Raw genomic sequence first — 56,187 nt, 5'->3', positions numbered from 1 at the left:
GTCTTGGATCAGGTCTCGAAATCCAGCATGCGTAGTGGATTCAGGTAAGGCGGGCAAGGACACCCCCGCCGGGGCGGGGGCGGAAAAAAGCGGATTCTCAATTCACTCGCCGGAGGCCTGCGTCCGGGGCCGGGAGCGACGATTCGGCTCCGCGTCCATCGCGGCCAGGTAGCGGGAAGTCTCGCTCTGGACCGGCGGCGGGATGATCGGCAGGAGCCGGAACGACTCCTCGACGATGCGGGCAATTCCGTCGGCCAGGGGCGACGCCAGGAGGAGACGGAACTTCTCCATCAGCTCATCGCCACGCTCGGTCGGCAGGGGACGATCCAACGACATCATGCCGCCGACGTGGGTGGTGCCCACCGGGGCCGAGTCTTCCCCGTCGTGGTCGCCGAGGAGCGGGGTGGAATCCAACAGCACCTCCAGCGGCACGCCCAACGCCCGTGAAATGCGTCGCAGCGTCCCTGCCTGGGGCTTGCTCGTGTTACCGCGTTCGATCTGGTAGAGCGCGGTACGGGAGATCTTCGCGCGACTTGCCAGCTCGTCGGGGCCCCAGCCCTTGGCGTAGCGCAGGTCGCGAATTCGTTTCGCAAGGTTCATGGAACTTCTCGTTTCTACCATCGGTTCCAACGTCATCAGATCGGCATGATCCGAAGGGACTCGCCCCAATTCCGGGCACGGATCCTACTGTTAATGGAATGGTACGACTTCCCCCAAAAAAATCAATTGCGAAACGGATGCAACGGCCTATAAAAGAAGAATTTCTCAGGAACGGGTGGTTCTAAACGACATTTCGAGCCTGCCGGCTTTAGAACGACTGCCTCGTCCGTCTGCTAGAGTGCCAATCCCCGGGTCAGGGCTTTGAGTTCGAATCGTGTCCCGCCGCCGATCATGAACTAGCTCGCCGGGAGGCGTGGTTTCTGTGGAACATAAGGAAGATGTAAGGACTTCGAAGCGACGAGGAGCCGACTCGAGATATCGACGATTCGAGTCGTGTCGACTTAGCGATGTGCAATTCCCAGGGCGTCTCGTTCGCGTCGCAGGGCCTCGTGATCGATCCTCGCCGTCCGTCGCACAGACTCAACACACCTTGGATGACTGCAAACGAAAAGAGCGGCTTTGCGGACTTCTTCCAGGGGATCGGATGAACATAAACTTCATCGAATTCGATCGATGGTTCGCCACGGAACTCCTAGGAATTTCGGCGGAAAATCTTGAAATCCCCCTTCATGCCTCGATGGGAAAACGCCCAACCTCGATGCGAATCACCGCTTTCAAGAAATCGGCCGCACCTCTGTAAGATCGCCATGCACCCTCGCGTTCTATGTCCATGAGGACGCTTTCTTGACGTGAGGTACGCGTCATGGATGGAGGCGTCGTCACCTCGGGACGTAAGCATGACGCCTGGGGCGGGATGAACCTGTCGCGACGACGGGCATCCGCGACGGTCGACGTCGATCCCGGCCGGGGATGAAGCCGGGAATGACAGGACTCTTCGGAGAGGTCGAGGTCCAGATGAACACCCGCAACCGCATGGTGTTGGCATACTTAGGGACTCGCGAGCCGGCCATGGACGACACTCCCTCCGCCCCATGCTACCGGGTGGGCGAGCTGTACATCGCGGGTCGGACGACCTGGCCTGAAGGTTCCCAGTACGGCTACGGGCCCCATGGGCACGAGTTGACGATCTTCACCCCCGATCCCAGCGACGAGGTCGTCGCCGCCGTCCGTCGCGGCGAGGCGCGGTTCGCGATCAGCGTGAGCGGCCCGATCTTCTTCCTGGCCTACCGTTTCGGCGCCGAGGCCGGCTGGCGCGACGTCCCTTATTCGTGGCATCTCCAGCATCGAGAGGCCCGCGCGACGCCGCCGCTGGACCCCTCGCCCGAGAGCCGGGCTCTGCTCTGGATCTCTCTGGTCGACAGCACCGACGGCCTCGTACTCGCCCAGCGTGGGGTGACTCTCAGCCCGGCCTTCACGCGGACGTTGCACCGGACGATCCGCGATCAGGCGAGTTCGCACTTCGATCCCCTGGAATGCACCCTGACGGTCGCCGAGGCTTCGCGCGAGCGGCCGGAGGCGGCCGATCGCCTTCGACGGGCGACGGCCTGGTCTAAGGGGAATTCCTGAAGACACTCGGGATCGCTCGCGGTCGGGGTTTCAGACCCCGGAGACGGTGTGCGAGTAGCCCAGCACGGCCGCCCATAGGTCCTCATAGCGGGTAACCATCCGGGACGTGGAGAAATCCTCCTCGATGCGATGCCTGCCGGCGCGGCCCAGGCGTAGGCAGGCTTCGCGTTGCTGCATCGCCTCGCCGATCGCCCGGGCCAGCGCGATGAAGTCCCGAGGGGGGACGATCCAGCCGGTCTCACCCGGGATGACCAGCTCGCCCACCCCTTCGACGGCCGTGGCGACCACGGGCAGGCCGGCGGCCATCGCCTCGAGCACGACGTTGGGCATGCCCTCCCAGTGGGCCGAGTGGACCAGGAGGTCGGCGGCTCGCATCAACGAGGGGACGTCGTCGCGTCGCCCCAGGGTGGAAACCCGGCCGGCGAGCCCCGGCCGGTCGGCGATCTGGCCGTCGAGCCAGCTTCGCAAGGGGCCGTCGCCGACGATCGCCAGCCTCCATGGGGACGAAGACTCCCCAAGGCGTTCGAAGGCCGCCAGCAGGTCGGGCAGGCCCTTCTGAGCGTCGAGCCGCCCCACGGCCAGGGCCAGGAAGGCGTCCTCGGGTACGCCCAGTTCCGATCGGCAGGAGGCCTTCGCCGCGTCGAATCGAGCCGGGTCGACGCCGTTGGGGATGACCGTCAGCCTCTCCGGGTCGAGGCCCCCCTGCTCCACGCTGAAACGCAGGACCCCCGTCGAGACGCAGACCGAGCCGCAACCGGCGCGGCTTGTCAGGCGGTCGAGCGTCAAGTGCCAGCGTTTCTGATGCTCGGCCACGCGGATCCCGCCCAGGACCCAGGGCGAACCCGCGAGCGGGCCCGCCAGGCGCGAGAGGACGTTCGCGTGGAAGAGGAAGCTCTGGACGAGGGCCGGCCGAACGTGGCGCAGGGCCTTCGCCATCCTGATGACACCGGCATCCGGCCTTTTTCGGTCCAGCTCCAGACTCTCGACGGGGATGTCGTGGGCCCGGATCGTCGCCGCCAGGACGCCCTCCGCGCTCAGATTCACGACCCGGGGCGACCACCGACGGCGGTCCAGTCCGAGGGCGAGGCTCGTCAGCGCTCGTTCGGCCCCGCCGACGTCGAGGTCGGTGATCGTCAGGGCGATGGGGACGGGGGCGTCGGGCCAGGGCCGGGAGCGTCGTCGCGTGGACTCCAGGCGTCGCTTCAGGCTCTGCAACGGTATACTCGTCGTCTGGGGACCGGGGTGGAAACGTCAGCGTCCACCTCGCCCGATCTTAACCCGCCAATGAGCCGAAGTGAGAGCCCGCCGCCCCGTGTTGACCTCGGATTACGACTTCGACCTGCCCGACGAGTTGATCGCCCAGCACCCCGTCGAGCCTCGCGACGCCTCACGGCTCATGGTGGTCCACCGACGCGCCGGCACGATCGCGCATCGACGCTTCGCCGAGCTTCCCCAGCTGCTCGATAGCCGGGACGTCCTCGTCCGGAACGACTCGCGGGTCGTCCCCGCCCGCTTGGTCGGTCGAAGGGTCGCCACGGGCGGGAAGTGGGAAGGGCTTTTCCTTCGCGACAAGGAGGACAGGACTTGGGAGATCCTGGCACGGACTCGCGGCCGTCCGGCACTGGGCGAGGTCGTGGTCGTCGGCGACGACCCGGGCCTCTCTCTTGCGCTTGTGGATCGCGGAGCCGGGGGATCCTGGATCGTCCGGCCTCAGCCTGCGCCGGCCGAGAGTGGCGACGCGTCGACCTTCGCCCTGCTGGAACGTTACGGGCTCACGCCCCTGCCGCCGTACATCCGCCGCGGCCGCGCCGCCGACGACGACGTGCTGCGCTATCAGACCGTTTATGCCCGCCGGCCCGGTTCCGTGGCCGCCCCGACGGCCGGCCTGCACTTCACGGAAGCCGTCTTCGCCGAGCTGGCTTCCCGTGGGATCGCGACGGTCGACGTCACCCTGCACGTCGGCGTCGGGACTTTCCGGCCGATCGAGGCCGCGACGATCGAGGCCCACCAGATGCACGCGGAATGGGCCGAGGTCGCCGAGGCGACGGCCGAACGCCTTAACGCGGCCCGCTCGCAAGGCGGACGCGTCGTGGCCGTCGGGACGACTTCGGCGCGGACGCTGGAATCGGCGGCGGCCTCGGGACGGGTCGAGGCTTTCCATGGCCCGACCGACCTCTTCATCCGCCCCGGCCACGCCTTCCAAGCGGTCGACGCGATGGTGACGAACTTCCACCTGCCGCGAAGCAGCCTGCTGGTGCTCGTATCCGCCCTCGGCGGGCGGGACCTGATCCGGTCCGCCTACGCCGAGGCCGTGCGAGAGAGATACCGGTTTTTCAGCTACGGCGACGCCATGCTCATCCTGGGCTGATCCCGGGGTCACGAGGCCATGTCGCTCAGGTCTTCGAGGTCGTGGGTCAGTCGCCGGAGGGCCTGATGTTCGAGCTGGCGGACGCGCTCCCGGGTGAGTCCCAGGCGCTCGCCCACCTCGCGGAGGGTCATGGGGTCGTAAGGCTCCAGGCCGAACCTCATGCGGATGACGGTGGCCTCGCGGTCGTCGAGCAGGTCGAGCCGCACGAGGATACGTTCCAGGTCGTCGGCCTCGAGCATCAGCTCGTCGGGCCCCTTGCCCCGCTCGTCGGTCAGGACGTCGTCGAGGATCTGCTTCTCGTCCTCGGAGTTCTCGTGCTGATGGGTCAGGCTGTTGACCCGGATGGCCTTGGCGACGATCCCGACCTTCTTCTTGGTGAGCTTCAGCGCCTTGCCGATCTCGTCGGGCGTGGGCTGGCGGCCAATGCGCTCGGCCAGGATGTTCGACGCCCGCTTCCACTTCGCCAGCAGGCTGACCATGTAGGCCGGCAGGCGGATGGGCTTGCCGTTGTTCATCACGGCCCGGCGGATGGACTGCTTGATCCAGTAGCTTGCATAGGTGCTGAAGCGGGTCTCCATCGTGCCGTCGAAGCCCTCGACGGCGCGCATCAGTCCGAGGTTGCCTTCCTCGATGAGGTCTTCCAGGTTCAGGCCCTTGTTCAGGTAGCCCCGGGCGATGTTGACGACGAGCCGCAGGTTGGCCTTCACCATGTGCTCTCGGGCGAGGGGGTCGCCGGCCGTGACCCGCTCCGCCAGCTCACGCTCCTCCTCGGCGGAGAGCAGCGGGGTCGCGTTGATGTCCTGGAGGTAGATCTGGAGCGGCGACCCGCCCGAATCGCGGCGGTTGGCGTTCTTGGAAATCATGGGGGTTGCTCCCAGGAGGATGATCGAGTCGCCCCGAATCGGCGGACGCGTCGAGATCGGGGTCGCCCGGCGGCCGCCGGGCTGGCTCGACGGTCCGCGAATCCTCCCTGACGGTGCCGTCCTGAATACCGTAAGACGTCCTGCGCCCCGGTCAACTCGACCCGCGGATGCGGCCGAGAAACCACGCCCGAAGGGGCTTACGCGTTGCGTAATGCGCCGAGGACGGCAAGGTCCGGAGGGTCGGTTCGCAAGAATTCGGCTCATCGTCGGCGTCGGGGCTTGCCGATGATCGTTGGCGGGCCGGCGCGGCTCACGGCCTCGCCCCGCCGGGATGCGTCCCGCTTTGCGCAGGATGGAACGGAGTGGTCGGGTCGGACTTTGGAGAAGGGATTCGTCATGTTCAGGCTACGAGACGCGGTGGCGGCCGTCGCCCTGGCTATGGGCGGGATCGGCTGCGCGACGTTCTGCGACGAGTGCGACGACTTCCCGGTCCCGGGCCGCTATGCGGCCCTCCCCGGCTCGTACACCGGCCCGCCGCTGGAGGCCGAGCCTCGCTACCGCGGCCCCGGCGCGACGGCCGATCCGCTCTCCCCCTCCGCGACCCGCGAGTCCGGCACGACGCCCGCGCCGGCGTCGAGCGACGACAGCGCGGGGAGCGGCTCCGGGCCCGGCGCGACCGCCACCCCGCCGCCCGCGCCGCCGGCCCAGCCGGCCGCCGGACCATTCACGCCCCCCTCCGCGACCCTGCCCCAGCTCCCCTGATCCAGGAAGGAAACCGACCCATGGCCAGGAAGGCCGCCATCGGGCTCTCGTGCCTCGCGCTCGCGCTGGGGTTGATCGGATGCACCTGGACCGAGACGAAGCGGGACTATCCGCCCTCGATCGAGGGCGGACCGTTCGCCGCCGGGCACGAACACGTCCACGGCCACGCCCACGCCGCCGAGTGAGCCCCGGCGCGCAATTCGACGACGCCCCGGTTGACGCCGGGTGCGGCTCTGCTCGAAAATCGTCCCCTGGGCGCGAGACCCGCGCCCGTTCCCCCTTCGCGCGCGGGCCCGGACCTCCATGAAGCTCATCATCGCGATCATCCAGCCGACGAAGCTCGAAGCCGTCAAGGAAGCCCTCTCGAAGGTCGAGGTCTTCCGGCTCACGATCATGGACGTCCAGGGTTTCGGCCGCCAGAAGGGCTATACGGAGGTCTATCGCGGCCACGAGGTCACGGTCAACCTCCTGCGCAAGATCGAGCTGCAGATCGCGGTCAACGAGGACTTCGTCGAGCCGACCGTGAGCGCCATCCTCGACGCCGGCCGGAGCGGCCCCGACGGCAAGATCGGCGACGGCAAGATCTTCATCCTGCCGCTCGACGACTGCATCCGGATCCGCACCGGCGAGCGCGGGCCCGAGGCCATCTAGCCGTCGGCCGGCGCCCGCCCCGCGGCGATCGATCGCCTCATCCTACCCCGCTTAGGGGTCGAACCGACCTCGACGCCCCCCGCATCACCCGGTGAAGAACCTCATGATTTCCGCGGTCATCTTCGACTTCAACGGCGTCCTGGTCGACGACGAATGGATCCACTTCGACCTGTTCCGCGAGGTGCTGGAGCAGGAAGGCGTCGTCATCACCTACCAGGATTACCACGACCGCTACCTCGGCTACGACGACGCCGGCTGCTTCGAGCACGTCCTGGACGACGCCGGCCAGTCCTACGACGCGGCCCGGATCGCCGACATGATCGCCCGCAAGGGGAAGCGGTACTTCGAGGTCGCCGCGGAAGGGCTGAAGTTCTTCCCGGAGGCCGCCGAGACCATCCGGCGCATGCAGGAAGCCTACCCCGTCGCGATCAACTCCGGCGCCCTCCGGGCCGAGATCGTCTTCGCCCTGGAGCGCCTGAGCGTCCGCGACCGTGTCGCCGCGATCATCGCCGCCGAGGACGCCCTGCGCTGCAAGCCCGACCCGGCCGGCTACGTCCAGGCCCTCGACGCCCTGCGGGCGAAGTTCCCCCGCGCGGTCATCCAGGCCGAGACCTGCCTGGTGATCGAGGACAGCCTCGCCGGGATCCAATCGGCCAAGGGGGCGGGGATGAAGGCCGTGGGCATCACACAGACTTACCCCGCCGACGACCTGCTCCGCGCCGGCGCCGACGCCGTCATCGACGGCCTGGCCACGCTGACCCCCGCCTGGATCGACGCAACCTTCGCCGGCGCGCCGGCCCCGTGAAAGGAACTCCGACGATGGCCGACGTACCGGGTCTCCTGCTGAGCCGCGACCTGCTCTTCACGGTCAAGATCGCCAGCACGGCCCGCGAGCTGGGCGCCCACGTCCAGGTCGCGGGGAACGTCGACCTGGCGTCGGCCCTGATCGCCAAGATCCAACCCCGCGCCGTGTTCGTCGACCTGGCCGCCGGGCCCCTCGTCGCCAATGAGAATTTGGCCCTCTTCCAGGAGCAGGCCGGGGCCGACACGCCGTTCATCGCCTTCGGATCCCACGTCGACGCCGAGGCCCTCGAAGCCGCCCGCGCCGCCGGCTGCCGCGAGGTCATGCCGCGCAGCAAGTTCACGGTCCAACTCCCCGACCTGATCCGCCGATACCTGACGACCGAATAGCAGCCGCCCGGCCGTTGGCTTCGGATCGGCTCCCTTCGTCGCCGCGACCAACAAAGCCATCGGACGCAATCAATCACGTCTTCATGACTTAGGTCGCAAATTCGGCGTTTTCGCCGGCGCGAGACGTGTCGTGTTTTTCCCCTCCGCCGGTGGTCTCGACCCGAGTCATATTCATCGTTCGCCCTCCGAAACTAGAAAACGCCCCATCCTAGAGAATGGGACGGTTTCGCAAGTTGCCGAGAGGAAAGTCGTCACCCACGAGCATATCGGGCTCGCTCGGCCTGACGCGCACGAAGCGAAGTTGGGGCGAATCGACCTCTATCTCTTCGGCCCGTCGCCTCGCCGTGCGGGCTTGCGGGCCACCTTGGCCTGAGATCCCAGGACCGGGCGTTCAGGCCGCGAGCCGGTGGCGAAGGCCTGGGAAGGCCATGCCGGTCGAGGGGCCGCGGCGTCGTCGCCGAGGGGGGTCGGCGGCAGCTCGTCGGGTCGGGGATTGAGACGGTCGACCGGCGCGCTAGGAGGCGTGAGCGGGACGGCGTCCTCGGGATGGATCCGGGGACGGCCGACGGGGGGACGCGCCGGGAAGGGGGCGTCTGGGTCGGGTATGAACGGCGAGGGCGTGGGAGGCAGGACCGGGACCTCCAGCGATGTCGGCGTCAGGGGATCGAGCGAGGTCTCCGGGACGATCGGGGATGTTTCCGGAATCGTCGGAAAGGCCGCATCGCCCGGATCGGCACGGAACGGAGGGATTCCCTCCTCGATGACCTCCGAATCGACTCCGCAGACGTCGCAGGGCTCGACGCACGACTTGCCGACGGCCTTGAGCGCTTTTTTTGCGGCGTGCCGGGCGATCAGGCTTTTGTCGCTCTCGGCCGCGCAGGCGAGGGCCTCGTGGGCGACGGGGAGACAGGGCTTCATCTTCCCGAGCGATTCCGCCGCCTCCTGCCGCACCAGGCACTGGCGATCGTGCAGAACGGCGTCGGCCAGCGCCTCGACCGCCTCGGGGTGACGTTCCCAGTCGTAGGCTCGCAGGCCCCTCGCCGCCTTGCGACGGACCACCCAGAGGGAGGCCGTCCGCAGCTTGACGACCTTCTCCTGGACCGCGGACTGCTCCGCTCCGCAGTCGGAACACTCCGCCCGAACCGTGTCGTGGCCCGAGTGGATCGTCCCCACCGAGGCCGCCAGAATCAGGTACAGACCAGCCGCCGTCATCGGATGTTCTCGCGAAGGGGGAAAAGGGACCGTGGCGAATTCGCCGACTGGTACAACCTTAACGCACCAAGCTTCGCAATCAATCCATTTTGCCTAAAGTTCCTATACCTTTACGGGATCTCGCCATGTGTCGGCCAGGTGCAGCGATTTTGACGATCGTGTTGATTACGACGACTGCGCCGGAACGGGCGAGCAGCGTCATTCGGGAGGCGTCCCGGAGGCGCTGATTTGCCGGTCCTCGTAGAGCTGTGCGAGGATGAGGCTGCCGTTGGAGACGACTTCCTCGCCGTCCTTCAGGCCGTCGTGGACGATGACGGTGTCGGTGTTCTCCTGAGCGGGGGTGATCCGCCGCCGCTCGAAGAGCTTGGTCTTGACGTCTTTCTCGGCCGCGGGATTGCGGACGAAGACGAAGGGCTCGCCGTGGAGCATCACCATCGAGACGCGGGGGATGACGGTCTGGCCGGCGATCGGCGGGACGTCGAGCACGGTCCGCACCAGCATGTCGGCCTTGAGCTGGGAGTCCGGGTTGGGGATCGAGGCGCGGACCTGGATCGCGCGCGAGTCCTTGGAGACCTCGCTGGAGACGTACTCGACCGTGCCGGCGAAGGTGCGATCCAGGAACGGGAACTGGATGTTCATCCGCTGGCCGAGCTTCACCTTGGCCTGATCGCGCTCGTAGACGTTGGCCCAGACCCAGAGCTGGTCCAGGGGGGCGACGACGAGGAGGACGTCGTTGTTGTCGTAGAGGTTGCCCGGCACCACCTCGCGCTGGATGACGATGCCGTCGACGGGCGAACGGAGGGTCATCTTGGCCTTGTCCGCGACGTTGAGCAGGTCGCCGGCCGAGGAGGCCTCGCCGAGGTGGGCGGTCAGGGGGTCGATCTCGGTCTCGGGGACGCCGAGGATGCGCAGGTTCTCCCATGCGGTCAAATAGTCGAGCCGGCTCTTGCTCTCCTCGTTGATCGTGTCGACGTAGGTCTGCTCGGAGATGGCCCCGGTCTTGACGAGCTTCTCGCGGACCTTGAGGAACCGGAGGTCGTGCTGCCACTGGACGTAGTTGATCTGGTAGCGGTTCTTGGCCGAGGCCAGCTCGGTGCTGTAAAGCTCGACCAGCGGGTCCCCCTTCTTGACGCGGCGGCCCTTCTCGGCGAGCACGCCCACGACCAGGGTGTCGAACCGGGGGCGGATCTTGGTGAGCGAGTTCTCGTTGTAGGCGGTGCGCCCGGTCAGCTCCAGCTTGATCGGCTCGGTCTGCGCCCGGACCGGGACGACCAGGACGCCGATCGAGGCGATCTGCTCGTCGTCGAGGTCGACGAGCCCGTTCCAGGGCTTGCTCGGTTTCTTCTCAAGCCTCGCGGGCGCGGCCGGCTCCGCTCCCGGGCTGGCGGGGTGGGAAGTCCAGACGCGGGTCACGGCCTCGCGCCATTCCTTCGGAGTCTTGCCGGCGTAGACGAAGTAACTACCTCCCCCGACGATCGCCAGCGTCAACAGGACGGCCGTCCGTCGTAAGCTGGACGAACCCCGGCCACCTTGCGCCGAAGCCTGGGCGTCGGGGTGGACCTGGCGAGGTTCCTGCGAGGGCTGCGACTGGGGGGGGGCGGACTCACCAATGGCAGGCATGATCGCTCCTCGGCTCAACCCCCGCGACCGACGTGGGCGATCGGCGGGATGGATGATGAAAGAAATTTCATCGATCTCTCCAGCATACCGTGTGGAGGCTTCGGCTCGAATGGCAGATGTGCGGACCCGGGCGTATTTTTCGATTCGACGGAGAAACGAGGACGGGCCGGCGATCGTAAGCCCCCGACGAGGGGCTTCGATCGCACGACCCGGCGGTGAGCCCGTCCATCATCCTTCGCCTCGCATATTCGGGTGCGACCCGCGAATATCGGACCGAGGAGAGGGGGTTCCGACCTCCCATGGTACGCCCATCGGGAGGTCGGGGGTTCGGCTTTCAGGGCTTTGGGGGATTTTCCGCGGCGGTGACTGAGGGGGCGTCGGACTTGGGGGGCTTGGCGGGCTCAAGCGTCTTGATCATCTTCAGCAGCTCGCCGTCGGTGGTGAGGATGAGGCGGGTCTCGCCCTTGAAGGCCGTCTTGTAGGCTTCGAGGGTGCGGCTGAAGTTGTAGAAGTCGCCCGACTCGCGGATGGCCTTGGCGTAGTCGTCGATGACCTCGGCGTCGACCTTGCCTCGCAGGACGTTGGCCTCCTGCTTGCCCTCGCCCTCGATCTTCGAGACCTCGGCCCCGGTGCGGTTGATGATCTCCTTCTTGCGCTGCTCGCCCTCGGCGATGGCCTTGGCGGCGATCGCCTCCATGAGCGAGATGGCGCGGTCGAAGGCGGCCTCGCGGACCTGGGGGACGAACTCGACCCGAGAGATGCCGACGTCGACCAGCTCGACGCCTCGGCCCTGGGAGTCGCCGTCCTTGCGGCCGTCCTCCAGCAGCGCGTTGCTGGCGGTCTGCTTGATCTGCTCCATGATCTTGAGGCGGCCCAGCGAGACCGGCTCGCGGGCCTCGGGGGGGACGAGGAAGTCGGGCACGTCGGGGTCGGTGGAAGTCACGGCGTCGGCGGGCTTGTTCGGGTCCTTGGGCCGGGCGGCGGCGTCGCGCGAGGCGGCCGCGACGACTTCCGGGGGGAGGCCCAGGGTGTACGTCATCTTGCGGTCGGTGCTGCGGATCAGCTCGGCGAGGTTGTGGGTCGTGATCGTGTCGCGCGCCGTGCTGCGGACGAAGGCCTTCACGCGCGACTCGCCGTTCTCCAGGGTGCGGAGGGTGCGGACGAACTTCACGGGGTCGGTGATCCGCCAGACGGCCCAGAGCGTGACCTCGATCTTCTTGCCGTCGGCCGTGGGGACGTCGACGAGCTTGGCCTGCTGGTCGCCGTGCCAGATCTGCAGGGTCTTGGGCAGCCGCAGGACTTCCTGGATGAACGGGGTCTTGAAGTAGAGGCCGGGCCGGGTCCGGCTGGCGACCGGCTCGCCGAACTGGAGCAGGACGGCCAGCTCGCGCTCGTTCACCACGTAGCAGACGCTGCGCGCGACCGGGATGGCGAGGACCAGGGCGAGGCCGATGAGGGCGGCGAGGCGTTGGCGGGGCGTCATTTGGCGATCCCCCCCTTCTCGTTGAGGTTCAGGATCGGCAGGGCGCGGTTGAGGTCGGCGTCGATGATCGTCTTGTCCTTCACCGACTCGAACAGGCCCTGCATGGCCTCGATGTAGAGCCGCTGGCGGGTGACGTCGGGGGCGCGCTGGTAGGCGTGGTAGCGGGCGAGAAGGGCCTCGATCTCGCCTTGCGCCTCGGCCTTGGTGCGGGAGGCGTAGCCCTCGGCCTCGCGGATCAGCTTGTCGCGGTTGGCGCGAGCCTCGGGGATCAGCTTGTTGCGGGTCGACTCGGCCTCGTTCTCCAGCTTCTGCTTGAGCTGGATCGAGGCGTTGACCCGGTCGAACGAGGGCTTCACGCGGTCGGGAGGGATCACCCGCTGCATCTGCAGGGCCGTCACGGTGATGCCGCAGTCGTACGCGTCGAGGATGCGCTGGGAGTCGTCGCGGGCCTGCACGGCGATGTCCCCGCGCTTGGGGCCGATCATCTCGTCGAATGAGTAGTCGCCGACGAGCCGGTTCATGACCGTGCGCGAGACGTAGGTCAGCAGTTCGCCGGCCGCCTGGTCGTCCGCGCCGATGGGGAATTTGAAGAGGTAGTTCGACGGCTCGGTCACCCGCCACTGCACGGTCCACTCGACCGAGGCCGTGTTGAGGTCGCCGGTGAGCATCAGGGTCTCGTCGTCGTCGGGGTCGGTCTGCACCTGGCGGGCTCGGAGGAGGTTCGAGTCGACCCGGCCCGGCCCCATCTGGCCGACCGGGCTGAACGGGAGCGAGAGCCCGTGCTCCTCGACGCTGACCTTCATCACCTGGTCGACGATGGGGATTTTGAAGTGCAGCCCCGGCATCGTCGTCGCCTTGTACGCGCCGAAGCGGAGCACCACGGCCTGCTCGTGGGGCTCGACGGTGTAGCTGAAGTCCGAGATCAGGAAGATCGCGACCAGCCCCCCCAGCACCCAGGGGATGAACGGGAGGTACCGCCGCCAGGCCTCGCTGGGCGGGCCCTGGCGGCGGCGTCGCGCCATGTCTTCAAACGATAAGGATTCCATGCGTGCGATGTCCCAGAGGGAGTGTACGGACGACCGTTCGTCCAGCCGGAGAGTCTTCGTTTACGCCGCGCTTTGCTTGAGGCCTTCCCGCGTCCCGCGGCCGATTCGGGCGGATCGACGCCCCGACGCCGTCGATTGTCGGCTCTCGGGAGCGGGTGCGGCAAGGACTCGTCGCCCCCGGGCCCGGCTCGACCGGGACGTTTTTCGCTTGCTTCGTCCTGAAGGGTCCTTCAGGATCATGCCTGAGCGGCCGTCCCGCCCCGTCGATCACCCGGGAAACACGCCATGACTCGATCCCCCGCCCCGCCCTGGCTTCTCGCGGCCGTCGCCGCCGGGGCCGGCCTCGCCCTGCCCCTCGTCCCCGTCTCGGGACAGGAGGCCAAGCCCGAGCCCGCCCAGGCGCCACCGGCCGAGAAGGAGTCGATCGAGAAGCAGATCACCAAGGTCATCGAGGCCTACGACCTGACCCCCAAGCCCGAGCCCGACATCCCCGACCCGCCGCCCCACGAGGGGGCGATGATCGACCAGCCCCCCTACCGGATCGAGCCCCCCGACCTGATCCTGATCGAGGTCCTGGAGGCGTTGCCGGCCCGCCCGATCTCCGGCGAGCGGCTGGTGCGGCCCGACGGATCCATCACCCTGGGCTTCTACGGAGAGGTCCACGTCCGGGGGCTCACGATCGAGCAGGCGAAGGTCAAGATCATCAAGCATCTGAGAAGCTACCTCTCGGACGATGTCCTCGGGCTTCGGGAGGAGGCGTCCAACCCGCTCGAACTACATCGGCCCGAGCCGACCCGGCCGTCCCCGCCCCAGTGCGGACCGCCTCAGGCGGCCCTTCTGAGCGAAGCGAAATGGAAGGTGGCCAGGGTGCAGGGCTCCGTCGAATGGCGGGACTGGCTTCGAACCTATGAGTCCAGCCGGACGGACTCCCTGACGCGACGATGGCGGCAAGGGGGCTCGGCCCAGAAGAACTATTTCGCCCGGGTGGCGCTCCCCGGCCCGTTCCAGGAGCCCGGAGAACAGCCGGCCGAAGCCACGCCCGCTCCAGCCGAGGAGCCCGCGAAGGCGATCAGCGTCACGACGCAGGGCGAGGTCACGATCCGCATCGAGGTGGAGACGAAGCCCAGGCCCGCGAATCTCGAGGAACCTTTTGTTGGGGTCCGGCCGGCTTTCGACCTGGACGACCCGATCAACTGGCGGCCGGCTCCGCCGCAGGAGAACGACCGCGTGTTCGTCGACGTGACGGCCTACAACAGCAAGAACTACTTCGTCCTGGGCGACGTCGCCGCGCCGGGAAAGCTCCCTATCACAGGCAACGAGACGGTCCTCGACGCCATCCAGTACGCCGGCGGCCTGGTCTCGTCTGGGGATTCCGGCGACGTCATCCTCGTGCGACCGGGGCGCAATGGCAAACCGCCCAGGACCTATTCGGTGGATCTCAAGGGGATCATCGTACGCGGGGAGACCCGGACCAATTACCAGATCTTCCCCGGCGACCGCCTCTTCATCGGCCGCAAGGGATCGTTCAATACGAAGATGTCCGAGACGCCGACCAAGCCCGAGTGACGGCCGACGCATGCAAGGCCCGGCGGCGACCTTTTGCCGCCCGGGCCCCCTGCTCCGTCCTCACTCCGGCAGCGGCTTGCCCTGGGTCTCGGGGGCGAACGGCAGGGCGAGCAGGCCGAAGATGAAGACGCCGCACATGGCGACGCCGGCGTAGCGCATGGGCTCGGGGCGGCCGGCGAAGACGGTGCTGGTGAGGTAGCCCAGGGCGAACGGGCCCGAGGCGGCGACGAACCGGCCGACGTTGTAGCAGAACGAGATCCCGGTGCTGCGCAGGCGGGTCGGGAACAGCTCGGGGAAGTAGATCGCGTAGCCGCCGAAGAGGGCGAGCTGGCAGAAGCCCATCAGAGGGACGAATACGAAGATCTGCCAGAACTCGTTCAGCAGCCAGAACGAAGCGGCCGTCGACAGGCCGGCGAGCACGAACGAGATCGCGAACGCCGGCCGCCGGCCGATCCTTTGCGTGATTTTGGCGAACCCCTGGATGCCGAAGAAGGCCCCCGCGTTGAACATCAAGAGCGTCATGCCGGCCCAGAAGGTGAGCTTCCCGGAGATCTCCTGGGGCGAGAGGTTGGCCTCCCGATAGTGCTTGCGGAGGACGAGCTGGCTGAGGTCGTTGCTGAAGACGCCGATCCCCCACAGGCCGACGACGCCCGAGAACGCCAGGATCATGCCGACGATCGTGTTCCGCCGCCATCGCGGGTCGGTGAACAGCTCGGCGACCGAGCCCAGCTTCCGCGTGGGAGCCGTCCCGAGGTCGGGGTCGTCTTCCTTCCGGACGGCCGCCTTCCAGCGCTCGGGTTCCTTGAGCTTCAGGAAGACCGGGATCGCCAGCAGAGAAGGCAGCAGTCCGACCAGGAACATCGCCCGCCACGAGCTGGCGACGTAGCCGGCCGCCTGCAGCTTGCCCAGGCTGATGCCGATCACCGCCGCCATCATGTTCCCCACCGCCGAGAGCGCCTGGAGCCACCCCAGGGCGTGGGGCCGGGCGCGGTCGGACATGACCTCGGCCACCAGCGAGACGCCCACGGCGAACTGTCCGCCCACGCCCAGCCCGGTCAGGAACCGGTAGGCGGCGAAGTCCCAGACCCCCTTCGAGAGCGCGCTCAGGCCGGTGAAGGCGGAATAGGTCAGGATGGTCAACATCATGGTCTTCGCCCGGCCGACCTTGTCTCCCAGGATCCCGAAGAAGATGCCCCCCGTGGCCCAGCCGAGCATGAAGATGCAGGTCGTCACGCCGGCGTAGAACGAGACCTCGCCCCCGGGCGCGCCGGGGGTCGCGCCCAGCAGCTCGGAGACGGCCGGCACGCGGGCCAGGTTGAAGAGCTGCTGGTCCATCGTGTCGAACAGCCAGCCCAGCGTGGCGACGAGGAAGACGAACCACTGGTAGCCGGTCAGGTCGCGCCACCAGGGGGCGTCGCCCGCGAGCGAGGGGGCCGGGGCGGGGTCGTGGGGCAGATGCATGGCGCGGGGCTCCGGGCGACGGATCGGGCGAATCGGGACCGCCCGCGACGACGGGGCGGCGGCGGGCGGGGGAGCGACTCGGCCGCGTCGCGAGGCTGGAACGACGATCAAACCACGACGGCGACCGCGGGGCAACCGGGCTTCGACCCCGGCGGGGGAAAGCCCCTCGCCAGGCGGCGGACGGCCCGCTAAGATCGTCGGCATGAATCGGAAGATCGATCTGGCGCTGGCGGTCTCGGCCCTCCTCGTCGCCGGCCTGGTGGTGGGCGTCTACTCGCGCGACATCCCCCTGGGCGTCGCCGGCGAATGGGTCTGGCCGCTCGTGGGAGCGAGGCCGTCGCTGCTCGGCGTCATCCTGGGCGTGGCGGGCGTCGCCGCCTACGGCGGCTACGCCGCGCTGGGGTTCCGGGCCCTGGGCGTCCCCTCGCGGCGGGGCTTCCGCGAGATGTCCTGGGTCGCAGGCCTCGTCGGCTCGGCCGTCCTGCTCCAGGTCGTGATCCCGATGAGCGCGGCCGACGAGTACGACCTGACGAAATGGGCCTACGTCCATTATTTCCGCGGGTCGACGGGCTACTACGAGATCGCCCGCGAGCAGGCGTCGGCCGATCCCTGGAAGTTCCTCGCCGACTACCCGACGTGGATCCAGGCCCAGGACCCCTACCACATCGGCACCCACCCGCCGGGCCTGATCGCCATGCACGCCGCGCTCCTGGCCGCGATGGAGCGGCACCGCGGAGCGAGCGACGTGCTCAACGCCGCCATGCCCCCCTCGGTGACGTCGGCCTTTCGGCAGTTGGAGGTCTTGCACCAGAAGACGATCCCGCGGGCCGACCGGGCCGAGATCTACCTGGTGAGCCTGATCACGCTGCTCGCCTGCGCCGGGACCGTCGCGCCGCTGTACCTGCTGGCGCGGGAGTCGCTGCCGCCGCAATTGGCGTGGGCCTCGGCAGCCTTCTGGCCGCTGGCGCCGGCCCTGAACCTGTTCCAGCCGCTGGCCGACTCGGCGTATCCCCTGCTCTCGGCCACCGCGCTGGCGACGGCCGCCTGGTCGGCCCGGCTGCGGCCTTCGCCCGGCTCGGGGGCCTGGGCGTCGGCCTTGCTGGCGGTTATCTCAGGTGTGGTGATGGCGTTCGGGATGATGTTCACGCTCGCCTTCCTGCCCATCGGCCTGATCGTCGCCCTCGTCGTCCTGGCGACCCGGTCGGTCTCGTGGCCGCGGCGGTTCCAGGTCATCGCCTGGATCGGCGTCGGCTTCCTCGCGTTCGTGGGATCCGCCTGGCTTGCGACCCGTGCCGACCCCCTCGTGGTCTGGCGCTGGAACCTCTACCATCACGCCCGGTTCTACCTGGAGATGCACCGCTCGTACCTCGCCTGGGTGCTCGTCAACCCGGTCGAGCTGGCGGTGGCGATGGGCCTGCCGACGGTCGTCTGGTGCCTGACCGGCGCCTTCGGCGACCGCCGCTACGTGCCCCGCGCCTTCTGGTGCGGCCTGGGCGTGCTGACCCTCGCCAACCTGACGGGCCGCAACCTCGGCGAGGTCGCCCGCCTCTGGATGATCTTCCTCCCCCCCCTGTTCACGGCCGCGGGCGTCGGCCTCACCCGGCTCGGCGGCGGGCCGAGGGCCGTCTTCGTCACCGTCGTTTTGATTGGCCTCCAGACCCTGGGGCTCCAGGCCCTGATCCAGGTCGTGTACCCGTTCTGATCGATCGGATCAGAGGAAGACGCTCGTCACGCGGACGCCCATCTCGGTGTCGATCAGGATCAGGTCCCCGCGCGCGACGAGGCGGCCGTTCGAAGTGATCTCGACGGGCTCCCGGCTGTGGCGATTCAGCTCGATGACCTCGCCCGGCTTGAGGTCGGCCAGCTTGCTGAGGGGCAGGCTGACGCGGCCCAGCTCGACGGTCAGGGTCACCGGGGCGTCGAGCGGGTCGACGACGGGGCTTGCGGGACGGTTCGATTCGGGGCTCATTCGGGCGTCTCCCGGGTGGGTCGGATGGAGGAGCGGGCCGGCGACGCGGACCCGACGGCCCGCGGAGCCGGGGGCGTATTCGACGGCGATCCGATACTCCGAGCCGTCGCCCCCTCGGCAGACCAGGTCGAGCGCGCCTGACGGTTCGTCGGGACGCCCGGCCAGCCGCGAACCGGCGAGCGGCAGCACGGCCCCGGCGCGGAGCCGGCCCAGTCCGAGCGGCATCGCCGACGAGCCGGCGACGGCCCGCCAGTCGGACGACGTCTCGACGGCCCCGGGCGGGAACGGCCGTCGCGACCTCGCCGATGTCTCGGGGACGACCCAGTACTCGGCCAGCGTGGCCGGGAGCCAGAGCCGCACCGCGCCGGCCACCTGCCCCACGCGAACGGCCCAGCGGATCGTGACGAGGTCGCCGAGGCCCTCGACGTCGAACGGGCTGGGGCCGACGCGGTCGATCGAGGCGTCGAAGGCGTCGTCCTCGGCCCGGCCGCCGAGGCGGAAAGGGCTCGCGCCGGCCGCCTGGATCGCCTCCAACGAGCGGACGACGAGGTAGGTCCAGACGCCCCACTCGACGGGCGTGGTCTGGAGCCGGGCGTCGGCGAAGGGCCGTTCGAACCCGAGGAGGCCGTCGACGACGGCGTGGACGATCGGCACCTCGACCCCGAAGGCCAGGCGGGTCCGCAGCCGGGGCCAGCGGAGCTGCGCGACCAGCCCCGGCCTCGTCAGCGCCGACGCCCGGGGCTCGACCTCGGGCCGGTCGAACGCGACGCCCGGCAGCCCCGCCGCGCCAAGCCATGCGAAGGCCGACCGGATCGGATCGCCCTCGCGCCAGGCCTCGACCCGCCGCTCCAGCGCGAGCGATCGGACCGAGAGCCGGGGGAGGCCGTCCCAAACGTCGGAGGGCTCGGCGGCGTCAGCGCTCATCGTCGCTCCTGGCTGCCGGCGCGGGATGCGGAGTGAGGATGCGGCCTTCGCGGTCGACTCGGTCCCAGGCGGTCTTCAGGATGAGGCCTTCCAACCGCAAGACCGCAGGCGAAGGTCGCGACGACTGCGGCGCGACGCCGCGGGCCTGGCGGACGATCGGATAAGGCAGCCGCTGGAGCGCCCAACGCATCACGAACGGCTCGCAAGCCGGGAGCAGGCGGAACGCCGTGACGAGGCCCAGCAGGGCCGCGCCTCGAATGCCGGTAACCCCGGAGCGCGCGACGGCCGCCGCGTCGCGAGCGGCCCAGACGCGGGTCTCTGGCGAGGGCTTCCCCAGTCGTTCCTCCACCCAGCCCGGGCCCCCGCCCTCGCGGGCCAGGGCCGACTTCACGAGGCCGACGCCGCGCCATAATCGGTAAGCCTCGCGCGGCGAGGTGCGCGTCAGTGCGGCGATCACCGGGGGATGGTCGTCGCGGTCGGAACCTCCCACCAGGCGTTCGGCCCAGAGCGAGAGCACCCACGTCAGGACCTCGGGGTGCGGCGGGCGGTCGGGCGCGGGGAGACCTCCGGCCGACGGAAGGGCCCGGCCGAGGCCCTCGGGGCCGTGGGCGGCGACGACGGAGCGGACGGCGGGGGACTCGTCCTGGAGCGCGCGGACGAGCCAGGTGGGGTGGATCCGGTCCAGGTCCGCCCGGGCCTCCTCGCGGTGCCGCCGCCTCAGGCGTTCGAGGCCGGCGGGGTCGGCGAGCGCCCGGGCCACGCTCTCGACGTCGATCGAGGTCGTCATGAAGACGGCTCCGAGGGCGTCACGCCCATTGCTTGATCAAGGTCAGCCGGCCCTCGCGACGGTCGAGGGACACCTCCTGGAAGCGTTCGAGGCCGGCGAAGAGCGGGTCGTCCGGGGTCCGCTGCAACTCTTCGAACCACGCGATCGGCTCGCGGAAGGTCAGGACCAGGCGGTCGGCGGACAGCTCGTAATGGAGCGTCCCGGGCGCGCCGCCGGGATGCGCATCCGACCAGGCGACGATCCGGTCCTCGGCCTGCGCGATCAGGGCGTTGACCCGGCCGGCCTCCTCCTGGTCGAGCGGGGTCCGGCCGAGGATGAGGCTGCGGAGCCGCGCGACCTCGCGGACCGACGCCTCGTCGTCCGGATCGGCGAGCCGGGCCGTGCCCTCGATCCGCTCGCGGTCGGCCTGCTCGCGCAGGGCCTCGGCGTACTTGAGGGCCTCGAAGATCTGGTCGGGGGTGTAGGGCTTGGCGACGAACTCGTCGGCGCCCGCGAGGTAGCTGTCGATCCGGTTGCGCTGGGCGATCCGGGCTGAGACGATGATCAGGGGGATGAGGCAGGTCGCCTTGGCCGCCTTCACCGCGCGACAGACGTCGTAGCCGCTGAGGTCGGGCAGCATCAGGTCGAGGAAGAGGACGTCGGGCTGGTGCCGGCCGAGCTGCTCCTGGGCCTCGCGGCCGTTGAAGGCGGAGGCTGAACGATAGCCGCGCAACTTGATGAGCATCCCCAAGAGCTTGTTGGCTTCCGGTTCGTCTTCGACGATGAGCGCTGTGGGCATCGGGTTCTCGCGGATCGGGGGACCGGACGGGGGGGCGTCCGGGTTCGAGGCCGGAGGGGCCTCAGGTGGGGGTGGCCGTCTCCCGTTCGACCTCGGCGGGCCCGGCCTCGGTCGGCGGCGCGGCGGCCTCGCCCCGGCGGGGCAGGCGTACCGTCATCCGCGTCCCTCCGCCGTCCAGGCGCTCCGCCGCGACGCCGCCGCCGTGCATCTCGACGAACTGCTTGGCGATGCTCAGGCCGAGGCCCAGGCCCCGCTTCTGGAACCCGAAGTCGCCCGAGGAATGGCAACTGGGGTCGAGCTGGGTGAAGAACGGCTCGAACAGGTGGCGGAACGCCTCGGGCTCGATGCCCACGCCGTGGTCTTCGACTTCGATCACCGCCTCGTCGGGGCCGTCCATACGGGCCCGAAGCGCGATCGCGCCGCGGTCGGGGGTGAACTTGATGGCGTTCGTCATGAGGTTCACGAGGGCCGCCCCCACCTTGTCGGCGTCGATCTCGAACGCGCCCAGGTCGGCGGCGACCTCCAGGGTCGGCTGGATCCCCCGCGCGTGGAGGAAGGGCCGGACCTGGTCGACGACGCCGTGGATCACCGTCGCCAGCTCGACGGGCCGGCGCTCCAGGGTCCGCCGGAAGTCCTCGGCCCTCAGCAGCGTCAGCATGTTGGTGACCAGCCGCGAGAGCTGCCTGCCGCTGGAGGTGATCTGCCTGAGGATCTCGGCCTCCTCGGCCGGCCGGCCGGCCGACGAGAACCGGAGCAGCTCGGTCAGGCCCAGGACCAGGGTGATCGGCGTGTTGAACTCGTGGCTGGCGACCTCGATGAAGGCCGTCTTGAGGCGGTCGACGCGGGACAGCTCGTCGTTGGCCTTGAGGAGCTGGCCGTTGGCCTCTTGCAGCTCGGCGATCAGGGCCTTGCGCTCGGCCAGAAGGTCGTACTTCTGGGCGGCCTCGCGGATCACGCCTTCCAGCTCGACCGCGTCCCAGGGCTTGAGGATGTAGCGGAAGATGTGGCCCTCGTTCACCGCGTTGATCACCGCCTGGATGTCGGCGTAGCCGGTGAAGAGCATCCGGATGGCGTCGGGCTGGAGCCGGCTGGTCTCGGCCAGCAAGGCGTCGCCCGACATCCCGGGCATCCTCTGGTCCGAGAGGATGAGATGGACCTCGTTCTCGCCCAGGATCTGGAGGGCCGACGACGCGTTGGGCGCGGTGAGCACGCGATAGGCGCGGTGGAACTGGTGGCGGAGGCTCTCGAGCACGTCCACTTCGTCGTCGACGATCAGGAGAGTATGCCGACGCTTCATCCGGTTCGCTCCGCCCGCCGTCGGAAGGCTTCGAAGCCTCCGACCCGACCCGCCTCGTTTCGAACCGCCTCGCTCCGCCGGGGGCCGCCGACGCCCGCGCCGACGGAACCCCTAGATCCATCATACCGTTTCGACATGCGTTTGCAGTCCCCGTCCGGCTCGCACGCGGAAGTCGGCGGCCTCGCGGCCGCGCCCCTCGGTCAGGCGCCGAGGGGGTCGGGTTCGGAGACGGCCTTATCCTTCAGGTGCAGGACCAGCGATTCCAGGCACGACACCCGGCCCTTGAGCCCGTCGATCTCGTTCAGGAGCAGTTCGCGCTCGGACGCGGCCTGCTCCAGCCGGTCGTACTCGCAGGCGGCCTGCCGTACGGCCTCCAGCAGCTCTTCGGGCTGCCAGGGCTTGCGGATGAACTGGAAGACGTGCCCTTGGTTGATCGCCGCGATCACCGACTCCAGGTCGGCGAACCCGGTGAAGAGCATCCGCACGGCCTGCGGATATCGCGACTTGAGCCGGGTCAGCAGTTCGACCCCGGTGATCTGGGGCATCCGCTGGTCCGACATCACGATGTGGACCTCTTCCTCCTGCATCACTTTGTACCCCTCCTCGCCGCTGTGCGCCTTCAGGACGCGGTACTCGCGGCGGAGCAGGTCGTGCACGGAATCGCACACGTTGGGCTCGTCGTCGATGATCAGGAGACAGTGCTTGGTCTTGGCCATGGCCGCCCATTCTCTCCGAAGGGACCCCGTTGCGCGACCGCGGCCGGGGGTCGACCGCCCCCCGCGCTTCGCCTTCACTGTACCACGTCGGCCCGGCGCGGGAACCCTCCGCCGGGGCGGCCGATCAGGGCGGCGGCGACGCGGAGGGGCGGTCGGCGGCGGCCTGGGGGAGCAGCACGCGGAAGCGGCTGCCCCGCCCGAGGTTGGCGTCGACCTCGATCCGGCCGCCGTGGCCCGTGATGATGCCGTGGCTGATGGCCAGCCCCAGGCCGGTCCCCTCGCCCACGGGCTTGGTCGTGAAGAACGGGTCGAACAGGCGGTCGAGGTCCTCGGGGGCGATGCCGCCGCCGTTGTCGGCCACGCTGATCTCGACCCAGCTCCCCAGGCTCCTCGCCGCGATCTCGATCCGCCCGCCGTCCTCACGTCCCGCCGACTCGACCGCCTGGAGGGCGTTGATCACGAGGTTGAGCAGCACCTGCGAGATGTCCGAGGGGACGCAATCGATGCAGTCGACCCCCTCGTTGGCCACGCTGACCTCGATCCGGTCGCGTTTGAGGCGGCCCCGGGTCATCTCCAGGGCGCTGTCGATCAGCTCGGCGAGCGAGGCCCTCTCCCACTTGGGGCGCGACGTACGAGCCAATCCCCGCATCTTCTGGACGATGTTGGCGACCCGCCGGACCCCTTCCAGCGTGCGGTCGATCATCGGTTCCAGGTTCTGGCGGATGTAGGGCCAGTCGATCTCCTCGGAGATCGCCTCCAGCCGGGCGAAGGTCTCGGGCCGGAGGTCCTTGATCGAAGCGACGGCGGCCTCGCCCTCGATCAGCATGGCCAGGAGCCCCTTCACGTCGCGGCGCAGCACCGCGAGGTTGTTGCCGACGTAAGAGAGCGGGTTGTTGATCTCGTGGGCGACCCCCGCGCTCAAGAGGCCGATCGAGGCCAGCTTGTCGGTGTGGGCCAGCATCGCGCGCATCCGCTGGCGTTCGGTCTGGTCGCGGATCGAGGCGATGTACTCGACCCGGCCGTCGGTCTCGACCGAGCTGAACGAGATCTCGATCGGGAATTCGGTCCCGTCGCGGCGGCGGCCCGACAGCTCCACCGTCTTGTTGAGGATCGATGCGCCGTCGAAGGCGCGCCCGGCCGAGTCGTCGCCGTCGCCGCGACGGGGCGAGGTGAAGGGGATCAGCACGTCGAGGGGCTCGCCCAGCATCTGCCGCGACTCGTAGCCGAAGACCGCCTCGGCGGACGGGTTGAACAGCAGGATGCGTCCCGCCCCGTCGGTCACGATGATGGCGTCGAGGCTCCCCTCGGTCAGCCGGCGGTAGCGCTCCTCGGACTGCGACAGCTCGCGGTTCTTGGCCTCGAGCGCCTGGGCCGACTTCATCTGGACCTCGGAGAACCGCCGCCGGGTGCGCTCCAGCGCGATCCGCTCGGTCACGTCGCGGATGATCGCCAGGACCGCGACCTGGCCGTCGAAGTCGATCGTCGACGTCGTGATCTCCACCGGGATCGTCCGGCCCGACTTGGTGCGGTAGGCGGCCTCGCAGGTGATCTGGCCCTCCTTGAGCACCCGGTCCAGCCGGTCGCGGAAGCCGCGGGCGAAGTCGGCGTCGTCGATCGCGCCGACGTCCAGGCCGACCAGCTCGGGCAGGCTGTAGCCCAGCAGCGACGAGGCCGCCGGATTCGCGTCCAGGATCTTCCCCAGGCGGTCGTGGACGAAGACGGCGTCGTGGATGCCGTCGAAGATCGTGCGGACCCGCCGCTCGGAGGCGACGAGCGCCTCCTCGGCCTGGATCCGCTGGCTGATCTCGGTGATGAACGCGAAGAAGCCGACGACCCGGCCCTCCTCGTCGCGCGCCACGTCGATCAGCAGCTCGACGGGGATCTGGCGGCCGTCCTTGTGGCGATACCGCTTGACGACCGTCTCGCGCCGGCCGGCCGCCAGGATCTGCTCGTGAGACTCGATGGTCATATCCCGGAAGAGCGGGTCCGTCAGGTCCAGGACCGACATCCCCAGCAGCTCCTCGCGGGAGTATCCGACCAGGTCGCAAAAGGCGTCGTTGACGTAATCGATGCGCCGTTGCAGGTCGATCGTCGCGAACGGCTGCGGGCCCTCCCGGAGCATCCGGTGGTGCAGCCGCATCAGCCCGACGTCGCCGCCGCGCGCGTCCCCGTCAGGCGCGACGACGTCGCGTCCCGCCCCCGGATTTCGATCGCGCGCGTCGAAGGTCGAAGCCACAGCGGACCCCACGTCTTGGGAAGACGATCTCACGCCCGGACTCTCGCCAGTGGAATACTATAACGAGAGACGCGCCAGTTCTACGCTCCAACCCCGGCTGTCGGCTCACGCGGGGGAATGACAGCCCCGGGGGTCCATGCTATCCTGAGTTCCGCCGCGCGCGGCCGGGCCGCTCGCAACGGCGGCGTGACCAGATTGTATCGAATTGTTAGAAAACATCAAATCGCCCATGTCCGTCTTCACGCATCACGTGTTCATCTGCGGCAACGTCCGGGAGCCCGGGGCCAAGCGGGGATGCTGCGATCCCGAGGGCCGGCAGGCCCTGAAAGACGCCTTCAAGGTCGCGCTCAAGAAAGCGGGGCTCGGCCCCCTGGCGCGGGCCAACCACGCGGGCTGCCTCGACCAGTGCGAGCACGGCCCTGTCGTGGCGATCTACCCCATGGGCGTCTGGTACGGCCCCGTCACGGCGGCGGACGTGCCCCGGATCGTCGAGCGGACGATCCTCGGCGGCGAGATCCTGACCGACCTCCAGATCGCCGACGAGTGCCTCAACAATCCCAGGTGTCCACACCGAGCCGGCGAGCCTTCGGGGAGCTGATCCGATGCAGGTTGCGACCACGATCGCGTCGGCCCGCATGGCGGTCGAGCAGGCCCGCGGCGAGCGCCGGCGCATCGGCCTGGTGCCGACGATGGGGGCGCTCCACCGCGGGCACGTCGCGCTCATGGAGGAGTCTCGGCGGCTGGCCGACTTCACGGCGGTCTCCATCTTCGTCAACCTCGCCCAGTTCGGCCCCGGCGAGGACTACGACCGCTATCCCAGGGTGCTCGAAGAAGACCTGCGCGCCTGCGAGGCGGCCGGCGTCGACCTGGTCTTCAAGCCCTCGGCCCAGGAGATGTATCCCCGGGGCGTGCCGGCGGCGACGTTCGTGGAGGTGCCCGGCCTGTCCCACGTCCTCGAAGGCGAGATCCGGCCCACCCACTTCCGCGGCGTGGCGACGGTCGTCCTGGCGCTCTTCGAGATCATCCGCCCGGACGTCGCGATCTTCGGCCAGAAAGACTACCAGCAGCAGGCCTTGCTGCGGCGGATGGCGGCCGACCTGCACCTGCCCATCGAGATCGTCACCCACCCGATCGTCCGCGAGGCCGACGGCCTGGCGCTCAGCAGCCGCAACATCTATCTCGACGCCGACCAGCGCCGCGGCTCGCTCGCCCTCTCACGGGCCCTCGACGCCGCCCGCAAGGCCGTCGCCGGCGGCGAGACCGACGCCAACCGGGTTCGACAGATCCTGCGTTCCCCGATAGAATCCGAGTTGGCGGCGGCCCTCGATTACGTCGAGGTGGTCGACGCCGAAACCCTCGAAAAACTCGACCGCATCGAGCCCGGGCGGCCCGCCGTCGCCCTGCTGGCGGCCCGATTCGGCGAGACCCGGCTGATCGACAACGCCCGGCTGACGGAGTGAGACGACCCAGCATGCAGCTCAAGGTGCTCAGGAGCAAGCTCCACCTCGCCACGGTCACCCGGAGCGACCTGTATTACCACGGCAGCCTGACCATCGACCCCGATCTGATGGACGCCGTGGGCCTGCTGCCGTACGAGGCGATCCTCGTCAGCAACGTCGCCACCGGAGACCGCGCCGAGACTTACATCCTCCCCGGCGTCCGCGGCTCGGCCGCCATCGAGCTGAACGGCGCGATGGCCCGCCTGGGCGCGGTCGGCGACCGGGTGATCGTCATGGCCTTCGCCCAGCTCGACGCGGCCGAGGTGGACGCCCACCAGCCCCGCGTCGTGGCCCTCGACGCCAAGAACCGGGTCGTCGAGCGGATCGACTACCCCCCGCTTGGCGAGGCGGCCGACGCCCCGCTGACCAACGGCCGGCCGGCGTGGGCCGAGACGATCTGATCCCGGGCGACCGGAAGACGCGAGAGTAACGCCATGCGACAGATCCTCTTCACGATCCCGGTTTTCGGCGGCGTCAAGATCTTCGGCTACGGCGTGATGCTCGTGCTGGCCTTCGCCTCGTCGACCTGGCTGGCCGTCTACCGCGCGCGGCGCGAGAAGCTCGACGGCGACCTGGTCATGGACATGGCCTTCTGGATCTTCGCCGGCGGCCTCTCCGGGGCGCGACTCTTCTACTGCATCCAGTACTGGGGACGGGGGATAGACAACGTCCTCGACGTCTTCCAGTTCTGGAAGGGGGGGATCGTCTATTACGGCGGCATCTTCGGCGGGGCTCTGGCGTTCTTCGTCTATCGCCGATTCAACCCGTTCCCGGTCCGCCCGTACCTCGACGCCCTCGCGCCCTCGATCGCGGTGGGAACCCTGTTCGGCCGCCTCGGCTGCTTCCTGAACGGCTGCTGCTTCGGCGACGTCTGCCACACGGCGCTGGGCGTCCGGTTCCCCAGGGAATCTCCGCCCTGGGAGAGCGAGGTCCGGCTGGGGCTCATCCCGCCCGACGCCCTCCGTTCGCTGCCGCTGCATCCGACGCAGCTCTACTCCGCGCTCGACGCGTTCGTCCTGCTGATCCTGCTGAGCGCCTTCTATCCATTCCGACGTCGCGACGGCGAGGTCATGGGTGTGCTCATGATCGCCTACCCGATCACGCGGTTCCTGATCGAGTACGTCCGCAACGACGAGGGGATCTTCTTCGCCGGCCTGACCATTTCGCAGACGATCAGCGTCGGCCTGCTCGCCGCCGCCGCGGCCTACTGGTACTGGCTTTCGCGTTGCCCGAAGTCCCGATACGCCGACCTGCCCGCGTCGCAGGAGCCGGTTTCGGAGCTGGTCGCGGCCGTTACCTGGTCCGCTCCGGTCCGCTAGGGGTCGACGGGCGCCAGCGTGATGGCGCGAAGGTCGAAGAGCGCGCCGCGGAGCGGCTCCCTGGGGCGGACCTCGATCGAGTGGACGCCGGCGGCGAGGGGCGACTCGCCGACGGGGAAGCTCCGGTAGTCGGACCAACCGTCGGTCCCGTGCGCCTCGCCGACGAACGTCCGGCCGTCGAGCCGGACCTCGTAGCGGTTGCCGGCCCCGCCGTTGCGATTGGCGTAATCGAGGGCGAGCGAGTAGGTCGCCTCCTCGGCGACGTGGAAGGTCCACGAGGCGACGTCCTCGCGGCCGTGCCAGTATCCCAGGTTGCCGAACGAGTGCTCGAACCGAAGCGAGCGGCCCGAGAGCGACGCCGCCGACGCCCCCAGCCGGATCGAGCCGTCCTCCTGGATGATCGCCCTGGGGATCGGCGGGCCGACCATCTCCCGGAAAGCCCTGGCCTCGGTCGCGGGGGCCGTGTGCACGATCGCGGGCGGCGACGGATGGGGACGGGTCGCGAGCCGAAGGACTGCCGCAATCGTCAGCACGGCCAAAAGCGCCGCGGCCGGCCGCCTTTTCGCCAGCCTCCACGTCCGCTCGAGGACCCCGGCCGGACGGGCCTGGATCGGCTCGCCGGCGAGGAACCGCCCGAGGTCGTCGGCCAGTTCGCGGGCGTCCGGGTAGCGTCCGGACGGCGGCTTGCGAAGGCACTTGAGGATGATCACGTCCAGGTCGCGCGGCAGGCCGGGTCGGACGCAGCTCGGCGGCGGGGGGGCGTCTTCGCGGACCATCCTCAACGTCTCAACGGCCGAGGCCGCGGGATGCGGGACGCGGCCGGCGAGCCATTCGTAGAGGATGACGCCCAGGCTGTAGACGTCGGTCGCGGGCCCGACCTCGCCGCCGCCGCCCGCCTGTTCGGGGGCCATGTACCGCGGCGTCCCGCGCGTCCCGCCCTCGACGCCCCAATAGCGATCGGATTCGTTCCACTTGGCGACGCCGAAGTCGGCGATCTTGGGCGCGCCCTCGCGCGTGATGAGGATGTTCGCCGGCTTCAGGTCGCAGTGCACGATCCCCTGGCGGTGGGCGTGATGGACGGCCAGGGCCACCGTGCGGATGAACTCCACCACGGCTCGCGGAGGCTGAGGTCCGGCGGCCATCCGCTGTTCGAGCGACCCGCCGTCCACGAATTCCAGCGCCAGGAATGGGTGCTCGCCGTGCCGGCCGATATCGTAGATCTGGACGATGTTGGGATGCTGGAGCTGCGCGAACGCCTTGGCCTCCATCTCGAAAAGCCGCGAGACCACGTCCGGGCGGCCGGCGATCATCTTGAGCGCCACCACGCGGCCGAGTTTAAGATGCCGGGCCTTGTAGATCAGCCCGGTGCTGCCGACGCCGATCGGCGGGTCGTCGATTTCGTAATCGGGGAGGACCGGCGGGCCGGCGATGCGTTCCGGGGCCGAGCCGGATTCAGGCCGGGGGCGGGACGCCGTCGCGATCGATCGCCTCAGCTCGTCGAGGACGGGGTCGGTGCGCTGGTCGAGCGCCTGAGCCCGGGTCTCGCAGGCGGGGCAAGCCTCTTGGTGGCGACGGACGGCGTCGATCGCGGCCTCGGGCAGGTCGCCGAGCATGAAGGCGCGGAGGATCGCATCGTCGGGGCAGGCGTCGGATCGAACTTGCGACGGCACTGTCGGCTCCATTACGATGACCTCGACGACGCGGCGGCTCTTCCCCTCCTTGCACGCGGCCCGTCCGCCGTATCGTAACGCGACGAACTCGCCGCGCGAACGCGCCTTGACCCCGCTCCCCCTTGAAGGGCCGTCCGAGCCGCACCTGTCGAGGACGTCAGCCATGGAGCGACCGATCGCCGTGCGACCCCGGTCGTCCACCTCCGGCGCTGAGGCGGGCGAGACTTCGCTCACGCTCCTGGAGCGCGTGAAGACCCGCGACGGCGACGCCTGGGGCCGCCTCGTCGGCCTGTACACGCCCCTCCTGCGACATTGGTTCCGCCGTTGGGGCGTGCGCCCCGAGGACCTCGACGACGTAGCTCAGGACGTCTTCCAGGCGGTGGCGGTGAGCCTCGAAGGCTTCCGCCGCGACCGCGAGGACGGCTCGTTCCGGGGCTGGCTGCACGGCGTCGCGCGGCACAAGGTCCTGACGCTCCTGCGTCGCGGCGACGCGCGGGGGCCGGGGGGGACCGACTTCTACGAGCGCACCCTGCTCCTCCCCGCGCCGGCGGTCGAGGCCTGCGACGACGAGGAGCGGTCGCTGATCGGCGATCTCTATCGCGACGCGCTCGAGACGGTGCGCATCGAGTTCGAGGAGCGGACCTGGCACGCCTTCTGGCGGGCCGCCGTCGAGGGCCACGCGCCCGCGACGATCGCCGACGAGCTGGGCGTCAGCCCGGCCGCCGTCCGTCAGTCCAAGTCGCGCGTCCTGCGGCGGCTCAAGGAGGTCCTGGGCGAGCCGGCGGGCACCCCCGACGCGGCCGACGATCCTCGCAACGCCTGAACCGACCTTCCCTTCCGGTCGATCCCCGGCCGTCCGGAAAAGACCTGTCACACATCGCGCGATGTATCAGTGTGGGATAAGCTCGGCGGGTCCCCTCTCTCCGCCGGACGCGCAGGCCGTTCGCGCCTCTCGCGCGTCCTCGCCCGTCCCACAACCCCCTTGCCCGATCATTCGACCGGTCTCCAGAAGAGGATCGCCCATGTCGCGCCGACGTCCCGGCTTCACGCTGATCGAGTTGCTGGTGGTGATCGCGATCATCGCCGTGCTGATCGCCCTGCTGCTGCCCGCCGTGCAATCGGCCCGCGAGGCCGCCCGGCGTTCGCAGTGCGTCAACAACCTCAAGCAGATCGGGCTGGCCGTCCACAACTATCAGTCCGCCCTCAACTCGCTGTCCCCGGGCAAGAAGGGCGACGCGTGGGGGAGCTGGATGGTGTGCCTGCTGCCGTATATCGAACAGATGAGCTCGTTCAACGCCTGGAATTACCAGGGGAACAACTCGGGCCTGCCGGGGACCGTCGACGGTCCCTTGCGTTACAACGGGGCCTGCAACATCACGGTGACCTCCGCGCGGATCTCCGGCTTCATGTGCCCGAGCGATCCCAACAACGCGTCGCTGAGCGGGATCGGCATCACGGTCAACGGCCAGACGCTGATGGTGACCTCGCAGAACTACGTCGTGAACTTCGGCAACACGATGATGCAGCAGCGGACCCTCGACGGGGTCACGTTCAAGGGGGCCCCGTTCACCTGCATTGGTTCGCCCTTCGTGGACATCGACGGCTATCGCGACCGCGAGATTTCGGGCGTACCCAACACGTGCTATTCCTTCGCCTCGATCACCGACGGCCTGAGCAACACGATGATGCTCTCGGAACAGTTGGTCGGCCAGACGCAGGGGGGGCAGCTCGACCTCCGCGGGTTCTCGTGGTGCGGGCCGCTGGGCACCTTCACCGCCTGGACCGCCCCCAACAGCCGCTCGCCCGACGTCATCTGGCCGGGCCTGTGCAACTCGCCCAAGGGGGGCGTCAACCCGCCCTGCACCACGGCCGACGTCACCTGGTACACGGCGGCCCGCAGCAAGCACGCCGGCGGCGTGAACGTGTCGATGTGCGACGGCAGCGTCCGGTTCGTGAAGGACTCGATCGGGTTGAACACCTGGTCGTCGATAAGCAGCACCCAGGGCGGCGAGATCGTCAGCGCCGACTCCCTGTAAATCGGGACCACCCCCTTCTTCCCCCGCGGCCGTCGTCGCCGACGACGGCCGCGCCCGGAGCCGCACGCGCATGACACGACGATTCTTCCCCGCCGGCCCGATGGCCGCCGCCGGCCTGGCCCTGGCGCTCGCCGGCTGCGGCGAAACCGGCGACCTGCTTCCCCGCGAGCCCGTCTCGGGTAAAGTGACCATCGAGGGCCAGCCCCTCGCGAAGGGGTCGATCCTCTTCCGGCCCGCGGGCGGCGGGACGGAGGCCGGCGGCGAGGTCGCCGAAGGCGCCTTCGAGGTCGCCCGGGCGGACGGCCCGCCCCCCGGCAAGTATCAGGTGTCCGTCACCGAGGCGGTGGAGCGGCCCGAGGAGGACAAGCTGAACAATTTCTCCCTGCAACCCAAGACGAAGCCTTCGAAGACCGTCATCGGCGGCCCGATCGACGCCGAGGTCAAGGCGGGCGGGCCCAACGCCTTCACCTTCGACTTCCCCAAGGTCGACGTCTCGAAGCGCTCGAAAGGCCAGGTGCGATGAGAGGCATTCGAAGGATGACGATCCGGACGGCGGCCTGCGTCGGCCTCGGGCTGACGCTCGCCGCGGCTGCCGGGGCAGGCCGCGCCGAGGAGGTCGCCGTCGGCGTCGCGCGCGTCGACGTCTCGCCGTCGGGGCCGATCCGGCTCAGCGGCTATCTGGCCCGGACGACCGAGTCGAAGGGGATCGGCCACCCGATCTACGCCAAGGCGCTCGCGATCGGCTCGGACGACCAGAAGCCGGTCATCCTGGTCTCGGTCGACAACGTCGGCGTCTCCGACGCGATCGTCGGCGAGATCGCCGAGCGACTCGAGCGCAAGGTCGGTCTGCCCCGCGAACGGCTGGCCCTGGGGGCGTCGCACACGCACTCGGCGCCGCTGCTGACGGGGGTCCTCCCCAACATCTTCGGCAAGCCGATCGCCGCCGACCAGCAGGCGAAGATCGACGCCTACACCCGCGAGTTCGTCGACAAGATCGAACGCGTCTGCCTGGAAGCCCTCGCCGACCGCAAGCCGGCGACGCTCTCGTGGGCGCAGGGGAAGGTCGGCTTCGCGGCCAACCGCAGGACGCCCGGCGGCCCCGTCGACCACAGCCTGCCCGTCCTGCGGGCGACCGGACCGGACGGGAAAATCCGGGCGATCGTCGCCAACTACGCCTGCCACTGCACGACCCTCGACCCCGCCGACAACCTCGTCGACGGCGACTGGGCGGGGGCGGCCCAGCGCGGCATCGAGGCCGACAACCCCGGCTGCATCGCCCTGACGGTCGTCGGCTGCGGGGCCGATTCGAACCCCAACCCGCGCCGCAAGTCGGCCGACGCCGAGTCTCACGGCCGCGCCCTCGCCGACGAGGTCGCCCGCCTGATGCGCGGCGAATGGAAGCCGGTGGCCGGCCCGCCCCAGGCCGCGATGGAGCGCTTCGACCTGCCCTACGACACCCTGCCGACCCGCGCCGAGCTGGAGAAGCTCGTCGCCGCCGGCGGCCCGCGGGGCCACTTCGCCACGCTGCAACTCGCCCAGATCGACCGCGACGGCAAGCTGCCGGCCGCCCTGCCCTACTCGGCCCAGGCCTGGCGGTTCGGCGACGACCTGCTCATGGTCTTCCTCCCCGGCGAAGTCGTGGTCGACTACGTGCTGAGGATCAAGAAGGAATTCGACCCGTCGCGCACCTGGGTCACGGCCTACGCCAACGACGTCCCCTGCTACATCCCGTCCGAGCGCATCCTCAGCGAGGGGGGTTACGAGGGGGGCGAGGCGATGACCTACTACGCCCGGCCGACGCGACTCAAGACCGGCGTCGAGAAGCTCATCCTCGACGCCGTCCACCGCGTCGCCGGAGCCGGATTCGAGCCCACCAGGGCGAAGGTCGCGGCGAAGGTCGACGAGGAGAACCCGCCGGCCCTGACGCCCGCGGAGGCCCTCCAGACCTTCCACACCAAGCCCGGCCTGAAGGTCGAGCTGGTCGCCGCCGAGCCCCTGATCGAGAGTCCGGTCGCCGTCGACTTCGGCGCCGACGGCAAGCTCTGGGTCTGCGAGATGCGCGACTATCCCTCGGGAATGGACGGCAAGTACAAGCCCGGCGGCCGGGTCCGCGTCCTCGAAGACCGCGACCGCGACGGCCGCTACGAGACCGCCGCCACGTTCATCGAGGACCTTCCCTTCCCGACCGGCCTGATGTGCTGGCGCAAAGGAGTGTTGATCTGCGCCGCACCCCAGATCCTCTACGCCGAGGACTCCGACGGCGACGGCAAGGCCGACGTCCGCAGGACGCTGTACGAGGGCTTCGCGACCGACAACTACCAGGCGCGCGTGAACGGCCTGGCCTACGCCGCCGACGGCTGGGTCTACGGGGCCAACGGCCTGATCGGAGGCAAGATCCACGGCCGTGCCGACGGCCGCGAGGTCGACCTGGGGAGCCGCGACTTCCGCTTCAAGCCGGACCTCGGGGTCTTCGAACCGGCCTCGGGAATCACCCAGCAAGGCCGCGTCCACGACGACTGGGGGAACCAGTTCGGCGGCAACAACAGCATCCTGATCCAGCATTACCCGCTCGCCGACCACGACGTGCGACGCAATCCCCGCGTCTCCGCCCCGCCGCCGGCCGTCGTCCCCCGGGGCGACGCCGACCCGGGCAAGCTCTTCCCGGCCAGCCACACCCTGATCCGCTACAACGAGCCGCAGAACGCCAACCGCGTCACGAGCGCGAGCAGTCCGCTCGTCCACCGCGACCCGCTGCTTGGCGACGAATACTTCGGCGACGGCTTCGCCTGCGAGTCGGTCCACAACCTGGTCCGCCGCGTGGTGCTCGAGCCCGAGGGCGTCACGTTCACGGGCCGTCGAGCCGCGGATGAGCAGGACCGCGAGTTCCTGGCCTCGACCGACTCGTGGTTCCGGCCCGTCCAGGTGCGGACCGGGCTCGACGGGGCGCTGTGGGTCGTCGACATGTATCGATTCGTCATCGAACACCCGCGCTGGATCAGCCCCGAGCGGCTGGCGACGCTCGACGTCCGCGCCGGTGCCGATAAGGGCCGGATCTACCGCATCGTCCCCGAAGGCCGACCGATTCGACCGGTCGAGAACCTCGAAGCGATGCCCACGGCCCGCCTCGCCGCCGCGCTCGACACCCCAAACGGGACCGTGCGCGACACCGTCCAGCGCCTGCTCGACCACCGCCGCGACCGCGCGGCGAAGCCGATCCTCGCCGCGATCGCGCGCGGGAGCCATACTCCCGCGGCCCGCGCGCAGGCCCTCGCCGCGCTCGACGTCGCGGGCGATCTCGACGACGAGGTGCTCGCCGCCGCGCTCGACGACGAGCACCAAGGCGTGCGCCGGGAGGCCGTCCGGATCGCCGAGCCCAGGTTGGCCCGGAACACCTCCATCGGCCTCAAGGTCATCGAACGGGCCGACGACGCCGACGTCCGGGTTCGCTATCAGACCGCGTTGAGCCTGGGCGCCTGGCCCGCGCCCGAGGCCGGCCGGGCGCTGGGCGCGATCGCGGCTCGCGACGGCGGCGACGAATGGCTCCGGGCCGCCGTCCTCAGCTCGGCGACGCCCCACGCCCGCGCGGTCCTGGAGCGCCTGATCGCCGCTGCCGGGCCCGACGGCCCCGCCTCCGACATGGTCGAGCCGCTGATCGCGACGATCGCCGGGACGCGCGATCGGACGTCGGTCGCGGCGGCCCTGGCGCTGATCGCGTCCGGCGACGCCGAGCCCGCCCGGTGGCGGCTCGGCGCGGTCGCCGAACTGCTCGACGCCGCCGGGGACGAGGCCCTCGCGGCCGACCGTGCCGTCCTCCCCCTCATGGTCGCCGCGAGGCGGAAGGCCGTCGACGCCGAGGCCCCCGGCGACGAGCGGGTCGCTGCGCTCCGGCTGCTCGGCCGGACCGAGGCGTCGCGCGAAGCCGATCGTGCGGCGATCGCCGGGCTCCTCGACCCGGCCGAGCCGGGCGACGTCCAGTCCGCCGCCCTCGGCGCCCTGTCGCGACTCGGCGACGCCGCGGCGGCCGAGGCGATCCTCGACCGCTGGGCCCGCCTCGGGCCCGCCGCCCGGGCGGCCGCGCTCGACGCCCTGATCTCCCGCGAGGCGTCGGAGACGGCACTCATCGGCGCGCTCGAAGCCGGCCGCGTCGCGTCCTCGCAGGTCGGTGCCGAGCACCGCGAACGGCTCCTGCGGTCGGGCACCGAGCCGCTCCGCAAGCGGGCGCAGGCGGCCTTCGGCGCGCTGACGATCGGCGCGCGTCGCGAGGTCCTCGCCGCCTACGATTCGGTGAAGACCTCGCACGGGGACCCCGCCCGAGGCAAGGCCGCGTTCCAGCGAGCCTGCGCCGCCTGTCACAAGCTCGACGGCTTCGGCGCGGAGGTCGGCCCCGACCTGGCCGCCCTCACCGACCTCTCGGCCGACGCGCTGTTGACCGCGATCCTCGACCCCAACCGCGAGGTCGACGCCCGCTACGTCAGCTACAACGCCGCCCTCAAGGACGGCCGAACCCTCTCCGGCCTGATCGCCAACGAGACCGCCAGCGCGATCACCCTGAAGCGGCAGGAGGGCGCGGCCGACGTCGTCCTCCGCGACGACCTGGAGGAGATCGCCTCGTCGGGCCGTTCGCTCATGCCCGAGGGCCTGGAAAACGACCTGAAGCCGACCGACGTCGCCGACGTCGTCGCCTACCTGTCCCAGGGCGCTTCCCGCCCCAAGGTCCAGGAGGGGAACCGGCCCGAGGTCGTCAAGGCCGGCCCCGACGGCGTGATCCGGTTGATCGCGGCCGACGCCGAGATCTTCGGCCCCAACCTCCTCTTCGAGACCGAGCACGGCAACCTCGGCTACTGGCACGCCGCCGCCGACCACGCCGGCTGGACCTTCGAGGTCGACCACGGAGCCATGTTCAACGTGGCCCTCGAATGGGCCTGCGACGACGGCTCGGCGGGCAACGCCTACATGCTCAAGCTCGGCGGCCAGACGATCCGCGGCGTCGTGCCGGGGACCGGCGGCTGGGGCCGCTACGTCCGGGCCTCGATCGCCAACCAGGTCTTCCACAAGGGCGTCCACCGGATCGATCTTCGCCCCGAAGGCCCGATGCACGGCGCCCTCGCCGACGTTCGCGCCATCATCCTGACCCCCGGCGAGGCCGGCGACGTCAACCCAGCCCAGGCGGCCGAGCCCACAAAGCCCGTGGACGTCGCCCGCACGATCCTCGACCCCGCCACGGCCGACGGCGATCGTCAGGCGTTCATCGATCGCCTCTCCGGCCAGTCGGCCCCGCTGATCGCCGCCCTGGCCGACGGGCTCGACCACGCCGACGAGGCCGAGCAGTATCGCCGCATCCCCTGGATCTGGCGGGTCGCAATCGCCGCCGGCAAACGCGACGACGGCGACGAACTGAAGAGAATCCTCGAAGTCGCCCTTCCGGCCGATTCCCCCGACGCGAAGCTCGACGACTGGCGGGCGGTGGTGCTCGGCGGCGGCCTGATCAACGGCGTCAGCCTGTCGGGCCCGCTCCCCGGGCCGAGGTTCGAGACGATCCTCAAGGACGCCCCGGCGCTGAAAGCCCGCTGGGATCGGTCGATCGCCCTCGCTTCGAAGATGGCCGACGACGCCTCGGTCCGCACAGGGACCCGCTACGACGCACTGCGGATGCTGGGTGCCGAGCCCTGGGATCGGCACGGCGAGCACCTCGCCCGCTATCTCGCGAATGGACTCGATCCCGAGCTTCATCAGGGGGCCGTCTCCGCCCTGGCCGACGTGTCGTCGGCGCGGATCGTCGCCCCCTTGCTGGAGGCCCTGGACCGGCTCACGCCCGACAATCGCAAGTTCGCCGTGCAGGCCTTGACTCGCGAGGCCGACCGCCGCGAGGCCCTGGTCGAGGCCCTCGCGTCCGGCCGCATCCGGCCCGACGCGCTCGATGCGGAAGCCCGCAAGATCCTCGTCGACCCGGCCCAGACCCAATCCGCCGAACGGGCCCGGAGTTTGATCGCGCCGGGATCGGAGAAAACTCCCCAGGGCGCCGCCAATCTCCTGCCGTTCGACGCCCTCCAGGCCCGCCTGAACGATCCGGCCCTGCGGATCCTCGACGCTCGCCCGAAGGCCGACTACGACAAGGCGCACATCCCCGGCGCGGTCTGGGTGGACGTCAAGAAGGCCGAGGCCCTCGCCGCCGCGCCCGGCGGCCTCCAGGACGCCCGGGCCTGGGAAGCCTGGATCGCCGACCTGGCGATCGCCCCGAACGCACAAGTGGTCGTCTACGACGCCGAGCGTCAGCTCGACGCCGCGCGGCTGTGGTGGCTGCTCAGCTACCTCGGCGTGCCTCGCGTCGCGCTCATCGACGGAGGCTACCAGCTCTGGGAGCGCGAGTCGCGGCCCACGATGGGCGAGGCCGCGAAACCGGCCCCGTCCTCATTCTCGGTCGCCTTCAGGAAAGACCGGTTGGCGACTCGCGAGGACGTGGCCGAGGTCTTGAAGTCGGGATCGGCCCGGGTCGTCGACGCCCGCAGCGAGGCCGAGCATACCGGCGAGAAGGTCCTGTCGAAGCGCGGCGGACGCATCCCCGGGGCCTGCCCGGTCGAGTGGACGCGGCTCGTCGACGCCGACGGGCGGTTCCTCGCGCCCGACGCCCTCCGCGAGAAGCTCAAGGCCGGCGGCGTCAAGGAAGGCGATGCCGTCGTCTCGCATTGCCAGGGGGGCGGACGGGCGTCGGTCGACGCCTTCGTGCTGGAAAGGCTCGGCTTCCCGACCCGCAACTACTATCTCGGCTGGTCGGAGTGGGGCAACGCCGAGGACGCGCCGGTCGAGACGGGCCCGCCGACGCGAGAGTGACGCCTCAGACCGGCCGCCGGGCCACGGCGAAGAGCGAGGTCCCCGTCGAGAGCAGCCCCCGGAGCGCCAGGGGCTGCTCCAGGGCGTACGCCGCGCGGAGGACCAGCGGTCCCGGCCACGGTGGCAGGGACAAATGCCGGAGATAGACCTCGGCCGGGTCGTCGCCGGTCTGCGCCTTGTCCCTCCCCAATCGCCGCCGCAAGATTGGCGTCATCCACGCGCCCCACCAGAAGATCGATTCGACCGCCAGCCCCGAGCCGTTGAACGCGGCGCGAAGAGATTCCGGTAGGTACCGCCGACGGTGCCCTTGGATGGCGTCGAATTCGGAGAATAGGGACGGCTGGGCCGGGACGCTTACGATTAGGAGGCCTCCCGGCGCGACCAGGTTGGCCAGCGCGGCCACGGCGCCGCCGTCGTCGTCGAGATGTTCGATCACGTCGAGCGCGAGCACGGCGTCGAACGTCTCGACGTCGGTGGGAAGGGGCCGCGACAGATCGGCTTCGATGAGCTTGCGGCCCGGCCGGTCGAGGTGGGCGAGGATGCGGGGGGAGACGTCGAGCCCGAACGCATCGTGGCCGGCGGCCTCGAGCGCCTCCAGCGTCACGCCCCAGCCGCACCCGGCGTCGAGCACGCAGGCGGGCGGGTGGACGCCCCGTCGCGCCAGCAGCGCCCGCGTCAACCGTGCGCGCGCGAGCCACCAGGGATGGCGACGGACCCGATCCCCCGTCCGTATCAGGATCTCCTCGCCCATGTGGTCGTCCGCCACTCCTATCGACCAGGTGTGGATCATGGGCAGGCCTTTCGAAGAGATCCGGGCCGAATCGTCGCACCGAGTCGACCCGATGACTCCTCGGGATCGTTCCGAACGGGGCGACGGCACAGCTTACCCGATGCACGGCCGGCCGAGAGACGGGGGTTTCTGCAACTTACGACACGCCCGACGACCGACAAGGTAGGAATGCAGGGCGCTCGTCGTTGCGCACGTTGGGCCGGCCGAATGATCGTAAAACCGAGGCCGGGCGACGGGGTTGGGGGCTTGGAGTTCCGAAGGAATCCGTTAGAATGACGCATCACCCTTGCCGACGAACCGGCTTACGGCCGCTCGACGAGGGCCTCACATCCTTGAAGATTGCGACGACAGGTAAGCGGTATGGGGATCCCCCGACGACGCTCTCTGACGACCCCTTCGGCCGATCGAACTCGGCGCGGCCCGGCCATCGAACGAGCGAGCCGGCGCGCCGTCGACCAACATGAAGACTCGCCGCGTTCCGGAAAAGCGAGGATGAGTTCATCCCCCCTCGCGTGGTCCTGGGCCGCGGCTTCGGTCATAATCGGTTCTGACGGTTTGCGACCGCGGTGCGTGGACGTTGCCCCCCCCAATCGTTGTTGACCGAGAAGGTCGGGACGGTTCTCATGAAAGTTCAGCTCATCGTCGTGCGGGGCAAGCCCGAGGGGAAAGTGATCCCCCTGGCTAGCTCGAAGTTCAAAATCGGCCGGGGCGAGACCTGCCACTTGCGGCCGAACAGCGAGCAAGTCAGCCGCGAACACGCCGAATTCACGATCGTCGACGGCGTCGTCTCGGTCGCCGACCTGGGCAGCCGCAACGGCACGCTGGTCAACGGCAAGGCGTTGACGACCGGCCCCTGCGCCCTGAAGGACCGCGACCTCGTCCAGGTCGGCCCGCTCACCTTCGCCGTCTCGATCCAGGACGCTCCCACGCCGGCCGCCGCGGCCAAGCCGGCCGCGCCCAAGGCCGCCCCCGCGGCCCAGGCGCCGGCGCCCGCTCCCGCCCCGCCCAAGGCGGCCGCCTCGGCCCCCAAGGCCGCGCCCAAGCCCCCCGCCGCGGCCCCGCCCAAGGGCGGAAAGTCGGCCCCCGAAGAGGTGCTGAACGAGGAGATCGACGCCTGGCTCGTCGGCGAAGCCACGGGCAGCGGCTCCGACGTTCCCACCAACGTCTACGGCGGCGACACCATCACCATCGCCGCGTTCAAGGACGCCGCGGACGCCTCCGCCGCCCCCCCCAAGCCACCGGCCCCTGTCCCCATCGCCCAGGAGGACGAGGACGAACCCGAAGAGGATGAGGAAGAGGAGGACGACGAGGAGGAGGAAGACGAAGACGACGAGACCGCGGACGACGACGAGGAGGAAGAAGACGAAGAGGAAGGCGAGGCCGAGGCCGTCGAGGAGTTCGTCGACGAGTCGAACCCCTTCTACGCCGCCAAGAAGGCCCAGCAGCAGGCGGCCAAGGGGGCCGCGGCGGGTCCGGCCAACACCGGCGGCGCGAATCAGCAGTTCAAGGACACGAGCGACGCCGCCACCGAGATCCTGCGGAAGCTGATGGAGAAGCGCAGGGCGAACCGCTAGGTCGACCCTCACGTCCCGATCCCGGCCGGTGCCCGTCCCGATGTCCATCCCAGAAACCATCGCGCCCGAGGCCCCTTTCGAAGACGCTCATCACGGCCTCGGGCTGCTGATCGAGCGTCTCGAAACGGTGGTCGTCGGGCAACGACCGCTCATCGAGAAGCTGATCGTGGCCCTGCTCGCGGGGGGGCACGTCCTCGTCGAGGGCGTCCCCGGCCTCGCCAAGACGCGGATCGTCCGCGCGCTATCGCAGGCCCTCGACCTGCCCTTCCGCCGCATCCAGTTCACTCCCGACCTGCTGCCGGCCGACCTGACCGGGACTCAAATCTACCGCCCTTCGAGCGGGACCTTCGACGTCCGCCCCGGCCCCATCGTCACGAGCGTCCTGCTCGCCGACGAGATCAACCGCGCCCCGGCGAAGGTGCAGAGCGCGCTGCTCGAGGCGATGCAGGAGGGACAGGTCACGGTCGGCGACGAGACGATCATCCTCCCCGAGACCTTCTGGGTGCTGGCCACCCAGAACCCGATCGAGCACGAAGGGACTTACCCCCTGCCCGAGGCCCAGCTCGACCGCTTCCTGTTCAAGGTGCTCGTCGGTTACCCCGACCGCGCCGCCGAGCTGGCGATGCTCGACCTCCCCAGCGTCGCCGAGACCTCGCAGCCCGAATCCCGGCCCGACGACGAGCCCCCCCTGTTCAACCCGGAGGACGTGATCCGGCTCCGCAGGCTGACGGCCTCCGTCCGGGTGGCGGACTCGATCAAGGAGTACGTCGTCGACCTCGTCCGCGCGACCCGAGACCCCGAGGCCTACGGCCTGGGCCTGGCCCCGCTCATCGAACTGGGGGCGAGCCCCCGCGCCACGATCTCGCTCGTCCGCGCCGCCCGCGCGCACGCCCTCCTCAACCGCCGCGACTACGTCACGCCCCACGACGTCAAGTCGCTGGCGCGCGACGTCCTTCGCCACCGCATCATGGTCAGCTACGAGGCCGACGCCGAGGGCCTCTCGGTCGACGACGTCCTCATGAAGATCCTCGACCATATCCCCGTCCCCTGATCGGGGCCGGCGACTCATGTGTGGGGCCACCACTCCAGGTGGCCTTCCCAGATCCGATCGAGCGCGATGGCCGCGCGGGCGCGAATTTTGACCTCGACGAGGCCGGACATGGCAGTGAAGTCGGGGTTGACCTCGACGGTCGTCTTCCCCGCCGCCTGCGCCATCCGGAGCGGGGCGACGATGTAGTCGAACAGGCTGCTCGTGCCGATGCTGAAGACCACGTCGAAACCCCGGACCAGCTCGATCTCGAGCTGGCGGATCTTGCGGGGGTCGAGCGACTCGCCGAACAGGACGACGTCCGGCCGCAGTACGCTCCGGCAGGAGGGACAGTACGGCGGGTCGGCGAAACCGTCGTAGGTCTCGACGCGCGTCCGGTAGTCGCAATGCGTGCACAGGATCTCGTGGAGGTCGCCGTGGACGTCCAGGACGTGCCGCGAGCCGGCCGCGCCGTGGAGCCCGTCGACGTTCTGGGTGAGCACCCAGACGGAGTCGAAATAGCCATCCATCTCGGCGAGCACGCGGTGCCCGCGGTTCGGCCGCGCTCCCCGGCAGGCCCGCTCGATCTCCTTCAGGTAGTTCCAGGTGAGCTCGGGCCGCTCCCGGAACATGGGGCCCGAGAGGACCTCTTCGATCGAGAAGCCGTGGGCCGTGGGCCGTTCCGAGCGGTAAAGGCCACCGACGCCGCGATACGTCGGCATACCGGAGTCGGCCGACATGCCGGCTCCCGTGACCGCGAGCACCCGCCTCGCCCGGCGAAGGCGCTGGACGACGCGCTCGACGCCGCGCAGGTCGTCCTCCGAGAGCTCGACGGGGATACTCGAGGAGCTTGTGGGCTCCATGGGCGGCCTCGCATGCCGGGCCCGGGACGCGGCGCCCGCTCGATCGGGGGGCGGGTCGAAACGTGCCTGCACATCGAGTATCGCATGGAGCCGTCCCCCCTCGCCAGACGCTGGAGCCGACCCCTGTCGATCTCGATGACGTGGCTTTTCGTCCCCTCGGCCCCCGACGCGACCCCGTGCCCTCCCGGTTCATGCGAGGATTCGGCGGTCGACCTGACCGGAAAGCCGTCGCGAAGACGCTTGCCTGACAGGCGTAGGAGGTTTAGGATGAGCGGGCGAAATCCTTCGGTGTCACAGGCGAGGAGGTCTTCATGGATCGACTTGCGGACGTCGACGATCCTTCCCTGCCGCAGTTGCAAGCGGACCGACCCGCGCGGATCGCCCGGGGCGCGCTCGTGACGGCGGTCGGGCTCGCGGGCGTCGCGGCGGCCCATCACCCGATGCTGCTGTCGGGATTCCGCAAGATCCAGACCGACCTCGGGGACAGCCGGCTCCTCAATTATCTGCTGGAGCACGGATGGCTCTGGGCGAGGCGGACGCCGGGCCACGAACGGTTCTGGGACGCCCCCTTCTTCCATCCCGTCCCGAACGTGATCGCCTTCTCGGACTCGATGCTCAGTTACGGGCCGTTGTACTGGCCCATGCGGCTGGCCGGGCTCGCACCCGATACGGCGTTCGGCGCCTTCCTGATCGCGGCCACGGCCTTGAATTACGCGGCGGGCGTCCTGCTCTTCCGCAAAGGGCTCGGGTTCGGGGCGCCGGCCACGGCCGCGGGGGCCGGACTCATCGCCTTCGGGGCGCCCCGGGTCAACCAGCTCGGGCATGCGCAGCTCGTCCCGTTCTTCTACCAGATCCTGGCGCTGTACGCGCTCTGCCGCATCTTCCGCGCGCCGAAGATCGGCGCGGGCGAGCGAGCGGCGTGCTGGGTCGCGATCGGGCTGGCCGTGGCGGCGCAGCTATACGGCGGCGTCTACCTCGGGTGGTTCTTCGGCGTCGGGCTTGCGTTCACGGCGGCCGCGGCGATCGTCCTGAAGCTTTCACGCGACGCGGTGCTGGAGGTTGCGAGGCGGGATTGGTGGGCGGCGGCGACGGGCGCGCTCGTGGCGGCCGTCGCGCTCATCCCGTTCCTGACGCACTACCTCCCCGCGGCCCGCGAATTCGGATCCAACTTCAACCAGATCCAGATCTACGCGCATCCGACGACCGAGTCCTGGTGGAGCCTCGGCGAAGGGAACTGGATGTGGGGCTGGGTCGAGCGACGTTGGCCCTTGAAATCGAACCCGTTTCCCTGGGAACATCACCTGGGGATCGGCTACCTGACGACGGCCGCCTGCGGGGTTGGCCTCTACCTGGGCCGAGGTCGGCCGCTGATCCGGGTGGCGCTCGCCACGATGCTGCTCGGGCTGGCGACGATGACGATGGTGCCCGGCCCGCAGGTCGCGAATCTCGCGGCGGTCGCCGTCTGCTTCGCCCTGGGCTGCCTGTTCCGCGAGCCCGACTGGTCCGAACGGGGGGCGGCGGCGTTTGCGCTCGCGACGGCGTTCCTTCTGACGGCTTCGCCGTTCAACGACGTGATGCGGACGCTGACGGTGGTGATGATGGTCTTCTGCTTCGTCCGAGTCGCATCGCGTCCTGGCCTCATCGACAAGCAGTTCGCACCGGCCTCCATCCTGGCGATCCTGGCGTTGAACTCCCTGGCGATCCCGACGGCGGCGACTATGGCGGGCGTGCTCGCCCCCCCGGCGCTGCTCTTCGGATTCTACCAGCCCGCCCGTCGGCGTTTCGTGACCTCCGCGACGATCGGTCTCGTGCTGGCGTCGGCGATCTGGCTGACATTCGAGAGCCGGCCATGGATCCTGACCGGCGCGGCCCTGGGGGCGGCCTTGGGATGGGCGGCCGGCGCGTCGGAGCGGCTGCGTCCGAGCGCCGTGTGGCAGCTCAGGATCCTGCTCGTCGCGTTCCCGCTGGTGATCCTGCTCTACGGGCACAACTCGCTCTGGCTCGCCTGCTCGCCCTGGATTCCCGGATCTCAGGCCATCCGGGTTCCTTGCCGGGTCGTGCTCATCATGGTCCTCCCCGCCGCGCTCGGCATCGCGGCGATGGTGCAACGGCTCGACCGGGGCCGATGGGGGGCCGCGGCCTGGGGCCTCGCCCTGCTCTGCCTGGCCGAACAGACGGGCACGACGAAGACCTACGACGTCGCCCTGAGCCGAGCCCGGATCGACGACGTCGCCCGCCGGATCGACCCGTCCGCGGAGTCGTTCTATTATCGACCGGAAAATGACGAATTATTCATGTTCTACGGGGTCGACGCCATGTGGGCCGGGATCGAGGCCGGCGTCCCGACCATCAACGGCTACTCCGGCGGATTCCCGACGGGTTGGTGGGCCCTGCCCATGGCCGACTCCCCCCATGAGATTTCGACCGAAGCAGCCTTGCGCGAATGGAGCGCCCTCAAAGGCCTCGACCGCAGCCGGATCCAGCGGATCGGACGACAGGCCGGGAATGAGGTGCCGGCCTCGCCGCCCGTCGATGACGAGGCCCGCTAGCGGGCCTGAACCCGCCAGGTCCCGAGGTCGCCTTCTTCGCCCGCGTGAAAGACGTCGATCCGCAGGGGGGGCGGAGCCTCCTTGACGTGTCGCAGGACCACGACGTAAGACGCGCCATCGACTTTCCATCGCTTCGCGCCCAGGTCGACGATCAAGGCCGTCCCTTCATCGATGGCGACGCCGGCGGCCACTTCTGGGTGTTCGGTCAGGACGCCGACGAGGCGATTGAGGCGACTCCGACGCAGCGCGTGCTGATCCACGACGACGTCGGGCAGGAAGCCGAAGCCCACGCCGACGGTCGCCTTCTCCGCACCGCCGGTGATCATGACCCGCGACATGATCGCAGCCCCCGCCGACGTCCCCCCGATCACGCCGCCTCGGGCGAGGAGCCTGCGCAGGCCGGACTCGAAGGCGGTGCCGAGGTAGGCTTCCGTGACCCGCGATTGATCGCCGCCGCTGAACCAGACGCCGTCGGACTCGTCGAGCCGGGCGGCGAACTCGGCTTTGTCGGCCTCGGCACGTGAGCGAGTGTGGAGCAGCGTCACTGACGCGACCTCGCGCTTTTTCCAGGGCTCCAGGAACTCTTCCAATTCCCGCCCCTTGGCGTCGGCGTCTTCGCTGGCCGTGGGTACGACCACGATCCGCGCCCTGGGCCCGCCCGCCAACTCGACGAACCGGGCCCGCACCGGATCGGGGAGCCCGCCGCCGCCGCAGATGACCAGGTGGCCCGCCTTCGCCCCCGCTTCCCCGCGGACCTCGGTTCCGGCGAACAGGGCGACCATCGAGAGGCCGAGGGCCATGACGCCCCTGACGACGTCGGAGAGAGAAGGCATGGGCGACTCCTGGTGCTGGACCGCCGAATGGGCGATCCATCGAGCCGTCGTCTCTCCCGCGTCGGTCGCGACCGAGGGGAGGGACGGCGGGCGTATCGGGATGATCCGTCGCGACGAACGATCGATTCTGATCGCCGACGCCGTTGGCCGCAAGCCGGAGCCGTGGCTCCGATCAGGCCGACCTGTCGTGGACCCACGAGAACGGGAAGGGGGGCTGGCCCACGGCCCGGCTCTCGATCTCGGAGGCGAGGCGTTCGTAACGCTCGGGCTGGAGGCAGAGGTAGTCCTGGATCTTCGCCGCCTTGCCCGAGAAGGAACGGTTCTCCAGGCCCCAGGCCGTGTTCAGGTGGCGGATGATCGCGGCGTAGTCGCGCGAGGTGTAGACCCCCGTGCGCTGGACCGTGGCGGTGTAATGATCGAAAAGCCCCGGGCCGCGGCCGTCGTCCATCCGGCTGCCAGGCATGGCGACGAGCTTCTTGAGGGTCGTCCGGTAGGCGAGGATCGCCCCCTCGGGGTCGCGATCGAACAGCTCGTTGACGGCGCGGGTGTAGAAGATCTCGTGTCGGGCCTCGTCGGCGGCGATCTTGCGGCAGATTTTGGCGAGGTTCGCCTCGCCGCGTGCGGAGGCGAGCCGGGCGAGGTTGCCGTGGCTCAGCCGCGTGGCACGCTCCTGGAACGAGGCGTAGATGAGCCCCGAATAGGGGTCGCCCTCGTGGCCCGACGAGAAGCCGTTGCGGATCAGGTTCTGGGTCGTAACTTCCACCGCCCGCATGTCGACTCGGCCGGTGAGCCGGAGATAGGCGTTGAGCAGGTCGCCGTGGCGATTCTCCTCGGCCGTCCAGCCGCGCAGCCACACGGCCCAGGGCGTGTCCGTCGTGCCGGTCGGGTCTCGCGCCACGCGCTCCAGGGAGATCGCGTAGTTCGGCAGAGCTTCCTCGGTGATCATGTTGCCGACGAGCACGACGAGGAGGTCGTCCGGGAGGCATAGGGCCTCCTGGCGGAACCGCTTCAGGTTTTCGGACCAGTCGTCGCCCGTGAGGTCCGGGAGGTAATCGGTCGGCTGCCAGCTCTGCTCGACCGAGATCAGGAGGGACAGATTGCCCTCGACGTAGTTCTGCATGCTTTCGAGTACGTTCATGGGATGACGCCTAAGGATGCAGCAGAGGTATCGCCGCCCCCCGGCGTCCGGGCGTACTCACGACGGACGCCCCGCCTGGGCTCCGACCAAATCCGTTTCCTTGCAAGGTAAGGCAATGAAGCATCCTACGCAAGTTACGATCCGGTCCGGTGGATCGTCGGGTCGACTCGACCGTCCAAAGCTCAGCGACCCGACCTGGAAAGAAAGCGAATAGCAGATGGGATACCGCGATCGGGGGAAGACTCGGGTCGTCCGCCTCGTCCATGCTTTGGCCTGTTATCGGACATTTCCCATCCTGATCATAGCATGATCAGAGGAGGAGTGCCATGCGAGTCGTCCCAGCACCGCGCCTTCGATCCAGACGGCGACCCTCGAGCTTAGGTTAGAAAGACCCGTGGAGTTCGTCGCAGCCGCCATGGACCGCGGCCGTGTGCAGACCCTGGGCCCGCCATGCCGCCGGGGCGCCGGGCCGCCGCGATGACGAGACGGGACGAGGCGCGCGAGATGCCTCCCGTTTTTCCGTCGATCGGGGTTATAACGCCTGCCGCAACTCCCACAAGACCGGATGGCCATTTCGACGTCGGATGGGATCGAGCATCTCCCGGCTCGACGCCCCCCCGTCGGGCCAGCGGAGCGATCGCCTGCGAGCCTGGGAAGCGCTTTCCGGGTGGATGCCGCCCCGTAGGCGTTGGGTTGCATCACATGGTATCCAGGTTACCAGAATTGCAGGTTACCGGATGTTTTACGGATCCCCGTAACTAGGCGACCGGGTATTTTCTGACTCGGAGTCGACGAGTCGATCTCGTTTCGATAGCATAGCGGGGCGGTTCGTGCGGGCGGTCGTGATGCGGGGGCGAGCCATGTCCGAGACCAAGCGTGGGGCGGGACGGCCGCGGGGATATCGCGACGACGTCCCTGTGAAGCTCGATCGACGGCTGGTCGACCAGGCCCGGGTGATCGCGGCCTATCGGAAGACGACGCTGGCCGAGCTTCTGAGCACCCTGCTCGAAGCCCCTGTCGAGCGTGCGCATTCCCGGATGGCGAAGGAACTCAGCCGGACGACCTACAAAAATTCCGCGAAGGGCGCGGGGGAGTAGGCGCATCGCATTCGGGACGGTCAGGCCCGTGAACGCGGCGAGGACTGGGGGCGAGCGATGTTCCTGCGATTCCGGAAGTCGGGCGGCCGGACGTACTGGCGCGTCGTGCAGAGCTACCGCGAGGACGGCTGGCCCCGGCAGCGGACGATCTACGACCTGGGCCCGCACGACACCAGGGAAGCCGCCCAGGCCGCCTGGGACGCCTTGGCCGCAAGCAACGCCCGGGGGGCATTCCCGAAGCCCCGTCCCCGACGAATCTCCCGAAACTCTTCGACCGATTCGGAACGGGCTGGAATCGAAAATGAGCGACGAAAAGCCGCGTCCCAACGCCTCAAAGACGTCTTGACGGGCCAAGCCTCGCCACCGCCCGAAAGCGTCCATCCCGCGCTCGCCGAGCTGGGCTTGGGCACCGAAGCCACCCTTGAGCAGATCAAATCGGCTTACCGCCGCCTCGCCGCCGCCAATCATCCCGACCGGGGCGGCAACCCCGACGCGATGGTGCAGATCAACCAGGCCTACGAGACGGCCCTGGAACTCCTCGGGGCGGGCAAGAGGCCGAATCCTCGACGTGCCTAAGGGCCACCCGGATCAAACGACGGCCAACTCGAAGCCGTTCCCGGGAACGAACGGAAACGCCGGTCGGCCGAGTGGCGCGTTGAAGAGGCCGCCGTATCGACCGGCGGCCTCTTCGATCGAGCGTACCACGCTGAGTGGGATGTGTTTGAATGGGGCGAGAGGCGCCGCCGAGATTCGAACTCGGGGTGGAGGTTTTGCAGACCTCTGCCTTACCACTTGGCTACGGCGCCGACGGTTGGCGAGAGCGGGCCGGGCCCGACCTCCCCGTCGCAAGGGCTCTAAATTACACGAGCCCCGAGCAAAGGGCAAGGAGACTTGCCCGGCGGTTTCGAAGCCGGCACGCCCTGGTGGTCATGCGCCCGGGGGCCTGGCGATCCGTTCCAGTTGCTCGTCTAGCATCTGCCGGCGCTCGGGCAAGATCTTCAGGGTCGTCAGGCGTTCGCGAGCCTCGACGAGGCTTCTCCGGAAGGGGCCGACGCGGATCGGGGCGTCGGCCGAGGCTGCGGCGGCCACGCGTCGCGTCAGCTCGGCCGGATACCGCGAACCAGGCGGCCAGGGGCCCATCACCAGGCGGGACCAGAGGTCCAGAAGTCCCTGGAATTCTCCGACTCGGCTCAGAGATGCTATCCGGTCCAGCGCGGTGGATTCGATCGCTCGCCAGACGATCGGGGAACGGTTTGCTGCCGGGATCTTCAACAGGGTGTCCAGCAGGCCCGCGGCTTCGCCGGCTGCGATCGACTGGTCGATCAGGAGCGCGTCGAGCAGCCCGCGACGGCCGGGGGCGAGCCGTACTCGGTCGAGCTTCGAGAGGGCCGGCAAGACCTCGGATACGTCCACAGGCGCAGCCTCGGGCGGGGCCTGAAGCAGGGACTGCAGGACGACCTCGTGGCACCAGTCGAGGGTCCCGGCTGCGTCCGCGGCGTCGGGGCGGACGCGGGGGATGAGAGGGGGCGCGAGGGTCGCGGCGGCGTCGGGCGCCGTCCTGGCGGGGCGAAACTCGATTGCAATCGGGTCGACCGTGTAAAGCGGATCTCCGAGGTAGGCGAGCCGCCAGGGTTGTCCGAACGCCTCGAACGGCCCCTGCCGCAGCGCCGCGCCGAGGGGGATCTCGGCGGTGATCAACAGCGAGAGGACGTATGGCGTCCGGAAGGCCGTCAGGTACGGTTCATTCATGGACCCGAAGTAAAGGAACGCGCCCCGTTCCAGGAACCGGCCGGCGATCGTGGCGGCGTCGGTCGGGTCGGCCGCGGAGAAGCTGTGGATCATCGAGACGATCCTGGGCGGACCGAATGGGACGTCGGCCGCCGTTCCGGGCCCGCCCGCGATCGAGAATTCGCCCGGGCCGCCGGAGGAGTTGATCAGTAGCACGCCGGGCCGGTCGTCGGGAGGAAAGGCCGCGTGCCACGCCGCCAGGTCGGCCGCCGCGCCTCCCCGGACGGCGATCGCGTCCTCGGGCCGGATCCGGCCCAGGATTTTGGAGGCGCCGTTCATCTCGTAGTCGGTCCATATGGAACCGCCGGCATACGTATTCCAGAGGAGGGCCGATTCCGGCTGGAGGAACAGGGAAGCCATCGCCCGGTACACGGACGCGGCGGGGTCGCCGAGGAGCCTGCCGGCGTAGGCCCAACGCGACCGCGCCGCGTTCAGGTCGACGGTCCCCGGGTCGAGGACGCGGCCGACCAGGTCGTCGAGCGCGCAACCGCCCTCGGGCACCATGCCCGAATCGCGGTCGGGGCGATAGCGATAGGGCCAGTCGCCGGCCATGGTGAGGAAGTCGACGTCGTCGCCGAGCCTGGCGTACGAACCGGCGATCGAGGCCACGCGCGACTCGACCCGGCGCGCGAGGGCCACGGCCTGCTCCTCGGTCGCCACATCCTTCCCACCAAGGACCTTCGGAGTCTTGCCCGAAGCCGCGTCGACGCTCATCCGCTCAAGTCGGACCAGAGGCTGGAAGCGGCCCGCCGCGAGGGCCACGGCACCGGCCAGGGAAGGGCTGTCGGGATGGCTGAAGACGACGCCGGGCGGCGTGGCGCCAAGCCAACGGGGAGGCGAACCCGACGGTGGCCATTCCGTCGTCTCGGGCTCGTCCCTGATCCACGATCGGCTGACGGCCTCGGCCGCCGCCAGCCAGGCGTCGAACGCTCCCGCTCCCCGGGGACGACTCTCGGTCTTGAGGCGGATGACGCGCGACGGCCGGAAGGCGCGGAGGAACGGCAGGGTCCAGGTCGGGTCGTCGATCAGGACCGGGAAGTACGTGTGCTGGTCCCAGGCGGCGACGGCCGCGAGATAGCTCGGGACGTCGGCCGCGAGGACGACCTGGTCCACCACCTTGCGTTCGGGCCCCCGCGACCGCCGCCAGTGCGACGCCGCTTCGAGCAAGTGGCCGAGCCTCGGGTCGTCCAGCTTCTCGACGGGCGAGATCGTGAGCATGACCGCCGGGTCGATCTCGGCGGGCGCGGTCCGAGGATCGCCGCTGGAGAGGTCGCCGGTACCAGGCCGAGAGCAGCCGGCGTCCGGGACGAGGCCGAGCAGCGCCAGCGTCAGGATCGCCGGGAACGGTGGGCGTCGCGCCCGCTGGCTTCGCATCGCGCCTCGTTCGGTTCCGGGAGGTGAAGGGTCGTCGTTCGTGAGCCGTGCGGCCTCTCAGGCCGTCGTTCGGGTGGAGCACGCCCCCACCAACCGTTATACTGACGAGATCGAGGGCGCTCAAACCCTCCTCAGGTCGTGCGGTCGCGCCTCCGGGCGTCCCAGGATCTCGGCGAGACGCTTCGTCGGGCCCCGAGGGCGACCTCGGGCCTCCGCGTCGCACGCGAAGATCCGGACTCCATTGCAGACAAGAAGGAGGCCCCATGAAACGCGGCGGCATTCTCAATCCGGCGATCTGCTCGCTGCTCGCCGAGCTGGGCCACACCGACGAACTCCTGCTCGTGGACGCCGCCTATCCCCTGCCGAGCGATGCCCACGTCATCGACCTGACGCTGACCCCGGGCATCCCCCGCCTGCTCGACGTGCTCCGGGCCGTCGCCGAGGAGCTGGTGATCGACGCGATCGCCGTCCCCCTGGAGATCAAGGACCACAGCCCGAGGCTCTACCAGGAGATCCTCAAATGCGTGGGCGAGATCGACGTCGATGAGATCCCGTTCCACGAATTCAAGGAACAGTCGCTCGACGTGAAGGGGATCATCCGCACCGCCGAGTTCAGCCCGTACGCCAACGTCCGGATCGTCGCCGGCAGCGCTTATTGATCGGGCGGCGGCTCACAGGCTGGGGTTGGAGAACTCCTTCAAGGGAAGCGTCACCGGGACCTGGTGCCGCGAGCTGCGGGCGACGGCCTCGGTGAACTGCATGTAGCGGGCGCCGGTCGCGAAGTCGGTGTGCGTGACCGGCCGCTCGCCCCGGATGGCCGCGATGAAGTCGGCCTCGGCCCGCCAGCCGCCGCGAAGGGCCTCGGGGATCGGCAGGACGCGGGGCGACTCCTCGCCGCGGCGCACCCCGCGGATCTCGTCTTTGAGCAGGTCGTAGAAGAGCGAGCCCTCCGAGCCGTGCAGTGCGACGCTCAGCGACCGGCCCCCCCAAAGGACTGCGCTGAGCCGGTAGGTGGCGACCGAGCCGTCCTCGTGGGTGGCCAGCACCTGCACGCTGTCGGGCGTGCCGACGGGCTTCAACTTGCTCGATTCGGGGTCGAATCGCTCGGTGATCAGTTTCGAGGCGTAGGCCAGTACGCGAACCGGCGGCGACAGCCAGCGCTGGACGGTCTCATGGAGGATGCCCAGGGTCAGCATGTTGAATCCCGAATAACGGGTCTTCTGGCGCCAGCTCAAGGGGACTTCGGGGTCGGCCAGTTCGTCGGTGAGGCCGTCGACGTGGACCTCGCGGAGGTTTCCGAGAAAACCCTCGGCGATCAGCGAACGGACGAACGCCTCTCCAGCCAGGCCGTAGGGGCTGGGGACGACCATGGCGACCTGTCCGGGCAGCTCCCGAGTCCGGTCGAGCATGCGCTGGGCCTCGCGGGCGTTCATCGCCATCCGGGCCTGGGTCAGCACGTGCTTGCCGGCGTCGAGCGCCGCGAGCGTCACCGGGCAGTGGAGATAGGGCCACGCGCCGATCAACACGGCGTCGACGGTGGGGTCCTGGATGACCTCTTCCCAGTTGCCGTAGGTCTTGGCGAGGCCCAGCTCGCGCGCCGCCCTCGCCGACGAGTCGCGGCGGCGGTTGCAGACCCCCACCAGCTCGACGCCTCGGATCGCCCGGAAGCCCGGCACGTGCCGCGAACGCACGATCCCGCCGGCCCCGACGATGCCGATTCGAACCGTCCCCCGCGGCATGAGCGTTTCCCGTCTCGACGGATCGGAAGCGGAATCACGAATCCCCGGGCGGTCCTCGACCGCCCGTGAGATTGTAGGAGTGCCGTCAAAATGCGATCGGCAGGCCCCGCAGGCGACGGACTGCCACGAATTGCCCCGCGTGCATGATGGGGTGCGTCCCGGCCGTGTGCATGAGCAAGCCGACCGAGGGCGCGAACGGCGGGAACTTACCGGGCTCCTCGCGATCCAACTCCGCATCGGGTAGGGCGTCGAGCAGGGCGAGCGTCGCCTGGCGCTGGGCCTTCCACAGCGTCTTGTACGCTTCGAGGGAGAGGAACTTCGAGGCGTCGTCGTCGCCCGTATTCTTCCGGGAGTGAGTGTCGTCGAAACCTGCGGGCAGACTGGGGGCGGACCCGGGCCGGATCATCTCGACCATACCCCGCTCGGCGGAGATCAGGTGTCCGATCTGCCATGCGAGGTGGTTCATCCCCGGGACGGCGCGGACCATGAGGTCCGGATCGGTCAGTCCCTCCATGTACCGGCCGAGGATCATCTCCGAGGTTCCGAACGCTTTGCGGATCAATTCCTTGGCGGTCATGAGTTTCTTCCTGCGTGCGGGGAGAGGTGGTTGCGACGGCTCCTCGTCGGCCTGCTCAGGGGTTCGAGGCCGCCGCGGGGGCCGGGTCGAGCGTGAAGTCGGCGATGAAGAGCTGGCTGTTGCGGTCTGTGCCGCGGGCGTTGGAGGTCCACATCATCTGCTTGCCGTCGGGGCTGAAAACGGGGAGGCCGTCGAATCCGTCGTGGAAGGTCAGGCGCTCTTCGGCATTCGTGTCCACGTTCATCAGGTAGACCTCGTAGTTGGAGTGGCCGTGGCGGCTCGTCGAGTAGACGATGTGCTTCGAGTCGGGGTGCCAGAACGGCCCCCAGTTGACGGCGTCGTTGGCGGTCAGGGCGCGTTCGTCGGAGCCCTCGACGTTGTTGATGTAGATCTGAAGCAGGTCGTCGCCCTTGCGGTCGCTGCGGTAGATGATCCGCTTGCCGTCCGGAGAGAAGAACGGCCCGCCGTCGTAACCCTTGGCGTGGGTGATCCGCCGGGGATTCTTGCCGTCTGCGTCCATGACGTAGATTTCGCCGTCGCCGTCGCGGAACGAGGTGAAGACGATCTGCTTGCCGTCGGGCGAGAAGCTCCCCTCGGCGTCGTAGCCGTTGGACTCGGTCAGGCGCTTCAGGTTCTTGCCGTCGAGGTCGGACCGGAAGATGTCCATCCCCTCGGGGAAGCTCCAGCGGTAGCGACTGCCCGACCGGCCGTATGCCGCGCTGCGAGGCGCCGACGGAGTCGGGTTGAGGTGGGTCGATCCGAAGATCAGCGACGCGCCGTCGGACGAGAAGAAGGCGCAGGTGCAGGCTCCCTCGCCGGTGCTGATCAGCTTCGGCCGCGCACCCGGGTTTAGCTCCGAGGTGAAGATCTGGTACTCGTACTGATTGGGCTTCGGCTCGAGGAAGACGGCCTCGGGCAGGTTCGGCACGGCCTGGAAGACGATTCGCTTGCCGTCGGCGCTGAAATAACCCTCGCCGGCCCGGAAGAACCCAAACGTCACCTGGCGGATGTTCGCCAGGTGCTTGGCTTCCATCTTCGCAACCTCCTCGGCCGAGGGCGGTCGTTGTCCGCCACCCCCCGCTTGGGCAATCAAGGCGGTGCTCAGGATGAGGGCGGACGTCGTACATAAGGACATCAGTTCGAGCCTCCGGATCTTCCTTCGTTCAGGTGGATCGCCTAGTATAGGGGCCGACGATCGGGCACGCCATCGGGGTTGAGGCATCGCAGACGTGAAGATCTACACCAAGACGGGCGACGAGGGCACGACGGGCATCCTGGGGAGCAAGCGGCTCCGCAAGGACGACGCCCGGATCGAGGTTTACGGCACGGTCGACGAGCTGAACGCGGCGATCGGCTTCGCCCGCGCGTTGGTCATGGAGTCGACCGAGGACGACGTGGCCGCGCGGGTGCAGGACGAGCTGTTCACCCTCGGCGCGGCCCTGGCCGATCCCGACCCGCAGGGGCCCTTCCACAACAAGATCTCGGACGAGCACGTCGAGAACCTGGAACGGGCCATCGACGACTTCACCGCCGAACTGGCCCCGATGCGGACCTTCATCCTGCCGGGCGGGTCGCCGGCCGCGGCGCAGCTCCACCTGGCCCGGACGATCTGCCGACGGGCCGAACGCCTGGTCGTGCACCTGGCCCACCTGCCCGAAGAAGATGTGCCGTCGACCCTCTTGATCTACCTCAACCGGCTCAGCGACCTGCTGTTCGTCATGGCGCGGACCGTCAACCATCACGCGGGCGTCGCAGACGTGCCCTGGATCTCCAAGAAATGACGGCCGTGGATAACCCCGGTAAAGTCGTGCTGATCACCGGCGGTCGTCGCGTGGGCTCGGTGTTGGCGAAGCAACTCGCCGCCAGCGGCTGGCGGGTCGCCATGACCTATCGCGAGAGCCGCGAGGCGATCGAGCGCGCCGTCGCCGCCGTCGAGGCCGCCGGCTCCGAGGGCCTGGCCGTCGCCGCCGACCTGACCGATCCTGCTCAGGCCGATGAGGCCGTCGAAGCGACGATCCGCCGCTTCGGCCGGATCGACGCCCTCGTCAACATGGCGAGCGTCTACAAGAAGACCCCGCTCGCCGAACTCAAGCCGTCCGACTTCGAGGCCATGATCGCCGCCAACCTCGCGGCCCCTTACCACGCAGCGATCGCCGCCGCGCGGCGGATGTCGGACCAGACCGCGGTCGACGGCATCAAGGGCAAGATCGTCTTCCTGGGCGACTGGGCGACCGAACGGCCCCACAAGGACTACCTGCCCTACCTCGCCGCCAAGGGCGGGATGACGACGCTGGCGATGGCCCTGGCCGTCGAGCTCGCCCCTTACATCCCGGTCGCGACGATCCAGCCGGCGATGATCGAGCCCCCGCCCGATTTCAACGACGACGACAAGCAGGCCGTGATCGACGCCACCCCCCTGCGGCGGCTCG

The 56,187-nt window shown here is 69.4% G+C and carries 48 protein-coding genes and 1 tRNA gene (1 of these 49 only partly in view); 25 read left to right on the top strand and 24 right to left on the bottom strand.

The window, feature by feature from the left end:
* Positions 1-102 precede the first annotated feature (102 nt).
* A complete protein-coding gene (locus tag PZE19_RS06825; RefSeq protein WP_277859823.1) occupies positions 103-600 on the bottom strand; it encodes a helix-turn-helix domain-containing protein in 498 nt (165 codons plus the stop codon).
* Between the two features lie 882 nt (positions 601-1,482).
* Between PZE19_RS06825 and PZE19_RS06820 the strand changes: the two genes are divergently transcribed.
* A complete protein-coding gene (locus PZE19_RS06820; RefSeq protein WP_277859822.1) occupies positions 1,483-2,127 on the top strand; it encodes a hypothetical protein in 645 nt (214 codons plus the stop codon).
* Positions 2,128-2,157: 30 nt separating this feature from the next.
* Here PZE19_RS06820 and PZE19_RS06815 read toward each other — a convergent pair whose 3' ends face one another.
* Positions 2,158-3,342, bottom strand: a complete 1,185-nt coding sequence (locus PZE19_RS06815; protein WP_277859821.1) for a glycosyltransferase — start codon at positions 3,340-3,342, stop codon at positions 2,158-2,160.
* 97 nt (positions 3,343-3,439) lie between these two features.
* On the opposite strand from PZE19_RS06815, the gene queA reads away from it, so the two are divergent.
* Positions 3,440-4,495, top strand: a complete 1,056-nt coding sequence (queA, locus tag PZE19_RS06810; protein WP_277859820.1) for a tRNA preQ1(34) S-adenosylmethionine ribosyltransferase-isomerase QueA — start codon at positions 3,440-3,442, stop codon at positions 4,493-4,495.
* An 8-nt stretch (positions 4,496-4,503) separates the two neighbouring features.
* Here the strand turns inward: queA and PZE19_RS06805 are convergent, their stop codons facing one another.
* Positions 4,504-5,358 carry a sigma-70 family RNA polymerase sigma factor gene (locus tag PZE19_RS06805; RefSeq protein WP_303652416.1) on the bottom strand — a complete coding sequence of 285 codons (855 nt, stop codon included), beginning with the start codon at positions 5,356-5,358 and terminating at the stop codon, positions 4,504-4,506.
* 396 nt (positions 5,359-5,754) lie between these two features.
* Here PZE19_RS06805 and PZE19_RS06800 point away from each other — a divergent pair, with 396 nt between their 5' ends.
* The 5 genes from PZE19_RS06800 to PZE19_RS06780 all read left to right on the top strand — a co-directional run bounded on the left by PZE19_RS06800 (position 5,755) and on the right by PZE19_RS06780 (position 7,962).
* A complete protein-coding gene (locus PZE19_RS06800; protein ID WP_277859819.1) occupies positions 5,755-6,120 on the top strand; it encodes a hypothetical protein in 366 nt (121 codons plus the stop codon).
* Between the two features lie 20 nt (positions 6,121-6,140).
* The gene (locus PZE19_RS06795; protein WP_277859818.1) at positions 6,141-6,305 is read left to right on the top strand and encodes a hypothetical protein; all 165 of its coding nucleotides are present in this window, start codon (positions 6,141-6,143) and stop codon (positions 6,303-6,305) included.
* Positions 6,306-6,423: 118 nt separating this feature from the next.
* On the top strand, positions 6,424-6,771 hold the full coding sequence (locus PZE19_RS06790) for a P-II family nitrogen regulator (protein WP_277859817.1): 348 nt from the start codon (positions 6,424-6,426) through the stop codon (positions 6,769-6,771).
* A 103-nt stretch (positions 6,772-6,874) separates the two neighbouring features.
* On the top strand, positions 6,875-7,576 hold the full coding sequence (locus tag PZE19_RS06785; RefSeq protein ID WP_277859816.1) for an HAD family hydrolase: 702 nt from the start codon (positions 6,875-6,877) through the stop codon (positions 7,574-7,576).
* A gap of 14 nt (positions 7,577-7,590) precedes the next feature.
* On the top strand, positions 7,591-7,962 hold the full coding sequence (locus tag PZE19_RS06780) for a response regulator (RefSeq protein ID WP_277859815.1): 372 nt from the start codon (positions 7,591-7,593) through the stop codon (positions 7,960-7,962).
* A 318-nt stretch (positions 7,963-8,280) separates the two neighbouring features.
* Here the strand turns inward: PZE19_RS06780 and PZE19_RS06775 are convergent, their stop codons facing one another.
* The 4 genes from PZE19_RS06775 to hflK all read right to left on the bottom strand — a co-directional run bounded on the left by PZE19_RS06775 (position 8,281) and on the right by hflK (position 13,323).
* Positions 8,281-9,174 carry a HEAT repeat domain-containing protein gene (locus PZE19_RS06775; protein WP_277859814.1) on the bottom strand — a complete coding sequence of 298 codons (894 nt, stop codon included), beginning with the start codon at positions 9,172-9,174 and terminating at the stop codon, positions 8,281-8,283.
* A gap of 198 nt (positions 9,175-9,372) precedes the next feature.
* The gene (locus PZE19_RS06770) at positions 9,373-10,794 is read right to left on the bottom strand and encodes an efflux RND transporter periplasmic adaptor subunit (protein WP_277859813.1); all 1,422 of its coding nucleotides are present in this window, start codon (positions 10,792-10,794) and stop codon (positions 9,373-9,375) included.
* Between the two features lie 334 nt (positions 10,795-11,128).
* Positions 11,129-12,277, bottom strand: coding sequence for a protease modulator HflC (gene hflC, locus PZE19_RS06765; protein ID WP_277859812.1), 1,149 nt, complete (start codon positions 12,275-12,277; stop codon positions 11,129-11,131).
* A complete protein-coding gene (gene hflK, locus PZE19_RS06760; RefSeq protein WP_277859811.1) occupies positions 12,274-13,323 on the bottom strand; it encodes an FtsH protease activity modulator HflK in 1,050 nt (349 codons plus the stop codon). The genes hflC and hflK overlap by 4 nt, the downstream gene beginning before the upstream one ends.
* Positions 13,324-13,608: 285 nt before the next feature.
* Between hflK and PZE19_RS06755 the strand changes: the two genes are divergently transcribed.
* Positions 13,609-14,889: a polysaccharide biosynthesis/export family protein gene (locus PZE19_RS06755; protein WP_277859810.1), complete on the top strand. Its 1,281-nt coding sequence runs from the start codon at positions 13,609-13,611 to the stop codon at positions 14,887-14,889.
* A gap of 60 nt (positions 14,890-14,949) precedes the next feature.
* Here the strand turns inward: PZE19_RS06755 and PZE19_RS06750 are convergent, their stop codons facing one another.
* Complete coding sequence (locus PZE19_RS06750) at positions 14,950-16,350, bottom strand: MFS transporter (RefSeq protein ID WP_277859809.1); 1,401 nt, start codon at positions 16,348-16,350, stop codon at positions 14,950-14,952.
* Positions 16,351-16,552: 202 nt separating this feature from the next.
* Here PZE19_RS06750 and PZE19_RS06745 point away from each other — a divergent pair, with 202 nt between their 5' ends.
* Entirely contained in the window at positions 16,553-18,052 is a 1,500-nt protein-coding gene (locus PZE19_RS06745; protein ID WP_277859808.1) for a hypothetical protein, read from the top strand.
* A 9-nt stretch (positions 18,053-18,061) separates the two neighbouring features.
* Here the strand turns inward: PZE19_RS06745 and PZE19_RS06740 are convergent, their stop codons facing one another.
* The 6 genes from PZE19_RS06740 to PZE19_RS06715 all read right to left on the bottom strand — a co-directional run bounded on the left by PZE19_RS06740 (position 18,062) and on the right by PZE19_RS06715 (position 24,961).
* Positions 18,062-19,243: a FliM/FliN family flagellar motor switch protein gene (locus tag PZE19_RS06740; protein ID WP_277859807.1), complete on the bottom strand. Its 1,182-nt coding sequence runs from the start codon at positions 19,241-19,243 to the stop codon at positions 18,062-18,064.
* Positions 19,233-20,030, bottom strand: coding sequence for a hypothetical protein (locus PZE19_RS06735; RefSeq protein ID WP_277859806.1), 798 nt, complete (start codon positions 20,028-20,030; stop codon positions 19,233-19,235). Before PZE19_RS06735 ends, PZE19_RS06740 begins: the two co-directional genes overlap by 11 nt.
* 19 nt (positions 20,031-20,049) lie before the next feature.
* Complete coding sequence (locus tag PZE19_RS06730) at positions 20,050-20,808, bottom strand: response regulator transcription factor (protein WP_277859805.1); 759 nt, start codon at positions 20,806-20,808, stop codon at positions 20,050-20,052.
* A gap of 61 nt (positions 20,809-20,869) precedes the next feature.
* Positions 20,870-22,105, bottom strand: a complete 1,236-nt coding sequence (locus PZE19_RS06725) for a hybrid sensor histidine kinase/response regulator (protein WP_277859804.1) — start codon at positions 22,103-22,105, stop codon at positions 20,870-20,872.
* A gap of 200 nt (positions 22,106-22,305) precedes the next feature.
* A complete protein-coding gene (locus PZE19_RS06720) occupies positions 22,306-22,821 on the bottom strand; it encodes a response regulator (RefSeq protein ID WP_277859803.1) in 516 nt (171 codons plus the stop codon).
* A gap of 124 nt (positions 22,822-22,945) precedes the next feature.
* Positions 22,946-24,961 carry a PAS domain-containing sensor histidine kinase gene (locus PZE19_RS06715; protein ID WP_277859802.1) on the bottom strand — a complete coding sequence of 672 codons (2,016 nt, stop codon included), beginning with the start codon at positions 24,959-24,961 and terminating at the stop codon, positions 22,946-22,948.
* Between the two features lie 325 nt (positions 24,962-25,286).
* Here PZE19_RS06715 and PZE19_RS06710 point away from each other — a divergent pair, with 325 nt between their 5' ends.
* Genes PZE19_RS06710 through lgt form a run of 4 tightly spaced genes read left to right on the top strand, consistent with a single transcriptional unit; the run spans position 25,287 to position 27,875 of the window.
* A complete protein-coding gene (locus PZE19_RS06710; protein ID WP_277859801.1) occupies positions 25,287-25,655 on the top strand; it encodes a (2Fe-2S) ferredoxin domain-containing protein in 369 nt (122 codons plus the stop codon).
* Between the two features lie 4 nt (positions 25,656-25,659).
* Positions 25,660-26,517, top strand: coding sequence for a pantoate--beta-alanine ligase (gene panC, locus PZE19_RS06705; RefSeq protein ID WP_277859800.1), 858 nt, complete (start codon positions 25,660-25,662; stop codon positions 26,515-26,517).
* An 11-nt stretch (positions 26,518-26,528) separates the two neighbouring features.
* Positions 26,529-26,957 carry an aspartate 1-decarboxylase gene (gene panD / locus PZE19_RS06700; protein WP_277859799.1) on the top strand — a complete coding sequence of 143 codons (429 nt, stop codon included), beginning with the start codon at positions 26,529-26,531 and terminating at the stop codon, positions 26,955-26,957.
* Between the two features lie 33 nt (positions 26,958-26,990).
* Positions 26,991-27,875: a prolipoprotein diacylglyceryl transferase gene (gene lgt, locus PZE19_RS06695; protein WP_277859798.1), complete on the top strand. Its 885-nt coding sequence runs from the start codon at positions 26,991-26,993 to the stop codon at positions 27,873-27,875.
* Here the strand turns inward: lgt and PZE19_RS06690 are convergent.
* Complete coding sequence (locus PZE19_RS06690) at positions 27,872-29,710, bottom strand: serine/threonine-protein kinase (RefSeq protein ID WP_277859797.1); 1,839 nt, start codon at positions 29,708-29,710, stop codon at positions 27,872-27,874. The two genes, lgt and PZE19_RS06690, sit on opposite strands and share 4 nt — an antisense overlap.
* On the opposite strand from PZE19_RS06690, the gene PZE19_RS06685 reads away from it, so the two are divergent.
* The 4 genes from PZE19_RS06685 to PZE19_RS06670 all read left to right on the top strand — a co-directional run bounded on the left by PZE19_RS06685 (position 29,709) and on the right by PZE19_RS06670 (position 38,409).
* The gene (locus PZE19_RS06685; protein WP_277859796.1) at positions 29,709-30,368 is read left to right on the top strand and encodes an RNA polymerase sigma factor; all 660 of its coding nucleotides are present in this window, start codon (positions 29,709-29,711) and stop codon (positions 30,366-30,368) included. The two genes, PZE19_RS06690 and PZE19_RS06685, sit on opposite strands and share 2 nt — an antisense overlap.
* Positions 30,369-30,567: 199 nt before the next feature.
* Positions 30,568-31,581: a DUF1559 family PulG-like putative transporter gene (locus PZE19_RS06680; RefSeq protein WP_277859795.1), complete on the top strand. Its 1,014-nt coding sequence runs from the start codon at positions 30,568-30,570 to the stop codon at positions 31,579-31,581.
* Positions 31,582-31,651: 70 nt separating this feature from the next.
* Positions 31,652-32,104 carry a hypothetical protein gene (locus PZE19_RS06675; protein ID WP_277859794.1) on the top strand — a complete coding sequence of 151 codons (453 nt, stop codon included), beginning with the start codon at positions 31,652-31,654 and terminating at the stop codon, positions 32,102-32,104.
* A gap of 14 nt (positions 32,105-32,118) precedes the next feature.
* Entirely contained in the window at positions 32,119-38,409 is a 6,291-nt protein-coding gene (locus PZE19_RS06670; protein WP_277859793.1) for a neutral/alkaline non-lysosomal ceramidase N-terminal domain-containing protein, read from the top strand.
* 4 nt (positions 38,410-38,413) lie between these two features.
* Here PZE19_RS06670 and PZE19_RS06665 read toward each other — a convergent pair whose 3' ends face one another.
* Positions 38,414-39,199 (bottom strand): class I SAM-dependent methyltransferase, encoded by a 786-nt coding sequence (locus PZE19_RS06665; RefSeq protein WP_277859792.1) that lies wholly within the window; start codon positions 39,197-39,199, stop codon positions 38,414-38,416.
* A gap of 623 nt (positions 39,200-39,822) precedes the next feature.
* Between PZE19_RS06665 and PZE19_RS06660 the strand changes: the two genes are divergently transcribed.
* Together PZE19_RS06660 and PZE19_RS06655 are read left to right on the top strand one after the other, a co-directional pair.
* On the top strand, positions 39,823-40,773 hold the full coding sequence (locus PZE19_RS06660; RefSeq protein ID WP_277859791.1) for an FHA domain-containing protein: 951 nt from the start codon (positions 39,823-39,825) through the stop codon (positions 40,771-40,773).
* A gap of 40 nt (positions 40,774-40,813) precedes the next feature.
* Positions 40,814-41,824, top strand: coding sequence for an AAA family ATPase (locus PZE19_RS06655; RefSeq protein ID WP_277859790.1), 1,011 nt, complete (start codon positions 40,814-40,816; stop codon positions 41,822-41,824).
* Positions 41,825-41,838: 14 nt separating this feature from the next.
* On the opposite strand, the gene PZE19_RS06650 is transcribed toward PZE19_RS06655, so the two are convergent.
* Positions 41,839-42,663 carry an SIR2 family NAD-dependent protein deacylase gene (locus tag PZE19_RS06650; RefSeq protein WP_277859789.1) on the bottom strand — a complete coding sequence of 275 codons (825 nt, stop codon included), beginning with the start codon at positions 42,661-42,663 and terminating at the stop codon, positions 41,839-41,841.
* Positions 42,664-42,974: 311 nt separating this feature from the next.
* On the opposite strand from PZE19_RS06650, the gene PZE19_RS06645 reads away from it, so the two are divergent.
* Positions 42,975-45,212, top strand: coding sequence for a hypothetical protein (locus PZE19_RS06645; RefSeq protein WP_277859788.1), 2,238 nt, complete (start codon positions 42,975-42,977; stop codon positions 45,210-45,212).
* On the opposite strand, the gene PZE19_RS06640 is transcribed toward PZE19_RS06645, so the two are convergent.
* Positions 45,209-46,045 carry a cyanophycinase gene (locus tag PZE19_RS06640; RefSeq protein ID WP_277859787.1) on the bottom strand — a complete coding sequence of 279 codons (837 nt, stop codon included), beginning with the start codon at positions 46,043-46,045 and terminating at the stop codon, positions 45,209-45,211. The genes PZE19_RS06645 and PZE19_RS06640 overlap by 4 nt on opposite strands.
* A gap of 172 nt (positions 46,046-46,217) precedes the next feature.
* The gene (locus PZE19_RS06635) at positions 46,218-47,183 is read right to left on the bottom strand and encodes an acyl-ACP desaturase (RefSeq protein ID WP_277859786.1); all 966 of its coding nucleotides are present in this window, start codon (positions 47,181-47,183) and stop codon (positions 46,218-46,220) included.
* A gap of 860 nt (positions 47,184-48,043) precedes the next feature.
* Here PZE19_RS06635 and PZE19_RS06630 point away from each other — a divergent pair.
* On the top strand, positions 48,044-48,280 hold the full coding sequence (locus tag PZE19_RS06630; protein WP_277859785.1) for a hypothetical protein: 237 nt from the start codon (positions 48,044-48,046) through the stop codon (positions 48,278-48,280).
* A gap of 57 nt (positions 48,281-48,337) precedes the next feature.
* Positions 48,338-48,856, top strand: coding sequence for a J domain-containing protein (locus PZE19_RS06625; RefSeq protein WP_277859784.1), 519 nt, complete (start codon positions 48,338-48,340; stop codon positions 48,854-48,856).
* Positions 48,857-49,015: 159 nt separating this feature from the next.
* On the opposite strand, the gene PZE19_RS06620 is transcribed toward PZE19_RS06625, so the two are convergent.
* Together PZE19_RS06620 and PZE19_RS06615 are read right to left on the bottom strand one after the other, a co-directional pair.
* Positions 49,016-49,086: transfer RNA gene (locus PZE19_RS06620), tRNA-Cys, on the bottom strand.
* 121 nt (positions 49,087-49,207) lie between these two features.
* Positions 49,208-51,442: a hypothetical protein gene (locus PZE19_RS06615; RefSeq protein WP_277859783.1), complete on the bottom strand. Its 2,235-nt coding sequence runs from the start codon at positions 51,440-51,442 to the stop codon at positions 49,208-49,210.
* 263 nt (positions 51,443-51,705) lie between these two features.
* Here PZE19_RS06615 and rbsD point away from each other — a divergent pair, with 263 nt between their 5' ends.
* On the top strand, positions 51,706-52,101 hold the full coding sequence (rbsD, locus tag PZE19_RS06610) for a D-ribose pyranase (RefSeq protein ID WP_277859782.1): 396 nt from the start codon (positions 51,706-51,708) through the stop codon (positions 52,099-52,101).
* A 12-nt stretch (positions 52,102-52,113) separates the two neighbouring features.
* Here rbsD and PZE19_RS06605 read toward each other — a convergent pair whose 3' ends face one another.
* From PZE19_RS06605 to PZE19_RS06595, 3 genes are all read right to left on the bottom strand, one after another.
* Entirely contained in the window at positions 52,114-53,181 is a 1,068-nt protein-coding gene (locus PZE19_RS06605; RefSeq protein ID WP_277859781.1) for a Gfo/Idh/MocA family protein, read from the bottom strand.
* Positions 53,182-53,266: 85 nt separating this feature from the next.
* Positions 53,267-53,758 (bottom strand): DinB family protein, encoded by a 492-nt coding sequence (locus tag PZE19_RS06600; protein ID WP_277859780.1) that lies wholly within the window; start codon positions 53,756-53,758, stop codon positions 53,267-53,269.
* A gap of 55 nt (positions 53,759-53,813) precedes the next feature.
* Entirely contained in the window at positions 53,814-54,791 is a 978-nt protein-coding gene (locus tag PZE19_RS06595; protein ID WP_277859779.1) for a TolB family protein, read from the bottom strand.
* Positions 54,792-54,987: 196 nt separating this feature from the next.
* Between PZE19_RS06595 and PZE19_RS06590 the strand changes: the two genes are divergently transcribed.
* A complete protein-coding gene (locus PZE19_RS06590; protein ID WP_277859778.1) occupies positions 54,988-55,539 on the top strand; it encodes a cob(I)yrinic acid a,c-diamide adenosyltransferase in 552 nt (183 codons plus the stop codon).
* A protein-coding gene (locus tag PZE19_RS06585) for an SDR family NAD(P)-dependent oxidoreductase (RefSeq protein WP_277859777.1) crosses the window boundary here: on the top strand, positions 55,536-56,187 show its 5' portion. The gene runs 110 nt beyond the window's last position; 652 of the gene's 762 nt are visible here — the first part of the coding sequence; it begins with the start codon at positions 55,536-55,538; its stop codon lies off the right edge, out of view. Before PZE19_RS06590 ends, PZE19_RS06585 begins: the two co-directional genes overlap by 4 nt.

The organism is Paludisphaera mucosa, from assembly GCF_029589435.1.
Lineage (GTDB): Bacteria > Planctomycetota > Planctomycetia > Isosphaerales > Isosphaeraceae > Paludisphaera > Paludisphaera mucosa.
This window is presented reverse-complemented; position numbering and strand designations above follow the sequence as displayed.

Excerpts from the sequence above, each read along its gene's own strand:
- PZE19_RS06825 (WP_277859823.1), bottom strand. The coding sequence starts at position 600 with ATGAACCTTGCGAAACGAATTCGCGACCTGCGCTACGCCAAGGGCTGG.
- PZE19_RS06820 (WP_277859822.1), top strand. The coding sequence starts at position 1,483 with ATGACAGGACTCTTCGGAGAGGTCGAGGTCCAGATGAACACCCGCAAC.
- PZE19_RS06805 (WP_303652416.1), bottom strand. The coding sequence starts at position 5,358 with ATGATTTCCAAGAACGCCAACCGCCGCGATTCGGGCGGGTCGCCGCTC.
- PZE19_RS06800 (WP_277859819.1), top strand. The coding sequence starts at position 5,755 with ATGTTCAGGCTACGAGACGCGGTGGCGGCCGTCGCCCTGGCTATGGGC.
- PZE19_RS06795 (WP_277859818.1), top strand. The coding sequence starts at position 6,141 with ATGGCCAGGAAGGCCGCCATCGGGCTCTCGTGCCTCGCGCTCGCGCTG.
- PZE19_RS06790 (WP_277859817.1), top strand. The coding sequence starts at position 6,424 with ATGAAGCTCATCATCGCGATCATCCAGCCGACGAAGCTCGAAGCCGTC.
- PZE19_RS06785 (WP_277859816.1), top strand. The coding sequence starts at position 6,875 with ATGATTTCCGCGGTCATCTTCGACTTCAACGGCGTCCTGGTCGACGAC.
- PZE19_RS06780 (WP_277859815.1), top strand. The coding sequence starts at position 7,591 with ATGGCCGACGTACCGGGTCTCCTGCTGAGCCGCGACCTGCTCTTCACG.
- PZE19_RS06775 (WP_277859814.1), bottom strand. The coding sequence starts at position 9,174 with ATGACGGCGGCTGGTCTGTACCTGATTCTGGCGGCCTCGGTGGGGACG.
- PZE19_RS06770 (WP_277859813.1), bottom strand. The coding sequence starts at position 10,794 with ATGCCTGCCATTGGTGAGTCCGCCCCCCCCCAGTCGCAGCCCTCGCAG.
- hflC (WP_277859812.1), bottom strand. The coding sequence starts at position 12,277 with ATGACGCCCCGCCAACGCCTCGCCGCCCTCATCGGCCTCGCCCTGGTC.
- hflK (WP_277859811.1), bottom strand. The coding sequence starts at position 13,323 with ATGGAATCCTTATCGTTTGAAGACATGGCGCGACGCCGCCGCCAGGGC.
- PZE19_RS06755 (WP_277859810.1), top strand. The coding sequence starts at position 13,609 with ATGACTCGATCCCCCGCCCCGCCCTGGCTTCTCGCGGCCGTCGCCGCC.
- PZE19_RS06750 (WP_277859809.1), bottom strand. The coding sequence starts at position 16,350 with ATGCATCTGCCCCACGACCCCGCCCCGGCCCCCTCGCTCGCGGGCGAC.
- PZE19_RS06745 (WP_277859808.1), top strand. The coding sequence starts at position 16,553 with ATGAATCGGAAGATCGATCTGGCGCTGGCGGTCTCGGCCCTCCTCGTC.
- PZE19_RS06740 (WP_277859807.1), bottom strand. The coding sequence starts at position 19,243 with ATGAGCGCTGACGCCGCCGAGCCCTCCGACGTTTGGGACGGCCTCCCC.
- PZE19_RS06735 (WP_277859806.1), bottom strand. The coding sequence starts at position 20,030 with ATGACGACCTCGATCGACGTCGAGAGCGTGGCCCGGGCGCTCGCCGAC.
- PZE19_RS06730 (WP_277859805.1), bottom strand. The coding sequence starts at position 20,808 with ATGCCCACAGCGCTCATCGTCGAAGACGAACCGGAAGCCAACAAGCTC.
- PZE19_RS06725 (WP_277859804.1), bottom strand. The coding sequence starts at position 22,105 with ATGAAGCGTCGGCATACTCTCCTGATCGTCGACGACGAAGTGGACGTG.
- PZE19_RS06720 (WP_277859803.1), bottom strand. The coding sequence starts at position 22,821 with ATGGCCAAGACCAAGCACTGTCTCCTGATCATCGACGACGAGCCCAAC.
- PZE19_RS06715 (WP_277859802.1), bottom strand. The coding sequence starts at position 24,961 with ATGCGGCTGCACCACCGGATGCTCCGGGAGGGCCCGCAGCCGTTCGCG.
- PZE19_RS06710 (WP_277859801.1), top strand. The coding sequence starts at position 25,287 with ATGTCCGTCTTCACGCATCACGTGTTCATCTGCGGCAACGTCCGGGAG.
- panC (WP_277859800.1), top strand. The coding sequence starts at position 25,660 with ATGCAGGTTGCGACCACGATCGCGTCGGCCCGCATGGCGGTCGAGCAG.
- panD (WP_277859799.1), top strand. The coding sequence starts at position 26,529 with ATGCAGCTCAAGGTGCTCAGGAGCAAGCTCCACCTCGCCACGGTCACC.
- lgt (WP_277859798.1), top strand. The coding sequence starts at position 26,991 with ATGCGACAGATCCTCTTCACGATCCCGGTTTTCGGCGGCGTCAAGATC.
- PZE19_RS06685 (WP_277859796.1), top strand. The coding sequence starts at position 29,709 with ATGGAGCGACCGATCGCCGTGCGACCCCGGTCGTCCACCTCCGGCGCT.
- PZE19_RS06690 (WP_277859797.1), bottom strand. The coding sequence starts at position 29,710 with ATGGCTGACGTCCTCGACAGGTGCGGCTCGGACGGCCCTTCAAGGGGG.
- PZE19_RS06680 (WP_277859795.1), top strand. The coding sequence starts at position 30,568 with ATGTCGCGCCGACGTCCCGGCTTCACGCTGATCGAGTTGCTGGTGGTG.
- PZE19_RS06675 (WP_277859794.1), top strand. The coding sequence starts at position 31,652 with ATGACACGACGATTCTTCCCCGCCGGCCCGATGGCCGCCGCCGGCCTG.
- PZE19_RS06670 (WP_277859793.1), top strand. The coding sequence starts at position 32,119 with ATGACGATCCGGACGGCGGCCTGCGTCGGCCTCGGGCTGACGCTCGCC.
- PZE19_RS06665 (WP_277859792.1), bottom strand. The coding sequence starts at position 39,199 with ATGATCCACACCTGGTCGATAGGAGTGGCGGACGACCACATGGGCGAG.
- PZE19_RS06660 (WP_277859791.1), top strand. The coding sequence starts at position 39,823 with ATGAAAGTTCAGCTCATCGTCGTGCGGGGCAAGCCCGAGGGGAAAGTG.
- PZE19_RS06655 (WP_277859790.1), top strand. The coding sequence starts at position 40,814 with ATGTCCATCCCAGAAACCATCGCGCCCGAGGCCCCTTTCGAAGACGCT.
- PZE19_RS06650 (WP_277859789.1), bottom strand. The coding sequence starts at position 42,663 with ATGGAGCCCACAAGCTCCTCGAGTATCCCCGTCGAGCTCTCGGAGGAC.
- PZE19_RS06645 (WP_277859788.1), top strand. The coding sequence starts at position 42,975 with ATGGATCGACTTGCGGACGTCGACGATCCTTCCCTGCCGCAGTTGCAA.
- PZE19_RS06640 (WP_277859787.1), bottom strand. The coding sequence starts at position 46,045 with ATGCCTTCTCTCTCCGACGTCGTCAGGGGCGTCATGGCCCTCGGCCTC.
- PZE19_RS06635 (WP_277859786.1), bottom strand. The coding sequence starts at position 47,183 with ATGAACGTACTCGAAAGCATGCAGAACTACGTCGAGGGCAATCTGTCC.
- PZE19_RS06630 (WP_277859785.1), top strand. The coding sequence starts at position 48,044 with ATGTCCGAGACCAAGCGTGGGGCGGGACGGCCGCGGGGATATCGCGAC.
- PZE19_RS06625 (WP_277859784.1), top strand. The coding sequence starts at position 48,338 with ATGTTCCTGCGATTCCGGAAGTCGGGCGGCCGGACGTACTGGCGCGTC.
- PZE19_RS06615 (WP_277859783.1), bottom strand. The coding sequence starts at position 51,442 with ATGCGAAGCCAGCGGGCGCGACGCCCACCGTTCCCGGCGATCCTGACG.
- rbsD (WP_277859782.1), top strand. The coding sequence starts at position 51,706 with ATGAAACGCGGCGGCATTCTCAATCCGGCGATCTGCTCGCTGCTCGCC.
- PZE19_RS06605 (WP_277859781.1), bottom strand. The coding sequence starts at position 53,181 with ATGCCGCGGGGGACGGTTCGAATCGGCATCGTCGGGGCCGGCGGGATC.
- PZE19_RS06600 (WP_277859780.1), bottom strand. The coding sequence starts at position 53,758 with ATGACCGCCAAGGAATTGATCCGCAAAGCGTTCGGAACCTCGGAGATG.
- PZE19_RS06595 (WP_277859779.1), bottom strand. The coding sequence starts at position 54,791 with ATGGAAGCCAAGCACCTGGCGAACATCCGCCAGGTGACGTTTGGGTTC.